This window comes from Streptomyces aculeolatus, from assembly GCF_020400605.1.
Classification (GTDB): Bacteria; Actinomycetota; Actinomycetes; order Streptomycetales; family Streptomycetaceae; genus Streptomyces; species Streptomyces aculeolatus.
The window spans coordinates 1-57,671 of the sequence record NZ_JAINRD010000035.1 but is presented as its reverse complement, the minus strand read 5'-3'; the positions used below and the strand labels follow the sequence as shown (position 1 = coordinate 57,671).

Annotated in this window: 41 protein-coding genes (1 of these 41 running past the window's edge); 24 read left to right on the top strand and 17 right to left on the bottom strand. The window is 73.4% G+C overall.

The features are described 5' to 3' along the window. The 8 genes from LG396_RS36365 to LG396_RS36330 all read left to right on the top strand — a co-directional run. Positions 1-4,337, top strand: the 3' portion of a protein-coding gene (locus LG396_RS36365) for a HAMP domain-containing protein (RefSeq protein WP_225797982.1). Its footprint begins 1,054 nt before the window's first position; the window shows 4,337 of its 5,391 coding nt (coding positions 1,055-5,391); the start codon falls outside the window, past its left edge; the stop codon is at positions 4,335-4,337. Between the two features lie 243 nt (positions 4,338-4,580). Further along, positions 4,581-5,243, top strand: coding sequence for a response regulator (locus LG396_RS36360; protein ID WP_018838062.1), 663 nt, complete (start codon positions 4,581-4,583; stop codon positions 5,241-5,243). A gap of 92 nt (positions 5,244-5,335) precedes the next feature. Beyond that, complete coding sequence (locus LG396_RS36355; RefSeq protein WP_225797980.1) at positions 5,336-8,050, top strand: DNA translocase FtsK; 2,715 nt, start codon at positions 5,336-5,338, stop codon at positions 8,048-8,050. Positions 8,051-8,234: 184 nt separating this feature from the next. After that, positions 8,235-9,047 (top strand): helix-turn-helix domain-containing protein, encoded by an 813-nt coding sequence (locus LG396_RS36350; protein ID WP_225797979.1) that lies wholly within the window; start codon positions 8,235-8,237, stop codon positions 9,045-9,047. Positions 9,048-9,191: 144 nt separating this feature from the next. Further along, positions 9,192-10,766: a 30S ribosomal protein S12 methylthiotransferase RimO gene (gene rimO / locus LG396_RS36345; protein ID WP_225797978.1), complete on the top strand. Its 1,575-nt coding sequence runs from the start codon at positions 9,192-9,194 to the stop codon at positions 10,764-10,766. After that, positions 10,763-11,365 carry a CDP-diacylglycerol--glycerol-3-phosphate 3-phosphatidyltransferase gene (pgsA, locus tag LG396_RS36340; protein ID WP_018838066.1) on the top strand — a complete coding sequence of 201 codons (603 nt, stop codon included), beginning with the start codon at positions 10,763-10,765 and terminating at the stop codon, positions 11,363-11,365. Before rimO ends, pgsA begins: the two co-directional genes overlap by 4 nt. After that, positions 11,362-11,928, top strand: coding sequence for a CinA family protein (locus tag LG396_RS36335; RefSeq protein WP_018838067.1), 567 nt, complete (start codon positions 11,362-11,364; stop codon positions 11,926-11,928). The genes pgsA and LG396_RS36335 overlap by 4 nt, the downstream gene beginning before the upstream one ends. A gap of 90 nt (positions 11,929-12,018) precedes the next feature. Then, positions 12,019-12,387: a helix-turn-helix domain-containing protein gene (locus LG396_RS36330; RefSeq protein ID WP_018838068.1), complete on the top strand. Its 369-nt coding sequence runs from the start codon at positions 12,019-12,021 to the stop codon at positions 12,385-12,387. Positions 12,388-12,507: 120 nt separating this feature from the next. Here the strand turns inward: LG396_RS36330 and LG396_RS36325 are convergent, their stop codons facing one another. Next, positions 12,508-13,296, bottom strand: a complete 789-nt coding sequence (locus tag LG396_RS36325; protein WP_225797977.1) for an Fpg/Nei family DNA glycosylase — start codon at positions 13,294-13,296, stop codon at positions 12,508-12,510. Between the two features lie 281 nt (positions 13,297-13,577). Between LG396_RS36325 and LG396_RS36320 the strand changes: the two genes are divergently transcribed. The 3 genes from LG396_RS36320 (at position 13,578) to LG396_RS36310 (ending at position 19,880) form a co-directional block, all read left to right on the top strand. After that, positions 13,578-17,360 carry a glycoside hydrolase domain-containing protein gene (locus LG396_RS36320; protein ID WP_225797981.1) on the top strand — a complete coding sequence of 1,261 codons (3,783 nt, stop codon included), beginning with the start codon at positions 13,578-13,580 and terminating at the stop codon, positions 17,358-17,360. Between the two features lie 199 nt (positions 17,361-17,559). Then, the gene (locus LG396_RS36315) at positions 17,560-19,176 is read left to right on the top strand and encodes a sensor histidine kinase (protein ID WP_225797976.1); all 1,617 of its coding nucleotides are present in this window, start codon (positions 17,560-17,562) and stop codon (positions 19,174-19,176) included. A gap of 50 nt (positions 19,177-19,226) precedes the next feature. Beyond that, positions 19,227-19,880, top strand: coding sequence for a response regulator transcription factor (locus tag LG396_RS36310; protein ID WP_018838072.1), 654 nt, complete (start codon positions 19,227-19,229; stop codon positions 19,878-19,880). A 79-nt stretch (positions 19,881-19,959) separates the two neighbouring features. On the opposite strand, the gene LG396_RS36305 is transcribed toward LG396_RS36310, so the two are convergent. After that, a complete protein-coding gene (locus LG396_RS36305) occupies positions 19,960-24,756 on the bottom strand; it encodes an ATP-dependent helicase (RefSeq protein ID WP_225797975.1) in 4,797 nt (1,598 codons plus the stop codon). Between the two features lie 47 nt (positions 24,757-24,803). On the opposite strand from LG396_RS36305, the gene LG396_RS36300 reads away from it, so the two are divergent. The 3 genes from LG396_RS36300 (at position 24,804) to LG396_RS36290 (ending at position 26,843) form a co-directional block, all read left to right on the top strand. Further along, complete coding sequence (locus LG396_RS36300; protein WP_018838074.1) at positions 24,804-25,655, top strand: AraC family transcriptional regulator; 852 nt, start codon at positions 24,804-24,806, stop codon at positions 25,653-25,655. 85 nt (positions 25,656-25,740) lie between these two features. Further along, positions 25,741-26,538 (top strand): AzlC family ABC transporter permease, encoded by a 798-nt coding sequence (locus tag LG396_RS36295; protein WP_225797974.1) that lies wholly within the window; start codon positions 25,741-25,743, stop codon positions 26,536-26,538. After that, entirely contained in the window at positions 26,535-26,843 is a 309-nt protein-coding gene (locus LG396_RS36290) for an AzlD domain-containing protein (RefSeq protein ID WP_037745283.1), read from the top strand. The genes LG396_RS36295 and LG396_RS36290 overlap by 4 nt, the downstream gene beginning before the upstream one ends. A 167-nt stretch (positions 26,844-27,010) precedes the next feature. Here the strand turns inward: LG396_RS36290 and LG396_RS36285 are convergent, their stop codons facing one another. Next, positions 27,011-27,916, bottom strand: a complete 906-nt coding sequence (locus LG396_RS36285) for a hypothetical protein (protein ID WP_018843518.1) — start codon at positions 27,914-27,916, stop codon at positions 27,011-27,013. A 90-nt stretch (positions 27,917-28,006) separates the two neighbouring features. On the opposite strand from LG396_RS36285, the gene LG396_RS36280 reads away from it, so the two are divergent. After that, positions 28,007-28,201, top strand: coding sequence for a DUF3046 domain-containing protein (locus LG396_RS36280; RefSeq protein WP_018838078.1), 195 nt, complete (start codon positions 28,007-28,009; stop codon positions 28,199-28,201). A gap of 159 nt (positions 28,202-28,360) precedes the next feature. Further along, positions 28,361-29,542, top strand: a complete 1,182-nt coding sequence (locus LG396_RS36275; RefSeq protein WP_372483632.1) for an AI-2E family transporter — start codon at positions 28,361-28,363, stop codon at positions 29,540-29,542. Here LG396_RS36275 and LG396_RS36270 read toward each other — a convergent pair. Continuing rightward, on the bottom strand, positions 29,539-30,963 hold the full coding sequence (locus LG396_RS36270) for a sensor histidine kinase (RefSeq protein ID WP_225797972.1): 1,425 nt from the start codon (positions 30,961-30,963) through the stop codon (positions 29,539-29,541). The genes LG396_RS36275 and LG396_RS36270 overlap by 4 nt on opposite strands. Before the next feature lie 12 nt (positions 30,964-30,975). Continuing rightward, a complete protein-coding gene (locus tag LG396_RS36265) occupies positions 30,976-31,719 on the bottom strand; it encodes a response regulator transcription factor (RefSeq protein ID WP_225797971.1) in 744 nt (247 codons plus the stop codon). A gap of 259 nt (positions 31,720-31,978) precedes the next feature. On the opposite strand from LG396_RS36265, the gene LG396_RS36260 reads away from it, so the two are divergent. The 5 genes from LG396_RS36260 (at position 31,979) to LG396_RS36240 (ending at position 37,130) form a co-directional block, all read left to right on the top strand. After that, the gene (locus LG396_RS36260; protein WP_018838082.1) at positions 31,979-32,758 is read left to right on the top strand and encodes an amino acid ABC transporter ATP-binding protein; all 780 of its coding nucleotides are present in this window, start codon (positions 31,979-31,981) and stop codon (positions 32,756-32,758) included. 36 nt (positions 32,759-32,794) lie between these two features. Further along, a complete protein-coding gene (locus LG396_RS36255) occupies positions 32,795-33,634 on the top strand; it encodes a glutamate ABC transporter substrate-binding protein (RefSeq protein ID WP_018838083.1) in 840 nt (279 codons plus the stop codon). Positions 33,635-33,750: 116 nt separating this feature from the next. Next, a complete protein-coding gene (locus tag LG396_RS36250) occupies positions 33,751-34,422 on the top strand; it encodes an amino acid ABC transporter permease (protein WP_018838084.1) in 672 nt (223 codons plus the stop codon). Continuing rightward, complete coding sequence (locus LG396_RS36245; protein WP_018838085.1) at positions 34,419-35,405, top strand: amino acid ABC transporter permease; 987 nt, start codon at positions 34,419-34,421, stop codon at positions 35,403-35,405. Before LG396_RS36250 ends, LG396_RS36245 begins: the two co-directional genes overlap by 4 nt. Positions 35,406-35,546: 141 nt before the next feature. After that, positions 35,547-37,130 (top strand): FAD-dependent monooxygenase, encoded by a 1,584-nt coding sequence (locus tag LG396_RS36240; protein WP_225797970.1) that lies wholly within the window; start codon positions 35,547-35,549, stop codon positions 37,128-37,130. Between the two features lie 174 nt (positions 37,131-37,304). On the opposite strand, the gene dapF is transcribed toward LG396_RS36240, so the two are convergent. The 3 genes from dapF to miaA all read right to left on the bottom strand — a co-directional run bounded on the left by dapF (position 37,305) and on the right by miaA (position 39,748). Beyond that, the gene (dapF, locus tag LG396_RS36235; RefSeq protein WP_225797969.1) at positions 37,305-38,171 is read right to left on the bottom strand and encodes a diaminopimelate epimerase; all 867 of its coding nucleotides are present in this window, start codon (positions 38,169-38,171) and stop codon (positions 37,305-37,307) included. A 66-nt stretch (positions 38,172-38,237) separates the two neighbouring features. After that, positions 38,238-38,636, bottom strand: a complete 399-nt coding sequence (locus LG396_RS36230; RefSeq protein ID WP_078572732.1) for a hypothetical protein — start codon at positions 38,634-38,636, stop codon at positions 38,238-38,240. A 173-nt stretch (positions 38,637-38,809) separates the two neighbouring features. Continuing rightward, positions 38,810-39,748, bottom strand: coding sequence for a tRNA (adenosine(37)-N6)-dimethylallyltransferase MiaA (gene miaA, locus LG396_RS36225; RefSeq protein WP_225797968.1), 939 nt, complete (start codon positions 39,746-39,748; stop codon positions 38,810-38,812). Positions 39,749-39,928: 180 nt separating this feature from the next. Between miaA and LG396_RS36220 the strand changes: the two genes are divergently transcribed. Next, entirely contained in the window at positions 39,929-40,162 is a 234-nt protein-coding gene (locus LG396_RS36220; RefSeq protein WP_018838090.1) for a hypothetical protein, read from the top strand. Between the two features lie 68 nt (positions 40,163-40,230). On the opposite strand, the gene LG396_RS36215 is transcribed toward LG396_RS36220, so the two are convergent. The 9 genes from LG396_RS36215 to LG396_RS36175 all read right to left on the bottom strand — a co-directional run bounded on the left by LG396_RS36215 (position 40,231) and on the right by LG396_RS36175 (position 55,003). Next, a complete protein-coding gene (locus tag LG396_RS36215; protein WP_225797967.1) occupies positions 40,231-40,953 on the bottom strand; it encodes a class III extradiol dioxygenase subunit B-like domain-containing protein in 723 nt (240 codons plus the stop codon). Positions 40,954-41,172: 219 nt separating this feature from the next. After that, positions 41,173-42,681 (bottom strand): tRNA (N6-isopentenyl adenosine(37)-C2)-methylthiotransferase MiaB, encoded by a 1,509-nt coding sequence (miaB, locus tag LG396_RS36210; RefSeq protein WP_225797966.1) that lies wholly within the window; start codon positions 42,679-42,681, stop codon positions 41,173-41,175. 88 nt (positions 42,682-42,769) lie between these two features. After that, positions 42,770-44,266, bottom strand: a complete 1,497-nt coding sequence (hflX, locus tag LG396_RS36205; RefSeq protein WP_026276436.1) for a GTPase HflX — start codon at positions 44,264-44,266, stop codon at positions 42,770-42,772. Between the two features lie 225 nt (positions 44,267-44,491). Next, the gene (locus tag LG396_RS36200) at positions 44,492-45,970 is read right to left on the bottom strand and encodes a M1 family metallopeptidase (protein ID WP_225797965.1); all 1,479 of its coding nucleotides are present in this window, start codon (positions 45,968-45,970) and stop codon (positions 44,492-44,494) included. Between the two features lie 57 nt (positions 45,971-46,027). Further along, entirely contained in the window at positions 46,028-48,235 is a 2,208-nt protein-coding gene (locus tag LG396_RS36195; protein WP_225797964.1) for a RelA/SpoT family protein, read from the bottom strand. Positions 48,236-48,332: 97 nt separating this feature from the next. Further along, positions 48,333-50,387 carry an ATP-dependent DNA helicase gene (locus LG396_RS36190; protein WP_225797963.1) on the bottom strand — a complete coding sequence of 685 codons (2,055 nt, stop codon included), beginning with the start codon at positions 50,385-50,387 and terminating at the stop codon, positions 48,333-48,335. 40 nt (positions 50,388-50,427) lie between these two features. Then, positions 50,428-52,239 carry an IucA/IucC family protein gene (locus tag LG396_RS36185; RefSeq protein WP_225797962.1) on the bottom strand — a complete coding sequence of 604 codons (1,812 nt, stop codon included), beginning with the start codon at positions 52,237-52,239 and terminating at the stop codon, positions 50,428-50,430. A gap of 21 nt (positions 52,240-52,260) precedes the next feature. Next, entirely contained in the window at positions 52,261-53,007 is a 747-nt protein-coding gene (locus LG396_RS36180) for a GNAT family N-acetyltransferase (protein ID WP_225797961.1), read from the bottom strand. A 40-nt stretch (positions 53,008-53,047) separates the two neighbouring features. Further along, complete coding sequence (locus tag LG396_RS36175) at positions 53,048-55,003, bottom strand: IucA/IucC family protein (protein ID WP_225797960.1); 1,956 nt, start codon at positions 55,001-55,003, stop codon at positions 53,048-53,050. Between the two features lie 366 nt (positions 55,004-55,369). Between LG396_RS36175 and LG396_RS36170 the strand changes: the two genes are divergently transcribed. Both LG396_RS36170 and LG396_RS36165 read left to right on the top strand, forming a co-directional pair. Continuing rightward, complete coding sequence (locus tag LG396_RS36170; protein WP_027766603.1) at positions 55,370-56,551, top strand: trypsin-like serine peptidase; 1,182 nt, start codon at positions 55,370-55,372, stop codon at positions 56,549-56,551. Between the two features lie 122 nt (positions 56,552-56,673). Beyond that, positions 56,674-57,671 (top strand): TAXI family TRAP transporter solute-binding subunit (locus LG396_RS36165; RefSeq protein WP_225797959.1); only part of this gene is annotated, 998 nt, incomplete at its 3' end.

Sequence of the window (57,671 nt, the reverse complement as noted above, 5' to 3'; positions counted from 1 at the left end):
AGGACCTCACCGACTCGGTGAACACGGCGTTCTCCAACCTCACCCGGCAGGTGCGGGAGTTCGCGCAGGTGACGACGGCGGTGGCCAACGGCGACCTGTCGCAGAAGGTCACCGTGGACGTCTCCGGCGAGATGCTGGAGCTGAAGAACACCGTCAACACCATGGTCGACCAGCTGTCGTCCTTCGGCGCCGAGGTCACGCGGGTGGCCCGCGAGGTCGGCGTGGAGGGCGAACTGGGCGGGCAGGCGCAGGTGGCCGGGGCCGCGGGCACGTGGAAGGACCTGGTCGACTCGGTCAACACGGCCTTCCGCAACCTGACGGGCCAGGTCCGCAACATCGCGCAGGTGACGACGGCGGTCGCGAACGGCGACCTGTCGCAGAAGGTCACCGTGGACGTCTCCGGCGAGATGCTCCAGCTGAAGAACACCGTGAACACGATGGTGGACCAGCTGTCCTCCTTCGCCGACCAGGTCACGCGGATGGCGCGGGACGTGGGCACGGAGGGCCGCCTCGGCGGCCAGGCGCGCGTCGAGGGCGTCTCGGGTACGTGGAAGGACCTGACCGACTCCGTCAACTCCATGGCGAGCAACCTGACGGGTCAGGTCCGCAACATCGCGCAGGTGACGACGGCGGTGGCCCGCGGCGATCTGTCGCAGAAGATCGAGGTCGACGCCCGCGGGGAGATCCTGGAGCTGAAGAACACCGTCAACACGATGGTCGATCAGCTGTCGTCGTTCGCCGAGCAGGTCACGCGGGTGGCGCGCGAGGTGGGCACGGAGGGCCGGCTCGGCGGGCAGGCCCGGGTGCAGGGCGTCGCCGGCGTCTGGCGGGACCTGACTGACTCGGTCAACTTCATGGCCGGCAACCTGACGGGTCAGGTCCGCAACATCGCGCAGGTCGCGACGGCGGTGGCGCGCGGTGACCTGTCGCAGAAGATCGACGTGGACGCCCGCGGGGAGATCCTGGAGCTGAAGAACACCATCAACACGATGGTGGACCAGCTCTCGTCGTTCGCGGACCAGGTCACGCGGGTCGCCAGCGAGGTCGGCACCGAGGGCAAGCTCGGCGGCCAGGCGGAGGTCAAGGGCGTCTCGGGTACGTGGAAGGACCTCACCCAGTCCGTCAACTCCATGGCGAACAACCTGACGTCGCAGGTGCGCAGCATCGCCGAGGTCACCACCGCGGTGGCCCGCGGCGACCTGTCCAAGAAGATCACGGTCGACGCGCGGGGCGAGATCCTCGAACTCGTGACGACGGTGAACACGATGGTCGACCAGCTGTCGTCGTTCGCCGAGCAGGTCACGCGGGTGGCGCGCGAGGTGGGCACGGAGGGCCAGCTCGGCGGCCAGGCGCGGGTGCGCGGGGTCTCGGGTATCTGGAAGGACCTCACCGACAACGTGAACCAGATGGCGGTCAACCTGACCAGCCAGGTGCGCAACATCTCCCAGGTCGCCACCGCCGTCGCCAACGGCGATCTGACCCGTACGGTCACGGTCGAGGCGCGCGGCGAGGTCCAGCAGCTCGCGGCCACCGTCAACACCATGGTCAAGACGCTGTCGTCGTTCGCCGCCGAAGTCACCCGCGTCGCCCGCGAGGTCGGCACGGACGGCCGGCTCGGCGGCCAGGCCCGCGTGCCCGGTGTCTCCGGTACGTGGAAGGACCTCACCGAGTCCGTGAACTCGATGGCGTCCAACCTCACCAACCAGGTCCGCAACATCGCCATGGTGACGACCGCCGTGGCCAGCGGGGACCTGTCGAAGAAGATCGACGTGGCCGCGCAGGGCGAGATCCTGGAGCTGAAGACCACGATCAACACGATGGTCGACCAGCTGTCGTCGTTCGGCGACGAGGTGACCCGGGTCTCCCGCGAGGTGGGCACCGAGGGCCGCCTGGGCGGGCAGGCGCGGGTGCGCGGGGTCTCCGGGATCTGGGAGGACCTCACGGACTCCGTCAACCTGATGGCGAACAACCTCACCAGCCAGGTGCGGCAGATCGCGCAGGTGGCCACCGCGGTGACCCGCGGCGACCTCAACCTCAAGATCGACGTGGACGCCTACGGCGAGATGATGGAGCTGCAGGACCACATCAACACGATGATCGTGAAGCTCCGTGAGACGACCATCGCCAACAAGGAGCAGGACTGGCTCAAGGGCAACCTCGCCCGCATCTCCGGTCTGCTCCAGGGCCGCCGCGACCTCGCCGACGTGGCGCGGCTCATCATGAGCGAGCTGACGCCGGTGGTCGCCGCGCAGCACGGCGCGTTCTTCCTCGTGCAGCGCTCCGGCGCCGAGGCCGTCGTCGAGATCGGCGCGGCAAGCGGGGACGACGCGTACGAGCTGCGCATGATCGGCTCATACGGGCACTCCGGGAACGAGCTGCCGCACATCCTGCGGCCGGGCGAGACGCTGGTGGGCACCGCCGCGCAGGAGCGGCGCCCGATCGTCGTCGAGAACGTCCCCAAGGGGTATCTGAAGATCGCCTCGGGGCTCGGCCAGGCGCCGCCGGCGCACGTCATCGTGCTCCCGCTGATCTTCGAGGGCCGGGTGCTGGGTGTGGTGGAGCTGGCGTCTTTCCAGCCGTTCACGCAGATCCAGAAGGACTTCCTGGGTCAGATCGCCGAGGTCATCGCCACCAGCGTCAACACCATCAGCGTCAACTCCAAGACCGAGGTGTTGCTCAGCCAGTCCCAGGAGCTGGCCGCGCAGCTGCGCGACCGGCAGGGCGAGCTGGAGGTGCGGCAGAAGGCGCTGCAGGAGTCGAACGCGGAGCTGGAGGAGAAGGCCGAGCTGCTGGCCCGGCAGAACCGCGACATCGAGATCAAGAGCAGCGAGCTGGAGGATGCCAAGCAGGGCCTGGAGGAACGGGCCGAGCAGCTGGCCGTCTCGATGCGGTACAAGTCCGAGTTCCTGGCGAACATGTCGCACGAGCTGCGCACGCCGCTGAACTCGCTGCTGATCCTGGCGAAGCTGCTCGCCGACAACGGCGACGGGAACCTGACGCCGAAGCAGGTGGAGTTCGCCGAGACGATCCACGGCGCGGGCTCGGACCTGCTGCAGCTGATCAACGACATCCTCGACCTGTCGAAGGTCGAGGCGGGCAAGATGGACGTGAGCCCCACCCGGATCGCGCTGGTGCAGCTCGTCGACTACGTGGAGGCGACGTTCCGGCCGCTGACGGCGGAGAAGGGCCTGGACTTCTCCGTACGGGTCTCGCCCGACCCGCCGGCGACGCTCAGCACCGACCAGCAGCGGCTGCTCCAGGTCCTGCGCAACCTGCTGTCGAACGCGGTGAAGTTCACCGACAGCGGTGCGGTGGAGCTGCTGATCCGCACCGCGAAGGACGACGTGCCGCAGGCCATCAAGGAACAGCTGCTGGAGCAGGGCGCGCTGCGTGACCCGGACGCCGAGCTGATCGCGTTCTCGGTGACGGACACGGGGATCGGCATCCCGTCGAACAAGATGGGCGTGATCTTCGAGGCGTTCAAGCAGGCCGACGGCACGACGAGCCGCAAGTACGGCGGCACGGGGCTGGGGCTGTCGATCAGCCGGGAGATCGCCCGGCTGCTGGGCGGCGAGATCCACGTCGACAGCGAGCCGGGTCGCGGCTCGACGTTCACGCTGTACCTGCCGCTGCACCCGACGGAGCTGCCCGCCCCGGGGCTGCCGGGCACGGGCGCCGCCGTCACGGGCGCGCTCGCGGCGGGCCTGGAGCAGGCCGAGGCGAAGGCCGCCGTGTCGGGAGGCGGGGCGGACATCAAGGCGCTGCCTTCCGGCCGTACGAGGAAGTCCTCTGACGGGCGCTCAGGAGCCGCGGGGGAGTCCGCCGGGCCGACGGGCGAGACGGGCGCCCAGGACGCCTCAGAGGCGCCTGGAGCCGCTTCCGGGGGCCTTTCCGCGGACGGCGGCGGGCTGGCGGAGGAGGTGGCGCAGCGTGCGGCGTCGCCGCGCTTCAAGGGCACGTTCCGCGGCGAGAAGGTGCTCATCGTCGACGACGACATCCGCAACGTCTTCGCCCTGACCAGCGTGCTGGAGCAGCACGGGCTCGCGGTGCTGTACGCCGAGAACGGGCGTGAGGGCATCGAGGTGCTGGAGCAGCACGAGGACGTGGCCGTGGTGCTGATGGACATCATGATGCCGGAGATGGACGGCTACGCCACGACGGAGGCAATCCGCCGGATGCCGCAGTTCGCCGGGCTCCCGATCATCGCGCTGACCGCGAAGGCGATGAAGGGCGACAAGGAGAAGAGCATCGAAGCGGGCGCATCGGACTACGTGACCAAACCGGTGGATACCGATAGATTGCTGTCCGTAATGACCGGCTGGATGAGCGGAGAGTAGTCAAATCACCGTGAATTACTGTTCTTTGATGACTCAGTGTGTCCAAATGCGTGTGAGAACGCGGGATTCCGGGAACCAAACTGATCGCAGGCGCGTTGTCGCTGGGTATGCAGTGACAACTCGGTGACAGGGTGTGGCGAGTCTCGGGGTGTGGATACGATGACCGGCACGAGGGCGGGCGGCACGGTGGGCACGTCTTTGGCGACGAGGACCGGCACACCGCCGGGGCGAGGAGGGCAGGCCATGGTGCAGAAGGCCAAGATTCTCCTGGTCGATGACCGGCCGGAGAACCTGCTGGCGCTGGAGGCCATCCTTTCCGCGCTTGATCAGCACCTGGTCCGGGCGTCGTCCGGGGAGGAAGCGCTCAAAGCGCTGCTGACCGAGGACTTCGCGGTGATCCTGCTGGACGTGCAGATGCCGGGCATGGACGGGTTCGAGACCGCGGCGCACATCAAGCGGCGCGAGCGCACCCGGGACATCCCGATCATCTTCCTCACGGCCATCAACCACGGCCCGCACCACACGTTCCGCGGCTACGCCGCCGGAGCCGTCGACTACATCTCCAAGCCCTTCGACCCCTGGGTGCTGCGGGCGAAGGTCTCGGTGTTCGTCGAGCTGTACATGAAGAACCTCCAGCTGCGCGAGCAGGCGGGCCTGCTGCGGCTGCAGCTCGAAGGCGCCCAGAAGGGCAACGGCGACGGGGCCGCCCAGACCGGGCTGCTCGCCGAGCTGTCCGCCCGGCTCGCCGCCGCCGAGGAGCAGGCCGAGGCGCTGTCGAAGCAGCTCAGCGGGGCCAACGCGGAGTCCGCCGTGGTCGCCACCGCGGCGCACCTGGAGCGGAAACTCACCGGGCTGCGCAAGGCGATTGACGCCCTGGAGCCGGGCTCCCGCCCCGACGCGGAGTAGCCCGGCCGGGCCGGCCGGGCCCGGGTGCGCGGCGGATGCGTACCTGCACGTCCTACGTGTCCCGTGCCTGCGCTCCCGGTAATCTCGCACCTATGGCCTCACGTACCTCTGGCAGCGGCAACTCCCGGCAGCGGTCCGGAGGTAGCACGGCCAAAAAGCCCGCGGCGAAGAAGGCACCCGCCAAGAAGCCGCCGGCGAAGGCCGCGGCCAAGAAGGCGCCGGCCAAGAAGCCCGCCCCCTCGCCGACCGCCGGGGTGCTGCGCCTGCTGCGTGCGGTCTGGCTCGGCCTGGCCCGCACCGTCGGCGCCCTCTTCCGCGGCATAGGGCGCGGCGCCAAGGGACTCGACCCCGCCCACCGCAAGGACGGCCTGGCGCTGCTGCTGCTGGGCATCGCCCTGATCGTCGCGGCCGGCACCTGGTCGAACCTGAAGGGCCCCGTGGGCGAGCTGGTCGAGATCCTGGTCACCGGCGCCTTCGGCCGCCTCGACCTGCTCGTGCCGATACTGCTCGCCACCATCGCCGTACGCCTCATCCGGCACCCGGAGAAGACGGAGGCCAACGGCCGTATCGTCATCGGGCTGTCCGCCCTGGTCATCGGCGTGCTCGGGCTCGTGCACCTGGCCTGCGGCACCCCGGGGCGCGGCGAGGGCACGCAGACCATCAGGGACTCCGGCGGGTTCATCGGCTGGGCCGTCTCCCGGCCGCTGGTCACCACCCTCGGCGACGTGCTCGCGCTGCCGCTGCTGGTGCTGCTGACCGTCTTCGGGCTGCTCGTCGTCACGGCCACGCCGGTCGCCGCCATCCCGGACCGGATCCACTCCGCGGGGGTGCGGCTCGGCCTCGTCCAGCCGCGGCCCGACCCGGCGGCGGTGGCCAAGGCGGAGGACTTCGACGACGACTGGCGCGACGGCCTGGTGCGTACGGACGAGGACGACGACGAGCCCCCGCCGCCGCCGCGCCGCCGCCGTACCCGCAAGGCGGCCCCCTCCGCGCCGTCCGCACCGGCCGCCCCCGCGCGCCGCAAGGCGGCCGACCGCGACTACGGCGGCATGGACCCCATCGACGCGGCCGCCGCCGCGGCCACCGACCTCGACGGCGCCGTGCTGCACGGCGTCCAGCCCTCCCCGCTGCTCGCCAACCTCACCCACGGCGTCGCCGAGCGCACCGGGGGCGTGCCGGCCGCGCGCGAGGAGTCGGGCGCGGCGGCCGGCGCGGAGGGGCCCGTACGCTCCGGGAGCCACGAGCACTCGGTCCCCGACCTGACCAAGCAGGCCGCCGAGCCCGACCCCAACGCGCTACCGCCCCGCGCCGAGCAGCTCCAGCTCTCCGGCGACATCACCTACGCGCTGCCGTCCCTCGACGTCCTGGAGCGCGGCGGCCCCGGCCGTACGCGCAGCGCCGCCAACGACGCCGTCGTGGCCTCACTGACCCAGGTCTTCACCGAGTTCAAGGTCGACGCCGCCGTCACCGGCTTCACCCGCGGCCCGACCGTCACGCGGTACGAGGTGGAGCTGGGCCCGGCCGTGAAGGTGGAGCGGATCACGGCGCTGACGAAGAACATCGCGTACGCCGTCGCCAGCCCCGACGTGCGCATCATCAGCCCCATCCCCGGCAAGTCCGCCGTCGGCATCGAAATCCCCAACAGCGACCGCGAGATGGTCAAGCTCGGTGACGTGCTGCGCTCAGCGGAGGCGGCGGGCGAGGAGCACCCGATGCTCGTCGGCCTCGGCAAGGACGTCGAGGGCGGCTACGTCTCGGCCAATCTGGCGAAGATGCCGCACATCCTCATCGCCGGCGCCACCGGCTCCGGCAAGTCCTCCTGCATCAACTGCCTGATCACCTCCGTGATGGCGCGGGCCACGCCGGAGGATGTGCGGATGGTGCTGGTCGACCCCAAGCGGGTCGAGCTGACCGCCTACGAGGGCATCCCGCACCTGATCACGCCGATCATCACCAACCCCAAGCGGGCCGCCGAGGCGCTGCAGTGGGTGGTCCGCGAGATGGACCTGCGCTACGACGACCTCGCCGCGTTCGGCTACCGGCACATCGACGACTTCAACGCCGCCGTCCGCTCCGGCAAGGCCACCGCCCCGCCCGGCAGCGAGCGGGAGCTGTCCCCGTACCCGTACCTGCTGGTGATCGTCGACGAGCTGGCGGACCTCATGATGGTCGCGCCGCGGGACGTCGAGGACGCGATCGTACGGATCACGCAGCTCGCCCGCGCCGCCGGCATCCACCTGGTCCTCGCCACCCAGCGCCCCAGCGTCGACGTCGTCACCGGGCTCATCAAGGCCAACGTGCCCTCCCGGCTGGCCTTCGCCACCTCCTCCCTCGCCGACAGCCGCGTCATCCTCGACCAGGCCGGCGCCGAGAAGCTGATCGGCAAGGGCGACGGGCTGTTCCTGCCGATGGGTGCGAACAAGCCGGTCCGGCTGCAGGGCGCGTACATCGAAGAGGACGAGATCGCCACGGTCGTGCAGCACTGCAAGGACCAGATGGCGCCGGTCTTCCGCGAGGACGTCGTGGTCGGCGGGGCGAAGAAGAAGGAGATCGACGAGGGGATCGGCGACGACCTCGACCTGCTGTGCCAGGCGGCGGAGCTGGTGGTCTCCACGCAGTTCGGCTCGACGTCGATGCTGCAGCGCAAGCTGCGGGTCGGGTTCGCCAAGGCGGGGCGGCTGATGGACCTGATGGAGTCACGCGGCATCGTCGGTCCGAGTGAGGGTTCGAAGGCCCGGGACGTACTCATCAAACCGGATGAAATGGACGGAGTGCTCGCCCAGCTGCGGGGGCAGGATCATCCGTAACGATGAAGAGGGCAACCGGTTCGGCGTCTGATGCGTCACATCAATGGGCCGGGCGGGTGATCCCGCGGTCGGGCAGTACGTCTATCCCGATGGCCCATTAAGTGTGCTCGACCGGTTGGCCGATCCTTTTACAACCCCCCTAGACTGAACACCCGGCAGGTGGCTCACCCCGAAAGGCGCCCACGTGTCCCTCGGCAACTCCCCCACAGGCGACCGTCCTTCCGTCGGTCGCGCACTTCAGCAGGCCCGCCTTGACGCCAAGCTGTCCGTTGAACAGGTCAGCTTGTCCACGCGTGTGCGCATTCCGATCATTCATGCCATCGAACAGGACGATTTCTCCCGCTGCGGCGGTGACGTCTACGCCCGCGGGCATGTGCGAACCCTTGCGCGGGCGGTCGGTCTGGAGGCCGAGGAGCTCGTCGCGCAGTACGACGCGGAGCACGGCGGCCGGCCCGTGCCGACACCCGCCGCCCCGATGTTCGAGGCCGAGCGCATCCGCCCCGAGCCGCGCCGCCCCAACTGGACCGCCGCGATGGTCGCCGCGATCGTGGCCGTCGTCGGCTTCGTGGGGTTCACCGTCTTCACCGGCGGCGACGAGGAGGAGCCGGACGGCTCCGCCGTGGCCGGGGAGTCGCAGGGGTCCGACAAGCCGAAGGACCCGGACACGGGCAAGGACGCCGGCGAGGACAAGCAGAGCCCGCAGCCCTCGGAGAGCGCGGTGGCCGGTGCCCCGCCGGACAAGGTGACGCTGCGGGTCGTCGCCGCGGACGGGCAGAGCTGGATCTCCGCGCAGGGCGCCGACGGGCGTGAGCTGGAGGAGGGCGTCCTCGCCCAGGGCGACTCCGTGACCGTCACCGACAGCGAGAAGATCTACCTCGTCCTCGGCAACGCCGGCGGCGTCGACCTGTTCGTCAACGGCAAGCAGATCGCCGAGGACTTCCAGCCCGGCGAGGTCGAGCGGCTGACGTACACCAAGGGCGATCCCGAGGCCGGCTGACCGGGCCCGCCGGGCGGCGTCGCGGGCCCGGCCTGCGGCAAGGCTCGCACGTCCGTACCCTCGCTCGCCCGTGCTTCGGGCACGCGTACGGAATGCGGCTGGTGGGCGGCGGTTTGCGGGCGCGGGACGAAGTAGGCTGAGCCCATGCCAGAACGCCGTACCGTCGCCCTCGTCACGCTTGGCTGCGCCCGGAACGAGGTGGACTCCGAGGAGCTTGCGGGCCGCCTTGCGGCGGACGGCTGGGACCTCGTCACGGACGCCGCCGCCGCGGACGTCGCCGTCGTGAACACCTGCGGGTTCGTCGAAGCCGCCAAGAAGGACTCCGTCGACGCCCTGCTGGAGGCCAACGACCTCAAGGACACGGGCCGTACGCAGGCCGTCGTCGCCGTCGGCTGCATGGCCGAGCGGTACGGCAAGGAGCTGGCCGACGCGCTCCCGGAGGCGGACGGTGTCCTCGGCTTCGACGACTACGCCGACATCTCGGTGCGGCTGCAGACCATCCTCTCCGGCGGCAGTCACGACGCGCACACCCCGCGGGACCGGCGCAAGCTGCTGCCGATCAGCCCCGCGGAGCGGCAGGACGCCGCCGCCCGCGGCGCGGCGGCGCTGCCGGGCCACGGGGACACGGGCGCCGCCGCTGCCGATGCCGCCGCCGCGCCCGCCGACCTGCCCGCCGGGGTCGCCCCCGCCTCCGGGCCGCGGCCGCCGCTGCGCCGCCGGCTCGGCTCCGGGCCCGTCGCCTCGGTCAAGCTGGCCTCCGGCTGCGACCGCCGATGTACGTTCTGCGCCATCCCCTCCTTCCGCGGCTCCTTCGTCTCCCGCCGCCCCTCCGACGTCCTCGGCGAGACCCGCTGGCTGGCGGAGCAGGGTGTACGGGAGGTCATGCTCGTCTCGGAGAACAACACCTCGTACGGCAAGGACCTCGGCGACGTGCGGCTGCTGGAGACGCTGCTGCCCGAACTGGCCGCCGTGCCCGGCATCGAGCGGATCCGGGTCAGCTATCTGCAGCCCGCCGAGATGCGCCCCGGGCTGATCGACGTGCTGACGTCGACGGAGAAGGTGGCGCCCTACTTCGACCTGTCCTTCCAGCACTCCGCCCCCGAAGTGCTGCGCGCCATGCGCCGCTTCGGGGACACCGAGCGGTTCCTGCACCTCCTGGCGGAGATCCGCTCGCGGGCGCCGGAGGCGGGTGCGCGGTCGAACTTCATCGTCGGCTTCCCCGGCGAGACCGAGCGGGACGTCGAGGAACTGGAGCGCTTCCTCACCGCCGCGCGGCTGGACGCCGTGGGCATCTTCGGCTACTCGGACGAGGAGGGCACGGAGGCCGCGGGATACGGGTCGAAGGTGGCGCCGGAGGCGGTCGCCGAGCGGCTGGCGCACATGACGCGGCTGGCGGAGGAGCTGACGGCCCAGCGGGCCGAGGAGCGGGTGGGGGAGACGATACGGGTCCTGGTGGACGCCGTGGAGGACGCCCCGGACCCCGACGGGGACGCCGGGGCGGACGCCGGGGGCGAGGAGGTCGTCGGCCGCGCGGCGCACCAGGCGCCGGAGACGGACGGCGTGACGCTGCTCGCCGGCGGGAGCGCCCGGCAGGCGGCACCGGGGGCGCTGGTCACCGCGAAGGTGGTGGCGAGCGAGGGGGTGGACCTGGTGGCCGAGCCGATAGGCGAGCCCGATCGGCGGCGGCCCCGGGAGCCGGCCGAGGAGGCCGCGAGATGAGCCCCGCCCCGGCCGTCGGTCAGGCCGGTCTGTGGAACATCGCCAACGTCCTGACCATGGTGCGGCTGCTGCTCGTACCGGCGTTCGTGGTGCTCATGGCCGCCCACGGCGGCCATGACCCGGCGTGGCGCTCGTTCGCATGGGCCGCCTTCACGGTCGCCATGATCACCGACCTCTTCGACGGGGAGCTGGCCCGCCGCTACGACCTCGTCACCGACTTCGGCAAGATCGCCGACCCCATCGCCGACAAGGCGATCATGGGTGCCGCGCTGATCTGCCTGTCGGCGCTGGGCGACCTGCCCTGGTGGGTGACGATCGTGATCCTGGCGCGGGAGATCGGCATCACCCTCATGCGGTTCTGGGTGATCAGGCACGGTGTGATCCCGGCCAGCCGGGGCGGGAAGCTGAAGACCCTGGCCCAGGGGGTGGCCGTGGGCATGTACATCCTCACCCTCACCGGACCGCTCGCCACACTGCGCTTCTGGGTCATGGCCGCCGCCGTGGTCCTGACCGTGGTGACCGGCCTGGACTACGTCAAGCAGGCGATCGTGCTCCGCCGCAGGGGGCTGGCCGCCGAACGGGAGCAGAGAGTCCAGTGACCACACAGAACACCGGCGGGACCGCCGCCGACGTGCTAGCCCTGTGCGAGGAGCGCGGCGTCACCCTCGCCGTCGCCGAATCCCTCACCGGCGGTCTCCTCGCCGCCGAGATCACCGCGGTGCCCGGCGCCTCCCAGGCGTTCCGGGGCGCCGTCGTCGCGTACGCGACCGACCTCAAGCGGGACGTGCTCGGCGTCGACAGCTCGCTGCTCGCCCAGCGCGGTGCCGTCGACGGCGAGGTCGCCCGGCAGATGGCCGCCGGGGTGCGCTGGCGGCTCGGCGCCGACTGGGCGGTCGCGACGACGGGCGTCGCCGGCCCCGATCCGCAGGACGGGCAGCAGCCGGGTACCGTCTTCGTCGCCGTAGCCGGTCCCGAGGGACGCAGCGAGACCCGGTCGCTGAACCTGGCAGGGTCTCGCACGGAGATCCGCACGGCTGCCGTCGGGGAGGCACTGGCGCTGCTGCGGCGCCACCTGGACGCGGCACCGAAGGGGCAAGACGGGCGGAAATACCCGGAAAATCCTGATCAGGAGGCCCCGTATTCCTCGCTTGGCGAACGGTGAAGATGACTTCCGTCGCCGCACTGTCACGGTCCGAGGCGGTACGGTGGAGCAGAGAGGATCCGGACCCGAGGTCCTAGGAGGGAGCCACGCATGATTCTGCTCCGTCGCCTGCTGGGTGACGTGCTGCGCCGGCAGCGACAGCGCCAGGGCCGGACGCTGCGCGAGGTTTCCTCGTCAGCGCGTGTCTCTCTCGGCTATCTGTCGGAGGTCGAGCGAGGCCAGAAGGAAGCCTCCTCCGAACTGCTCAACTCGATCTGTGAAGCACTGGACGTCCGGATGTCCGAGCTGATGCGTGAGGTGAGCGGCGAGCTCGCCCTCGCGGAGCTGGCCCAGTCCGCCGCGGCCACCGAGCCCATTCCCGCCCCCGTGCGGTCGTTCACCGTGACCTCGGTGACGGGGATGCCCGACGAGCGAGTCACCATCAAGGCCCCGAAGGAGCCGGATCCCGTCGCGGCCTGAGCGTAGAGAGCCTGGCACGAGAGCCCGGTCCGCCGTTCCCGGCGGAGCCGGGCTCTCGGCTTGCCCGCTGCCGCGCGCTCCTGCCCGGCCGGGCGCCCACCGGTGCTGCCGCCGGGCCGGTCACCCGCCCGGCTGGCAGCGCGGGCACCAGTACGTCACACGCTCGTCCGCCGTCTCCCCCTGCGCCCGTCTGCGCACCGCCGTCCCGCAGCGCAGGCACGGCCTGCCCCCGCGGCCGTAGACCCACAGCCGCCGGTCGGGGCGCCGGGAGGGCGTCGTCGTACGGGCCACGCGGTCCCGGTTCGCCTCCAGCAGCCGCTTCGCGGCGGCGACGAGCCGGGCGGGCTCGGGGAGCGCGGCGACCGGGGCGTACGGGCTGACGCCGGCCAGGAAGCACAGCTCCGACTTGTAGACGTTGCCGATCCCGGCCAGATTGCGCTGGTCGAGCAGGGCCTCGCCGAGCGGCCGTGCGGGGTCGGCGAGCAGCCGCCGCTCCGCCTCGGCCGGATCCCAGCCGGGGCCGAGCAGGTCGGGGCCGAGGTGGCCGACGACCCGGTCCTCCGCCTCGGTGCGCAGCAACTCCAGCACGGGCAGGCGGTATCCGACGGCGGTGCTGTCGGCGTTGCCGAGGACGGCGCGGATCTGGTGCCCGGGACCGCCGCGCCACCGCTCCCCGTCCGCGTACGTGATCCAGGCGCCCTCCATCCGCAGGTGCGAATGGAGCGTGAGACCGCCCTCGACGCGGGTCAGCAGGTGCTTGCCGCGCGGAACGACCTCGGTGACCTCGCGGCCGGTGAGGTCGGCCGTGGCCAGCTTGGGCACGCGCAGGTCGCAGCGGGTGAGCCGGCGGCCCGCCAGCGCCTCGTGCAGCAGGCGGGCGGTGCGCCAGACGGTGTCTCCTTCGGGCACGCTCCCATCGTGCCAGGGCGTGACCGGCGGCGGGCCGGTCACGGTGCCCGGTCGCCGGGGCGTGCGGGCGGTGTGGTCGATCGTCCGACCCCGTGGCGGCAGCGGTCCGGATCCGGTTCGTTGACCGGGAATTCGGCCGATGTTATCGTTACCATCGCTTAACTGTTCGGATGGACATGTCAACGTCGTGGCAGAGGGATCAGCAGGACCGGCACCAATCGAAGAGCAGGGCGTGACGAGACGCAGGGGGCAATACGTCCATGAGATCTCGGAAGTTCCGGATGCCGCACCGTCTGCTTTCCGGACTGATGGCCGTCGGAGTGACGGCCGGCTTGCTCGTCGGGGCCGGTGACCCGCCCGCCGCGTTCGCGGGCAGCGCCGCGGCGCAGGAGGGCGCCCCCGAGCGCGACTATGTGGAGCTGGTGAACCCGTGGATCGAGGCGGACATCGGCCGGTTCTTCTTCTTCCAGTCGGCCGGCAACCCGTTCGGCATGGTCAAGCTGCGCCCCGACACCAGCACACACCATGCGCGGAACACGGGCTATCGCAAGAACGAGAACGACGTCAAGGGCTTCAGCCACCTCCATGACTGGCAGCTCTCCGGGGTGCAGGTCATGCCCACGTCCGGCGACAGCGTTCCCAAGCTGGACGGCGACGTCGGATGGCAGTCCCATGTCGAGCACGACGACAGCGAGGTCGCCGAACCCGGCTACCACAGGCTGCATCTCGACCGCTACGACATCGACGCCGAACTCACGGCGACCGACCGGGTGGGGATGCACCGCTACACCTACCGCCGGGGCGGCCCGAGCGAGATCGTCGTCAACCTCGCCGGCGTCCTCGGCGAGGCCGTGATGGAGAACGCACGCGTCACGAAGGTCAGCGACCGCGAGCTGGAAGGCTACGTCGTCCAGCACGGCGAGCGATACCCCGGCAGGCACGGGACGAAGCTGTTCTTCAACATCCGCTTCGACAGGTCTTTCGACGCCCTGCACGGTTGGGCGGACGGCGAGCTGGTCGACGAGGGCGCCGCCGTCGACGAGGTGGCCGGCCCCGACGCGGGCGTGTACGTGAGCTACGACCACCTCGACGCGGGCGACCAGGTCCGGATGAAGGTCGCCCTGTCCTTGACGGGCACCGACGGAGCCCGGCGCAATCTCGAAGCGGAGCTGCCCGGCTGGGACTTCGACGGAGCAAGGGCCGACTCCCAGGACCGCTGGAACGAGATGCTGGGCCGGATCGACGTACGGGGCGGAACCGAGCAGCAGCAGGTGAAGTTCTACACCGACCTGTTCCACGTTCTGTGCGGTCGGAGCGTCGTCAGTGACGCCGACGGCGCGTACATGGACGACACGTGGAACAACGGCAAGGTCAAGCGGATTCCGACCGACCGCCACGGCGAACCGGAGTTCGCCATGTACAACTACGACGCCTTGTGGCTGACCCAGTGGAACGTCAACTCGGTACTCGGCCTCGCCTACCCGGAGGTCTACTCCAGTTTCGTCAGGTCGCAGCTGCAGATGTACGAGGACGGCGGACTGCTTCCCCGGGCACCCGTGGCGGGCAACTATTCGATGGTGATGACCGGATCGCCCGTCACGTCGTTCATCACGGGCGCGTGGAACAAGGGCATCCGCGACTTCGACATCGACGAGGCCTTCGATGCGATGCTCGACGCGCAGTCGCTGGGCGGGTTGTACGACAAGGCGTCCTCCGACTATCTCAACTGGGGTACCGGCGGCAACCGTTCGTACCTCGACCTCGGCTACGTGTCGACCGAGGAGACGGGTGAAAGCGCCGGGCAGACGCTTGAGTACGCGCATCAGGACTGGGCGCTCGGGCAACTCGCAAGCCGGCTTCGCAAACGGGGCATCAACGCGGCCCAGTACGCCACCGCGACGGCCTCCTCCCGGCTCGACGCCGCGCACGGTGCGCAACGGGCCGTCGACGGGCGGCCGTTGCGCGCACCGACGGACGTCGCGTGGCGATCGAACGGTGAGCGGAACCCGTGGATCGAGCTGGCGTGGGACAAGCCCCGCCGCCTCCACCGGATCGCCATCAGCGACCTGGCCGATCCGGACAGCAACGTGCGCGCCGGCGAACTCCGGTTCGGCGACGGCAGCAGAATCAAGGTGCGCGACATCCCCTCGGACGGGACGGCGAAGGTCGTCCGGTTCCGGGCCCGGAAGGTCGACTCCGTGCGGTTCACCGCGACCGGCGGCCAGGGTGAGAACGTCGGCATCAGCGAGATCGAGACCTGGGACGACACCGATGTCGGAGACTTCCTCACGCAGCGGTCCCGCAACTGGCGCAACGTCTACGACGACCGGACCGGATTCGTCCGTCCGCGGCACGCGGACGGCAGTTGGCAGCAGAACTTCGACCCGCTGTCGACGAGCGGCTTCGTGCAGGCGAACTCGTGGCAGACGACCTGGTTCACGTCGCACGATGTGATGGGGCTCGCCAACCTCATGGGCGGGGAGACCGCGTACGCCGACAAGCTCGACTACGCGTTCCGGCGAGCCGAGCCGGCGCGCTTCTTCGGGGGCTACGGCGAGGGCCACGTCAGCTACGGCAACCAGCCCGGTCTGCAGGTCGCGCACCTGTTCAACTACGTCGGCCGCCCCTGGCTGTCCCAGTACTGGGTGCGTCAGATCAAGGAGGAGGTGTACGGCTCGACCGCGACGGACGACGGGTACGGGCACCACGACGAGGACCAGGGCCAGATGGGCGGCATCAGCGCACTGATGGCGATCGGGCTGTTCGAGGTGACCGGCGCCGGTCTGGAGCATCCCGTCTACGACATCACCTCGCCCGTCTTCGACGAGATCACGATCAAGCTCGATCAGGAGTACTACGAAGGTGACGAGTTCCGCATCGTCACGCATGGCAACTCGGCCGACAACATGTACATCCAGCAGGCGAAGCTGAACGGCAAGCGCCTCGGCAACGCGTGGTTCCGTCACGACCAACTCGCGGCCGGCGGCACGCTGGAGCTGTGGATGGGCCCCGAGCCGAACAAGAAGTGGGGCGTCGACAAGCTCCCGCCTTCGGTGACGCCATCCGCGGGCAAGCGGCCCGTGCTCGCCACCGGCATCGAGATCTCCGGGCCCGACCGGGTCGTCGAGCCGTACGGCTCGGCACCGTACGAGGGGAAGGTGACACCGGACGACACCGTGCTGAAGGAGGTCTACTGGTCGGTCACCGAACCGGACGGTTCTCCGACGAAGAAGGCGACGATAGACCGGTTCACCGGTCGCCTCACCGTCAACCACCGCGATGGCGAGGTGGTCGTCACGGCGACCGCGGCGGACAGCGGCCGGGTGACGGCCGCCAAGCAGGTCGACATCGCCCCGGACCGCGACCTGCTGCGCGGCAACGCCGCCCGCTGGCCGGGTGTCGCGGCCGACGCGTCGTCGCAGTTCAATGCGGGCTACGCTCCCGAGAAGGCCGTCGACGGCGTGACAGGCCGTGCGGACGAGGGGGACTGGGCATCCGCCGGAGAGCAGGATCCGTGGATTCGGCTGGACTGGGAGGAACCGGTGCGGGCCGACCGGATCGTGCTCCATGACCGGCCCGGTCGCGACGACGCCAACGGCGGGACGCTCACCTTCAGCGACGGCAGTTCGGTCGAGGTCGCGGACATCCCGGCCGACGGCTCCCCCAGGACCGTCACCTTCGACACGAAGACCTTCGACTCGGTGCGCTTCCAGGTCGAGGGCGGCACCGGTCCCAACGTCGGACTGTCGGAGTTCGAGGTCCACGCCCTCCCCGAGGCGCCGGAGCAGCCACGACACGTCGCAGCCGACGCGGGCACCGGATCGGCGACGATCACCTGGGACCCTCCGGGGTTCGACGGCGGGGTACCCCTCACCGGGTACGTCGTCACGCCGTACCGCGCGGACCAGGCGCTGGATCCGGTCGACGTGAGCGAGGCCGGCACCACCGAGGTCACCGTGCCGGGCCTCGAGGCAGGCGCGGCGTACACCTTCACGGTCACCGCCCGCAACATGACCGGCTCCGGCCCGGAGAGCCTGCCGAGCAACGAGGTGAGGCCCGAATAGCCGGCAGCAGCGCGTAGCGGCCGCCTCCCGCCCGGGCCCCCGACCTCGGCTCGTGCGGGAGGCGGCGTGCGTCCCGCGCGCCGTCCCCCCGGCCGGGGTGGGGATAGGCCCACCCAGGTCCGGGGGCTGCGGGGGCGGTGCCCGGGCAGCCGCGCCGGACACGATGGGCGGCATGATGAGGACGGAGCAAGGAGGCAGGATGAGCAGGCCGCGGCGGTACGCGACCGCGCTGGGGCGCGCCCTCGTGCTGGTGGCGCTCGCCCCGCTGGTGACCCTGGTGCAGGCCGTCATGCTCGCTTCGCTCGTGGTCGCCTTCGGGCTGGGGCTGATGTTCGTCTTCCCCTGGGCCGTCGGCCTCACCCGCGGCACCGCCAACCTGGCGCGGGCCGTGCACGGCCGCTGGACCGGGCGGCCCATCCCGTCGCCGTACCTCCCCGCGCCGCCGCACCCGCGCCCCGGGCCCGACGGCCGCTACCGGCACCTGGGCATCAGCTACCGCAGCCCGGCGCTGCCGGAGTTCTTCGAGCGCGTCCACCGGCTGCTGTCCGACCGCGCCACCTGGCGGGACACCCTGTGGCTGGTCGCCGACCCGGTCGTGGGCCTGGCGATGGCCGCGCTGCCGCTGCTCGCCGTCGGCTACGGGCTGTTCGGCATGGCGCTGCCGCTGCTGTGGGACCCGTCGTACCCGGGGGACACGCTCGCCGACTACGCGGGCGTCGAGGTCGCCTCGCATGGCACCGCCCTGGCGCTGGTGCCCGTGGGGGCGGTGCTGTGCGCGGTCGGGCTGTGGGCCGGGCCGCGGGCGATGGCCCTGCACGCGCGCTGGACCCGGACCCTGCTGGCGCCGGCACGGGCCTCGGAGCTGGCGCTCCAGGTCGCCGAGCTGGACCGGAAGCGTACGGCCGCCACCGACTGGCAGGCGGCGGAGGTGCGCCGCATCGAGCGGGACCTGCACGACGGGCCGCAGGCGCGGATCGTCGCCCTCGGCATGACGGTCTCGGCGGCGGAGGAGCTGGTCGACGACGACCCGGCGGCGGCGAAGGTGCTGCTGCGGCAGGCGCAGGAGTCGTCCTCAGCGGCGCTGCGGGAGCTGCGCGGGCTCGTACGCGGCATCCACCCGCCGGTGCTGGCGGAGCGGGGGCTCGGCGACGCCGTACGGGCGCTGGCGCTGGACAGCGCGCTGGACGTACGGGTCGAGGTCGACCTGCGCGGGCAGCTGCCGGACCCGGTGCAGTCCGCGGCGTACTTCGCGGTGGCGGAGATCCTCGCCAACGCGGGCAAGCACGCCGCGGCGGACCGGGTGGACATCGACCTGTGGCACCGCGACGGCGTGCTGCGGGCGACGGTCACCGACGACGGGCGCGGGGGCGCCGAACCGGCGACGGGGGGCGGCCTGCGGGGCGTGGAGCGGCGGATCAAGCCGTTCGACGGGGTGCTGGCGGTGAGCAGCCCGCAGGGCGGGCCGACGACGGTGGCGGTGGAGATCCCGTGCCCGCTGGGGGAGGAGTGCTGCGAGCCCGGGACGGGGCCCGTCCCGGGCGCCGGCGCAGGGGCCGCGCGCGGGGAGGCGGGCCGCGGGGAGCTGTGGCTGACCGCGCTGGCACCGGTACTGTGTTCCGTCGCGCTCTTCCCGCAAGGGCTGGTCGCGGGGCTGCTGCTGATCTTCGGCACGGACAACAGGTCGTGGTTCCTGGCGCTGTACATGCCGGAGCCGCTGCGCTGGCCCACGGTGCTGGCGATGGTGGCGCTCGGCCTGAGCGGGGTCCGGCCGCTGCTGCGGCGGTGGCGGAAGAGCGGTGCGGAACAGCGGTGTTGACGGGGGGACGCACAGCCGTCCCGGCGGCCGGGGCGGAGAGGAGCGGGGCAGTGCGAGTCGTCCTGGCGGAGGACCAGTACCTGCTGCGGGACGGGCTGACACGGCTGCTGCAGGCGCACGGCATGGAGATCTGCGCCGCGGTCGAGTCCGGGGACGAGCTGCTGGCGGCGCTGCGCGCCGAGCGGCCGGACGTGGCGGTGGTCGACATCCGGCTGCCGCCGACGTTCACGGACGAGGGCCTCCAGGCGGCGCTGGCCGCGCGGCGCGAGCGACCGGACCTGCCGGTGCTGATCCTCTCGCAGCACGTGGAGCAGCTGTACGCGCGGGAGTTGCTCGCGGACGGCCGCGGTGCGGTGGGGTATCTGCTGAAGGACCGGGTGTTCGCGGCGCGGCAGTTCGTGGACTCGGTGCGGCGGGTGGCCGAGGGCGGCACGGCGATGGACCCCGAGGTCATCGCGAAGCTGCTGGCGAGCAACGCGCGCGACGAGCCGCTGGGGCGGCTGACGCCGCGGGAGCGGGAGGTGCTGGCGGGGATGGCGGAGGGCCGCTCGAACGCGGCGATCGCGCGGCAGCTCTTCCTCTCGGAGGGCGCGGTGAGCAAGTACACGACGAGCATCTTCGCGAAGCTGGACCTGCCCCCGTCGGACGACGACAACCGCCGGGTGCGGGCGGTCCTGGCGTACCTGAACGGCCGGGTGGAGTAGGCGCGGAGCGCCTGCGGCGGGCGCCGGTTGCCGGTTCCGTGCCCGCCCGGGACCGGCTGCCCGCGCCCCGCTCTCGCCGTCAGGCGCGGATGCGCAGGCCCCGGGGGGTGGCCAGGAAGCCGGACTGCTCCAGGAGCGTGCCCAGGGGGGAGTCCAGGGCCGGGGTGGCGTTGATGCGCTCCACCGTCGCCGTACGGCCCAGCGCGCCGCCGCGGGCCGCCGCCGCGAGCGCGTCGGCCGCCGCGGCGAGCCGCGGGTCGTCCGCCGGCGGCCAGGCCAGCAGCGTCCGGCCGCCGCGCTCCACGTACAGCGCGAGGTCGCCGTCCACCAGCACCACCAGCGCGCCCGCCTTCCGGCCGGGCTTGTGCGTCGTGCCGGGCGGCGGCTCGGGCCAGGGCAGAGCGGCCCCGTACGCGTTCGCCGGGTCCGCCGCCGCCAGGACCAGCGCACGCTGCCCGCCCCGGCCGGAACCCCCGGCGCCGTAGGCGCCGTTCGGCCGTGCGCCGCCGCCGCGCGGGCGGCCGCGGCCACCGCCCAGGGTGTGCCCCTCGTACGGGCCCGCCGGACCTTCCCCGGACGTGAACGCGTCGTCCTCCGCCGCCCCCGCGGCGTCGGAGAAGCCGCCGGCGTGCTCCCGGCTCGTGGCCACCGCCCGCAGCCGGTCCACCGCGCCGTCCATGGCGAACTGCGCGGCGCCCAGCCCCTCCACGACGTACCCCCGGCGGGCCTGGCCCGTCTCCTCGAACGCCGACAGCACCCGGTAGGCCGCAGAGAAGCCGCCCTCCACGCCCTCCGCCGACACCGCGCCGCGGGTGACGACCCCGTGCCGGTCCAGCAGCGTGCGCGCCAGCGCGTGCGCGCGGTGCGTGGTGTCCGGTTCGCGCTCGGGCAGCAGCGACCAGCGGCCGGAGACCGTGGGCGGCCCGTTCCGCGACGCCGTGCGCGCGGCGCCCGCGACCGCCAGGCTGCCGTAGCGCCCGCGCGGCGTGGGCCGTTTCGCGCGGTGCGCCGTCGCGCCCGCGGTGCGGCCCGAGCCGAGGAGCGCCCGCAGCGGGCCGAGGGTGTCGTTCGTCAGCCGCCCCGACCAGGCGAGATCCCAGACGGCGTCGGCGAGCTGCGCGTCGGTGGCGTCCGGGTGCGCGGCGCGCACCTGCTCGGCGATCTGCCGGAAGAACAGCCCGTACCCGCCGGTCAGCGCGGTCAGCACCGCCTGGTGCAGCGGTGTGAGCTCCAGCGGATGCGGCTCGTGCAGCAGCAGCGGCGCGGAGTCCGCGGGATACAGGGAGATCCAGCCGTCCTTGCCCGGCAGCGCGCCGGCGCCGGCCCAGACCACCTCGCCCGAGTTCGTCAGCTCGTCGAGCATCGTCGGTACGTACCCCGAGACCCGCGACGGCAGCACCAGCTTCTCCAGCGCCGACGCGGGCACCGGGGCACCCTGCAACTGCTCCACGGCCCGGACCAGGCCGTCGAGGCCGCGCAGGCTGTGCGTGCCCAGGTGCTGCCACTGCGGCAGGAACGCCGCGAGCGCAGCCGGGGCGACGGGTTCCAGCTCCTCCCGCAGCGCGGCCAGCGACCGGCGCCGCAGCCGCCGCAGCACCCCGGCGTCGCACCACTCCTGGCCGATGCCCGCCGGGTGGAACTCGCCCTGTACGGTCCGGCCCGCCGCCGCCAGGCGGTGCAGCGCGCCGTCGGTGACCGCCGCCCCCAGGCCGAAGCGCGCCGCGGCCTGCCCGGAGGTGAACGGCCCGTGCGTACGGGCGAAGCGCGCCAGCAGGTCGCCCAGCGGGTCGGCCACCGGCTCCGTGAACGCCTCCGGCACCCCCACCGGCAGCGCCGTGCCCAGCGCGTCCCGCAGCCGGCCGGCGTCCTCGACGGCCGCCCAGTGCGCCGTCCCCGCGAGCCGCACCCGGATCGCCCGGCGGGCGCCCTCCAGCTCCCGCACCCACGCCTTCTCCGCCCCGCGCTCCGCCAACTCCTCGTCCGTCAGCGGCCCGAGCACGCGCAGCGCGTCCGCGACGCCCTCGGCGTCCTTGAGCCGCCGCTCGTCCGTACGCCACTGCAGCTCGCGCTCCAGCTCCGCCAGCACCTCGGCGTCCAGCAGCTCGCGCAGCTCCGCCTGCCCCAGCAGCTCGGCGAGCAGCCGGGAGTCCAGCGACAGCGCCGCGGCCCGGCGCTCGGCCAGCGGCGAGTCGCCCTCGTAGAGGAACTGGGCGACATAGCCGAAGAGCAGCGAGCGGGCGAACGGCGACGGCTCCTGCGTCGTCACCTCCACCAGCCGCACCCGGCGGTTCTCCACGTCGCCCATCAGCTCCGTGAGCCCCGGGACGTCGAAGACGTCCTGGAGGCACTCGCGCACCGCCTCCAGCACGATCGGGAACGAGCCGAACTCGCTGGCCACCTGGAGCAGTTGGGAGGCGCGCTGCCGCTGCTGCCACAGCGGCGTGCGCTTGCGCGGGTCGCGGCGGGGCAGCAGCAGCGCGCGGGCCGCGCACTCGCGGAACCGGGACGCGAACAGCGCCGAGCCGCCCACCTGGTCGGTGACGACCTGGTCCACCTCGCCCTTGTCGAAGAGGACGTCGGCCGCGCCGACCGGCGACTGCCCGCCGTCCCCGTCCGCGTCCGCGGGGGTGCCGGCGCCCGCCGGGTCGACGTCGAGCAGGTCGAGCCCCATCAGGTCGGTGTCGGGCAGGCGCAGCACGATGCCGTCGTCGGCGTGCATCACCTGGGCGTCCATCCCGTACCGCTCGGTGAGCCGGGCGCCGAGCGCCAGCGCCCACGGGGCGTGCACCTGCGCGCCGAACGGCGAATGGACCACCACCCGCCAGTCGCCCAGCTCGTCCCTGAAGCGCTCCACGACGATCGTCCGGTCGTCCGGCACGTGCCCGCAGGCGGCGCGCTGCTCCTCCAGATACGCGATCACGTTCCCCGCGGCCCACGTGTCGAGCCCCGCTGCCCGCAGCCGCTCCTGCGCCGCCTGCCGGTCCATGCCGCTCAGCTCCCGGAGGAACGCGCCCAGCGCCCGCCCCAGCTCCAGTGGCCGGCCCAGCTGGTCGCCCTTCCAGAACGGCAGCCGGCCCGGCACCCCCGGGGCGGGGGAGACCAGCACCCGGTCCCGGGTGATGTCCTCGATGCGCCACGACGTGGTGCCCAGCGTGAAGACGTCGCCGATCCGCGACTCGTAGACCATCTCCTCGTCCAGCTCGCCGACCCGGCCGCCGCCCTTCTTCGGGTCGGCACCGGCGAGGAAGACGCCGAAGAGGCCGCGGTCCGGGATCGTGCCGCCGGAGGTGACGGCGAGGCGCTGCGCGCCCGGACGGCCCTTGACCGTCTGCGCCACCCGGTCCCACACCAGGCGCGGACGCAGCTCGGCGAAGGCGTCGGAGGGATAGCGCCCGGCGAGCATGTCCAGCACTGCTGTGAACGCCGACTCCGGCAGCGCGGCGAACGGCGCCGCCCGCCGCACCAGCGCCAGCAGCTCGTCCACGTCCCACACGTCCATGGACGTCATCGCGACGATCTGCTGCGCCAGCACGTCCAGCGGGTTGGCCGGGATCCGCAGCGACTCGATGGCGCCCTCGCGCATCCGCTCGGTGACCACCGCGGACTGCACCAGGTCGCCGCGGTACTTGGGGAAGACCACGCCGCGCGAGACCGCGCCCACCTGGTGCCCCGCGCGGCCCACGCGCTGCAGCCCGGAGGCCACCGACGGCGGCGACTCGACCTGCACCACGAGGTCCACCGCGCCCATGTCGATGCCCAGCTCCAGGCTGGACGTGGCGACCACCGCCGGCAGCCGTCCGGCCTTGAGGTCCTCCTCCACCTGCGCACGCTGCTCCTTGGAGACCGACCCGTGGTGTGCGCGGGCGATCACCGGCGGCGCGCCCTGTGCCGCTCCGGACTGGGCCATGATCTCGGCGGGCGGCGGTGCGTCCGCCGCCGGCGGCTCGCCGGTCGCGCGCTCGTACGCGATCTCGTTCAGCCTGTTGCACAGGCGCTCCGCGAGGCGGCGCGAGTTGGCGAAGACGATCGTCGAGCGGTGCTCCTCCACCAGGTCGACGATGCGCTCCTCCACATGCGGCCAGATGGACGGCCGGTCGGCGCCCGCACCGTCCTCCTGCACGGGCGAGCCGCCCAGCTCCCCCATGTCCTCGACGGGCACGACGACCGACAGGTCGAACCGCTTCTCCGACGGCGGCTGCACGACCTCGACCCGGCGCCCCGGCGACAGGAACCGCGCCACCTCCTCCACCGGCCGGACCGTCGCCGACAGGCCGATGCGGCGCGCGGGCCGGGGCAGCAGCTCGTCCAGCCGCTCCAGGGAGAGCGCGAGGTGGGCGCCGCGCTTCGTGCCCGCCACGGCGTGCACCTCGTCCAGGATCACGGTCTCCACCCCGGCCAGCGCGTCCCGCGAGGCGGACGTCAGCATCAGGAACAGCGACTCGGGCGTGGTGATGAGGATGTCCGGCGGGCGGTTGGCGATCGAGCGGCGCTCGGCCGCGGGGGTGTCACCGGAGCGGATCGCGACCCGCACCTCCGGCTCCGGCCGCCCGAGGCGCACGGCCTCCTGGCGGATGCCCGTGAGCGGGCTGCGCAGATTCCGCTCGACGTCCACGGCGAGCGCCTTCAGCGGCGACACGTACAGCACCCGGCAGCGCTTGCGCGCCTCCGCGGGCGGCGGGACGGACGTCAGCCCGTCGAGCGCGGAGAGGAACGCCGCCAGCGTCTTGCCCGAGCCGGTGGGGGCCACGACCAGCACGTCCGAGCCCTCGCCCAGCGCCCGCCAGGCGCCCTCCTGGGCGGCCGTGGGCGCGGCGAAGGCGCCCTCGAACCACGCCCGCGTCGCCGGGTCGAACGTCTCCAGCACCGATCTCGCCATGTGAACCATCGTGCACCCGACCACTGACACCCAGCACACTTGTCCCCATGGGGTCGCGTACGGCGCGGGCGTCGGGCGACGCCGACCGCGAGTGGGCCCGGCACTGGCGCTACACGAGCCTGCCCGGCCTCGACCTGCTGCGCGCCCGCTACGTCGGGCACACCTTCCCCACCCACTCCCACGACGGCTACGTCTTCGGCGCCGTCACCGCGGGCGTGGAGGCCGTCGGCCTGCCGGACGGGACGCTGCTGGCCGGCCCCGGCACGGTCGTCATGATCAACCCCGAGGTGCCCCACACTGCCCGCGCCGGCGCCGCGGAGGGATGGTCGTACTCGACGCTCTACCCGTCCGCGGGCCTGGTCCGCGAAGTGGCCGCCGAGGTCACCGCCATCCGCGGGACGGCGGGCTTCGGCGAGACGATGGTCGACGACCCCGGCGGCGCCCGCCTCATCACCGAGGTGCACCGCGCCGCGGAGGAGGACAACCCGCTGGCCGCCGACAGCGTGCTGCGCGTCGTGCTGGCCCGCCTGCTGCGCCGCCACGGCGCGCGGCTCCAGGGGCGCGTGGTGGCGTCCGCGGGCGCGCGGACCGCCGAGCGGGCGCGGGCGGTGCTGGAGGAGCGGATGGCGGCGCCCCCGACGCTGGAGGCGCTGGCGGCGGAGCTGGGCACGTCCCCGTTCTCGCTGCTGCGGGCGTTCAAGGAGGCGTACGGGACGCCGCCGCACCGCTGGCTGACCGACGCGCGGGTGCGGCGCGCGCGGCGGCTGCTGGACGAGGGCCTGCGGCCGTCGGAGGCGGCGGTGACCGTGGGGTTCACCGACCAGCCGCACCTGAACCGGCACTTCACCCGCATCGTCGGCGTCCCCCCGGGCGCGTACCAGCGCGAGCGGGCCGGCTGAGCGGCCGCGCGGGCCGGCCGCACGGGCCGGTCACGCGCAAGAACGTACAAGACCGGTCGGACCCCGGCCGCATAACGTCCGGCCCATGGCCACAGAAGCACACCCGCCGCCCACAGCCGATCCCGCGCCGGAGGACCGCGCCGCCCTGCGCGACGGGCTGGGGGTCGGCGTCGCCGTCGGGCTCTCCGGGTTCGCGTTCGGCGTCACCGCGGCGGGCGCAGGGCTCAGCGCCGCGCAGGCGTGCGCCATGAGCCTGCTTATCTTCACCGGCGCCTCGCAGTTCGCGCTCGCCGGCGCGGTAGCAGCGGGCGGCGGCCCGTTCGCCGCCGCGGCCGGGGCCTTCTTCCTCGGCGTACGGAACGCGTTCTACGGGCTCCGCCTCGCCCCCATGCTCCGGCTGCCCCGCGCGCTGCGCCCGTTCGCCGCCCAGTGGGTCATCGACGAGACGGCCGTCGTCACCATCGCCCAGCCCACCCGCCGCGCCCAGCGCATCGGCTTCCTCGTCACCGGGCTGACCCTCTACGTCTGCTGGAACGCGACCACGCTCGCCGGGGTGCTCGGCGCCGAGGCCATCGGCGACACCGCCGCCTGGGGCCTGGACGCCGCCGGGCCCGCGGTGTTCCTGGCGCTGGTGGGCCCGATGCTCACCGGGACCGTGGAGCGGGCCACCGCGGTCGTCGCCGTCGCGCTCGTCCTGGGCACGCTGCCGGCCCTGCCCGCCGGGACACCGGTGCTGGTGGCCGCGCTGGCGGCGCCGCTGGTGCTGGTGCTGCACGGGAGGCGCGGGCGCGTACAGGGGGACCCCGGGGAGGGACCTGACGGGCCGGAAGGACCTGACGGGCCCGGTGGCGCCGGCGCGCGGAAGGCGGAGGGGGCCGCGTGACGACCTGGCTTGCGATCGGGCTGACCTTCGCCGGCTGCTACGCCGTCAAGCTGCTCGGCCTCTCCGTGCCCTCCGGGGCCCTGGAACGCCCCCTCGTGCGGCGCCTGGCCGCCCTGCTGCCGGTCGCCCTGCTGGCGGCCCTCACCGCGCAGCAGACCTTCGCCGACGGCACGACGCTGGTCTTCGACGCCCGCGCCGCGGGGCTGGCGGCCGCCGGTGCCGCGCTGCTGCTGCGGGCCCCGTTCCTGGTCGTCGTGGCCGCCGCGGTGGTCGTCACCGCGGCCGTGCGGGCGCTGGCCGGCTGACGGACCCCGGGGTGTGCGCGGGCCGACAGGGCCGGTGCCCGCGCTCGCCCCGGCCCCACCGCGCGCCCCCGGGCACACCCCGCACGCCGATCCGCCCCCGTACGCCCACAGCCGCCTCGTACGCCCGTGTCCCGCCCTCGCACGCCCCCGCCCCGCCCCACGCGCCTTCAGATCCGTCCGTACGCCCTCAGCGTCAGCAGCGCCTCCAGCGTCGCCAGCGGCCGCGCCTCCAGCTCCGCCCCCGGCGACCAGCGCCGCCAGGCCACCGGCCACCCGCCGTCCGCCCGCTGGTTCGCCACCAGGAAGTCCAGCGACCGCGCCATCTCCGCGTCGCTGAACCACCGCCGAGCCAGCGACCCCGGCCGCCGCGCGAAGTCGTGCGGGTGGTGGTGCTCGCCCGGCGCGTGGCCCTCCGCCGCCGGCTCCGCGCCCGCCCGGTCCGGATCCAGCAGCACCAGCCGCTCGGCGCGCACCAGCCGGCCCAGCCGGTCCGCGGCGGCCTCCGCGCGCCGCCGGTCGGGCACGTGGTCGAGGAAGGCGACCGCGGCCTCCGCCTCGTACGGCCGGCTGCCGCGCAGCGTCTCGACGGCGTGCCAGCAGAAGTCCGTGGCGCGGAAGAGCCAGGCGTGCCAGATGTCGTTGCGGTGCAGCAGCCCCACGACCGGAGCGGTGGTCAGCAGCGCGCTCGGCGGGTCGGCGGGCACCGGCAGCCACGGCGCGGCCGGGTAGCCGCGCAGCGAGGGGTGCACGGCGGGCAGGGCCCCGTCGGCGTTCGAGACGGCGGTCAGGTAGCGGCAGACGTCCTCGGCCCGGCGGCCGGTGCAGCGGCCGAGGGAGTCGAGGACCCGCAGCGCGTGCGCGGTGTGCAGCGGCTGGCTGCCCGGACCGCGCAGATCGGGGTCCAGGGCGTGCCCGTAGCCGCCGTCGGCGTTGCGGTACGCCTCCAGCGCCTTCTCCACCCCGTCGGCGTCGGCGGCGCCGGGCACGAAGTGGTGGGCGAACCGGCGCTGCTCCAGCACACGGGCGGTCAGCCAGATGAACTCTGCGGCGCGGACCTGCGGGGACTCAGCCATGGGGCGACGTTACGAGCACCGCGGGGCCGGCCGGGAGGCCAACGGGCCGGGAGCACTCTCAGGTGCACGTACGCGCTGGATAATGGACGCATGCGGTTGACGGTCTTCTGGCAGCGGATGCGCGACTACTTCGGCGAGCCCTACGTCGACTCCTTCGCCCGCGACCACGTGATGTCCGAGCTGGGGGGCCGTACGGTCCGCGAGGCGCTGGACGACGGGTGGGACGCGCGCGACGTCTGGCGCGGGGTGTGCGCGGCGATGGACATCCCGGCGGAGATGCGCTGACGATGACGCGGCCGCCTTCGGCCACACTGTTCGTCCATGGCTGCATCGGCTGCATCTGACGACACCACCGCGCTCGGGACGCCCGCCGCGCCGGACGCCCCGTCCGCGCCCGGTACGCCCCCGGGCGACGGCGCCCCGCCCGCGGCATCCCGCGAGCGCATGCCTCCCTGGCTGCCCCGCGCGATAGTGCTCGCGCTGGCCCTGTTCGCCTGCTTCCACATCGCGGAGTGGGCCTTCCACGAGCTGTACGGGCTGCTGCTCAACATCGTGGTCGCCTTCTTCATCGGGCTTGCCTGCGAGCCCGCCGTCGACCGCCTCGCCGCTCGCGGCATGCGCCGCGGTGCCGCCACCGCGCTGGTCTTCCTCGGCGTGCTGGCGGCCGCAGCCGCGTTCGTCGCCGCCCTCGGCTCGCTGGTCGCCGACCAGATCCGGCTGATCGTCGAGAACTTCCCCGACTACGTCGCGTCCCTCATCGAGTGGATCAACGAGCGCTTCGGCACCAAGCTGCGCGTGGACGACCTGCAGCAGGACTTCCTGAAGTCCGAGGTCGTACGCGACTACCTGCAGCGCAGTGCCGACAACGTGTGGGGCATCTCCACCACCGTCCTCGGCGGCCTGTTCACCGCGCTGACTGTGGTGCTGTTCGCGTTCTACTTCACCGCCGAGGGCCCGCGGCTGCGCCGCGCGATCTGCTCCGTACTGCCGCCCGCGCACCAGGCGGAGGTGCTGCGCGCCTGGGAGATCGCGGTCGCCAAGACCGGCGGCTACCTGTACTCCCGCGGCCTGATGGCGATCGTCTCGGGCATCGCGCACTACATCGTGATGATGCTGCTGGACGTGCCGTACGCGCCGGCGCTCGCGGTGTGGGTGGGCGTCGTCTCGCAGTTCGTGCCGACGGTGGGCACGTACATCGCCGGGGCGCTGCCGATCCTGCTGGCGTTCACGGTCGGGCCGTGGACGGCGGTGTGGCTGCTGGGCTTCGTGATCCTCTACCAGCAGTTCGAGAACTACCTGCTGCAGCCGCGGATCACCGCCAGGACCGTGGACATACACCCCGCCGTGGCCTTCGGGTCGGTCGTCGCCGGAGCGGCGCTGCTGGGCGCGGTGGGCGCGCTGATCGCGATCCCGGCGACCGCGACGCTGCAGGCGTTCCTCTCCGCGTACGTACGCCGCTACGAGGTCGACGAGCGCGCCCACGACGACCGGCGCAAGCGCCGCCACCCCGCGCGGCTGGCCCGGATGCGCGCCGCGCTGCACCGCCGCCCCGGCGGGCCCCCGGCCGGCCCGCCCGGCGACGAGGACCCCGGCGAGCACCCGGACGACGGCAACCGGGAGTCCTAGCCCACCCCCTGCCCGCCGTCCTCCGGCGCGTTGCGCGGCACCGCGATCGTCACCCGGAGCCCTCTCGGCTCGTTGCGTTCGTACGAGATGCGTCCCCCGCCCGCGGCCAGCAGCGCCCGGACGATGGACAGCCCCAGACCCGAGCCGGAGACGTTCTGATGCCGTCCGCTGCGCCAGAAGCGGTCGCCGATGCGGCCAAGCTCCTCGTCGGTGAGCCCGGGCCCGCCGTCGGCGACCGCGACCGTCACCTCGCCGCCGTCCGCGGCCACCCGCACCTCCACCTCGCCGCCCTGCGGCGAGAACTTCACGGCGTTGTCCACCACCGCGTCCAGCGCGCTGGACAGCGCCACCGGATCCGCCCAGCCGGTCACGGCGCGGGCGCCGGACAGGAACAGCCGTACGTCCTGTCCCTCGGCCAGCGGGCGCCAGCTCGCCACCCGCTCCGCCGCCAGCCGGGCGACGTCGGTCACCTCCAGGTCGGCGGGGGAGTGCTCGGCCAGCGCCAGGTCCAGCAGGTCGTCCAGCACCCGGGCCAGCCGGGTGCCCTCCGCCTGCACCGACTCGATCTCCGCCGCGGCGTGCGGCGCCTCCAGGCGCAGCAGCTCGATGCGCAGCAGCAGCGCGGACAGCGGGTTGCGCAGCTGGTGGGAGGCGTCGGCGACGAAGGTGCGCTGCTTCTCCAGCACGTCCTCGACGTTGTCGGCCATCTCGTTGAAGGAACCGGCGAGGCGGCGCAGCTCCAGCGGCCCGCCGGCGGCGGCGACGCGGGACTTCAGCCTGCCGGTGGCGATGTCGTGGGTGGCCTTGTCGAGCACCCGCACGGGCCTGAGCACCCAGCCGGTCAGCCGGTACGCGGCCGCCACCGCGACCGTCATCGCCGCCGCGATGCCCGCGCCGAGCCACAGCCAGCCGGTGAGGGTCCGCGAGCGCATGGCACCCGTGGGGGAGTCGGTGACCACGACGGCGACCACGTCCCCGTCCCGTACGACCGGGGAGGCGACGGTGAGCCGGTCGTCCTGCCAGGGCCAGACCTGCGCCGGGTCGTGGCTGCGGCGGCCCGCCAGGGACTCGGAGAAGGCCCGCTCGCCCTCGGCGCCGGCCATGGCCCGCCAGCCGGCGGGGGCGGCGGCCATCGCGGTGCGGTCGCGGTAGTAGACGCCGGCGCGGATGCCGTAGAGGTCGTGATAGCGGCGCAGCTCCTCCTGCAGCGCGCGCAGCCGCTCGTCCTCGGCCGGCGGCCGGGCCTCGTTGCGGGAGGCGACGTACTGCGCGAGGGAGGCGAAGCGCGCGGTGTCGTCGATGCGGTCCACGATCACGCGCTGCTGCTCCTGCCCGGCGATCCGGTCGGCCAGCGGGAAGCCGAGCGCGAGCAGCATGCCGGCCATGAGCACGATCAGCAGGGGGAGGAGCCGGGTACGCATCCGGGGAGGGCCTCAGCCGGCCGGCGGGGGCACGAGGCGATAGCCGACGCCGCGCACCGTCTCGATGAGCGCGGGCAGGCCGAGCTTGCTGCGCAGGGAGGCGATGTGGACCTCCAGGGTCCGGCCCGTGCCCTCCCAACTGCTGCGCCACACCTCGCTGATGATCTGCTCCCGCCGGAACACCACGCCGGGGCGCGCCGCGAGCAGCGCGAGCAGGTCGAACTCCTTGCGGGTGAGCTGCACCTCCGCGCCGCCGACGGTGACCCGGCGGGAGTTCGGCTCCAGCGTCACGGGGCCCACGACCAGCGGCGCCGCGGCATCGTCGGCCCGCTCACCGGCCGTGGCCGCGCCCGCGCCGCCAGGTCCTGCGGCGGGCTCCGGCTCCGCCGCCGCGGTGCGCCGGGCGACGGCGTGCACGCGGGCGAGCAGTTCGCCCGTGTCGTACGGCTTGACGACGTAGTCGTCGGCGCCCAGGTTGAGCCCGTGGATCCGGGACCGGACGTCCGAGCGCGCGGTCACCATGATCACGGGTGTGCCGGTCAGCTTGCGGATGCGTCCGCACACCTCGAAGCCGTCCTGGTCGGGCAGCCCCAGGTCCAGCAGCACCACGTCGAACGGCGCCAGCTCGCTGTGCAGCAGCTCCTGCAGCGCCTCCTGGCCGCTGTGGGCCATGCCCACCTCGAAGCCGTGCCGGGCCAGCACCGCGGAGAGCGCGGTGGCCACGTGGTCGTCGTCCTCGACGAGCAGCAGCCTCATCGACCCTCCCGTTCCCTTTCTCGCGTATCGTCTCAGCCCGCACACGAATACAGGCGGATACGGCCCTGCCTCGTCAAGTCCGGCCAGGTCACCCAGCGGTTTCCGTTATGTGACGGGTACGGAGAGCAGCATCCCGATTCCACCCATTGTGTCCGATTGCAGCCGGATCGTTATGCTCAATTTCCCCTCAGATGTGATGACGCTGGTCGAGGCTGCTCACTAAGGTCCAGGCAACCGAAGAGGACGGAGCAAGACGCGGATGACCGAGGTTTCGATGGCCAAGGACGCCGTTCCGGCTGCGGGTGAACCGCTGGTCGTGCTGGACAACGTCAACAAGCATTTCGGTGCGCTCCACGTGCTCCAGGACATCGACCTGACGATCGCGCGCGGCGAGGTCGTCGTCGTCATCGGGCCGTCCGGGTCCGGGAAGTCCACGCTGTGCCGCGCGATCAACCGGCTGGAGCCCATCGACTCCGGCCGCATCACCCTGGACGGCAAGCCGCTGCCCGCCGAGGGCCGCGAGCTGGCCAAGCTCCGCGCCGACGTGGGCATGGTCTTCCAGTCGTTCAACCTCTTCGCCCACAAGACCGTGCTGCAGAACGTGACCCTCGGGCAGGTCAAGGTCCGCAAGAAGGACAAGGCGGCCGCGGAGACCTCCGCCAGGGCCCTGCTCGACCGGGTGGGCGTCGGCAACCAGGCGGACAAGTACCCCGCGCAGCTCTCCGGCGGCCAGCAGCAGCGGGTGGCGATCGCCCGCGCGCTGGCGATGGAGCCCAAGGTGATGCTCTTCGACGAGCCCACCTCGGCCCTCGACCCCGAAATGATCAACGAGGTGCTGGAGGTAATGCAGCAACTCGCCCGGGACGGTATGACTATGGTCGTCGTCACGCACGAGATGGGCTTCGCCCGCTCGGCGGCGAACCGGGTGGTCTTCATGGCCGACGGCCAGATCGTGGAGGAGACGACGCCCGACCAGTTCTTCACCAACCCTCGCAGCGACCGGGCGAAGGACTTCCTGTCGAAGATCCTGCACCACTGAGCTGCCGGCAACACACCAGACAGAAGGATGCTCACCATGAATCTCCGCAAGGTCAGCGCGGCCGCTGCCTGCGCACTCGCCCTCTCCGTCACCGCGGCCGCGTGCGGCTCCGACGACGACAGCGGCGACAGCGGTGACGGCGGCGGCAAGGACAAGATCACCATCGGCATCAAGTTCGACCAGCCCGGCCTCGGGCTGAAGGAGCCCGACGGCTCGTACTCGGGCTTCGACGTGGACGTCGCCACGTACGTGGCCAAGGAACTCGGCTACTCCGAGGACCAGATCGAGTGGAAGGAGGCGATCAGCGCCGACCGCGAGACCATGCTGGAGCGTGGCGACGTGGACATGATCGCCGCGACCTACTCGATCACGGACGAGCGCGAGCAGAAGGTCGACTTCGCCGGCCCGTACCTGCTGGCCCACCAGGACCTGCTGATCCGCGCCGACGACGACATCACCAAGGGCGAGGACCTCAACGGCAAGACCCTCTGCTCGGTCACCGGCTCCACCTCCGCGCAGAACGTCAAGGACACCATCGCGCCCAAGGCCCAGCTCGCCGAGCGGCCCGGCTACTCCGAGTGCCTCGACGCGGTCGCCAGCGGCTCGATCGACGCCCTGACCACCGACGACTCCATCCTCGCCGGCTACGCCGCCCAGGAAGCCAACAAGGGCAAGTTCAAGCTCGCCGGGCTGAACCTGAGCAACGAGAACTACGGCGTCGGGGTCAAGAAGGGCGACGAGAAGATGAAGACCGACGTCGACGCCGCCCTGGAGAAGATGGTCTCCGACGGTTCGTGGGAGAAGTTCATGGACGCCAACCTCGGCCCCGCGAACTACGACTTCGAGCCGGCGCCGAAGATCGGCGACATCAAGTAGCGAGCCGGCCGCACCGCCGCGGCGGCGGTGCGGCCGCACTGTCAGAGCGGTGGTGTGCCGCCCGGCCCGGGTGGTACACCACCGCGTCCACTTAAGGCGAGAGCGCTGGACTGACGTTGGACATCATCTCCGATTACGACACACAGATCCTGGACGCGTTCTGGGTCACCGTGAAACTCACCTTGCTGTCCGGCCTGTTCTCCCTCATCTGGGGAACGCTGCTGGCGGCCATGCGGGTCAGCCCCGTCCCGCTCATGCGGGGCTTCGGCGCCGTCTACGTGAACGTCATCCGGAACGTCCCCCTGACGGTCATCATCGTCTTCTGCTCCCTCGCGCTCGCCGACGTCTTCGGTGTCACGATGGGCGCACAGGGCAACTTCGACGCCCTGTACTTCCGGCTCGCCGTGCTCGGACTGTCCGCGTACACCGCCGCGTTCGTCTGCGAGGCACTGCGCTCGGGCATCAACACCGTGCCCGTCGGCCAGGCGGAGGCCGCCCGCGCGATCGGGCTGAGCTTCACCCAGGTCCTCACCATCATCGTGCTGCCCCAGGCGTTCCGCTCGGTCGTCGGCCCGCTCACCAACGTCCTCATCGCCCTCACCAAGAACACCACGGTGGCGGCCGCCATCGGGGTCGCCGAGGCGGCCCTGCTCATGAAGGAGATGATCGAGAACGAGGCGCAGCTCCTCCTCATCTCTGCGATCTTCGCGCTCGGCTTCATCGTGCTGACCCTGCCGACCGGGCTCTTCCTCGGCTGGGTCGGCAAGAAGGTGGCGGTCAAGCGATGACTTCCGTTCTCTACGACGCCCCCGGCCCGAAGGCCAAGCTGCGCAACGTCGTCTACACCGTGGTCTTCCTCGTCGTGCTGGCGCTCGGCGTGTGGTGGGTCATCGACAAGCTGAACGAGAAGAACCAGCTCGAATGGGTGCTCTGGAAGCCGTTCTTCACGGACTCCCAGGCATGGACCACCTACCTGCTGCCCGGCCTCGGGGAGACGCTGAAGGCGGCCGGTCTCGCGCTGCTCATCGCGCTGCCGCTGGGCGCGGTCTTCGGCATCGCGCGGCTGTCGGACCACAGGTGGGTCCGGGTGTCGGCGGGCGCGGTCGTGGAGTTCTTCCGCGCCATTCCGGTGCTTCTCCTGATGCTGTTCGCGAACCAGTTCTACTCCGAGTACACCGGCATCAGCAGCGAGCAGCGCCCGCTGTACGCCGTCATCACCGGGCTCGTGCTCTACAACGCCGCCGTGCTCGCCGAGATCGTGCGCGCCGGCATCCTCTCCCTGCCCCGGGGGCAGACCGAGGCCGCCAAGGCCGTCGGCCTGCGCAAGGGCCAGATGATGGGCTCCGTGCTGCTGCCGCAGGCCGTCACCGCGATGCTGCCCGCGATCGTCAGCCAGCTCGTCGTCATCGTGAAGGACACCGCCCTCGGCGGCGTGATGATCGGCTTCAGCGAGCTGCTCGTCGAACGGCGCACGCTGGCGTCCAACTACTCCAACGTGTTCGCCAGCTTCATCGTCGTCGCGGTGATCTACGTCGTCGTGAACTTCATCCTGACCTCCCTGGCCAGCTGGCTGGAGCGCGTGGTCCGGCGCGGCAAGAGGACCACCGGCGCGGTGGTCGGGGTCGGAGAGGTCGACGACCTGAGCACCGGCGCCGTGGGCGGCGGGGTGGGCCGACTGGCCGGCGGGGTGCCTCCCCGGGTCCTCAGGGGTGATGCCGATCCCGGCGGCGGAGGCGGTCCCGGCGACGGCCGGGGAGACGTCGGCAAGTAGCTCGGGGGCAGCCCGACGGGGCGGCCGGAAGCGCTCGGCTTGACTGCGATGTGCGGCAGTGGGTTGCATACCTCGTGTGATCGCGCACCCGGCTCCGAAACCCTTAGTACGTAGGCACCATGGCGCCGGAGGCGCATCGCCGTGGACCCGGTGATCATCGTCGGGGCGGGCCCGGTCGGGCTCGCCCTGTCGTTGGCTCTGGCACGGCACGCGGTCCCCACGGTCCTCCTCGACGACCGCCCCGCGGGCGACGCCGAGGAGGACGGCAGGCCCGCGGGTCCGCGCCCGGCCCGTACCGTCGTACTGCGCCCGCACACCGCCGCGTTCCTCGACCGCATCGGCGCCGCCGACGCCGGTGAGCGCGGCGCCCGGCTCACCGGCTGGCGCGTGCTGCGCGGCGGGCGGACGCAGGTGCGGGTGGAGTTCGGCGACGCCGGACCCGCGCCGCTGCACGTCGCGCAGTCCGCCCTGACCACCACGCTGGCGGCCCTGGCCGAGAACTCCCACCACGTGGAGGTCTTCCGCGGCAGCCGGCTGACCGAGCTGGCGCAGGAGCCGTACGGCATCAAGGCGCGTACCCGGGCCGGGACCTGGTGGCGCGGCAGCTGGCTCGTCGGCTGCGACGGCGCGCGGTCGACCGTGCGCAAGCTGCTGGAGGTGCCGTACGCCGGCCGCACGGCCGTCGAGCGGCACGCCGTCGCCGCCGTACGGGCCGACCTGCCCTGGCCCGGCGAGGGCGTCCTGTACCGCGGCGCCCCGCGCAGCGGACCCGGCGCCGAGTGCGTCGCCCGGCCGCTCGGCGACGACCGGTGGCGGCTGGACTGGCTGCTGCCGCCCGGCGGCGGCGTCGTCACCCCGGAGGCCCTCGTCGCCCGGCTGGAGGCCACCCTGCGCGCCTGGACGGGCACCCGCCACCCGTCGTACGAACTCCTCGACACCGGCGTGCACACCGTCCACCACCGGCTCGCCCGCCGCTGGCGGCGCGGGCGCGCGCTGCTCGCCGGCGACGCCGCCCACCTGGTGGGCTCCCTCGGCACCCAGCAGCTCGACGAGGGCCTCGCGGACGCCGAGAACCTCGCCTGGAAACTCGGCCGCGTCTGGCACCGGGCCGGCCGCGACGACTCCGGCGACGACCTCGTCGACACCTACGCCACCGAGCGCCGCGGCGCGATCAGCGCCCGGCTGCGCGCGGCCGACCAGGTCCGCCCGCTGCTGCGCCGCGCGGGCGGCCTGCGGGCGGCGGTGCGCGGCAAGTCGGCGGCGGAGCTGCTCACGGACGGGCATCTGGGCCGCGGCCGGATAGGCGGCCCGCCGGTGTACGGCACGGCGCCGACGGGCCTGGACGGGGTGGTCACGGTGGGCACGGCCCCCGGCGCCCTGGTCGACGACGTCCAAGTGATCGCACCGGACGGTTGGACGGGCCGGCTCTCCGAGCGGCTGGGCGGCGACCCGCTGGTGGTGCTGGTGGCCCCGGGCACCCGCGTCTGGGACCGCAGCCGCTGGCTGCAGGCGGGCCTGATGCCGAAGCTGGTGCGGCTGGTGGGCGAACTCCCCGTCCGCGCCCGGCTGCTGGTCGCCGAGTCCTACCCGGGCGCTGCGGCGCACACCGTGCTGTACGTCCGCCCGGACGGCCACCTCATGGCGGCGCTGGCGGGGGTGCGCGAGGAGGCGATGCGGCTCTGCGCGAACCGGATGCTGGGGCGGCCGGACGACGCGGAGGAGTAGGGCGGGCGCGTCCGGGCGGAGCACCGGGTGGGGGCGCCGCGCGTACGCGCCGCGCGTCCGGCGGCGTACGGGCCGCCGGGTGGCGCGGACCGGCGGCACGCCTTGAGGCCGCCGTGCGCCGCTCGCCGCCGGGTCGCCGGCCCGTATGGGCCCCGGACCCTCAGGAGGCTTCGGCTACAGCCAGTCGGCCGCCGTGTCGCCTTCGGCGACGATGACGGCCGGACCCGTCATCTCCACCTCGCCGTCGGGGTGTTCGGTCACCACGAGGCGGCCCCCCGGCACGTCCACCGTGTACGTCTCCGGGCGGCCCGTCGCCGCCGGGTCCACGCCGTCGCGGCGGGCCGCGGCGACGGCCACCGCGCACGCGCCCGTACCGCACGAGCGGGTCTCGCCCGAGCCGCGCTCGTGGACGCGCATTGCGACGTGCCGCGGGCCGCGGTCCACGACGAACTCCACGTTCACCCCCTGGGGATACGCCGACGCCGGTGCGACCCCCGGCGCCTCGTACAGCCGGCCCGCATCCGCGAGGTCGGCGACGAAGGCCACCGCGTGCGGATTGCCCATCCCCACGTTCCGCGCGGGCCAACTCCGCTCGTCCACCGTGACCGTCACCTCGGCGTCCGGGCCGGCGGCGAGCGCCGCCCGGCCCATGCCGACCGTCACGTCACCGTCCTTCGCCAGGTGCACGCGCCGCACCCCCGCGCGCGTGCCGATCGCCAGGTCGCCCGTCTCCGCGAGCCCGGCGTGCTGGAGATAGCGGGCGAAGACCCGCACGCCGTTCCCGCACATCTCGGCGATGCTGCCGTCGGCGTTGCGGTAGTCCATGAACCACTCCGCGTCGGCGGCCATCCGCCGCCCCTCCGGATGCGCGTCGGACCGCACGACCCGCAGCAGGCCGTCGGCGCCGATGCCCGCCCGGCGGTCGCACAGCCGGGCCACCTCTTCCGCGGACAGACTGATGAGGCCGGCAGGGTCCGGAACGATCACGAAGTCGTTCTCGGTGCCGTGCCCCTTGAGGAAGTGCAGCTGTGCGGTACTCACACTGTGATCGTAACCGCCCTCGCCGACAACGCCCCGGCGACGGGAAGCGACCGGCCCCTGCGCCGGTCAGCCCAGCCGGGCCACCCGCCAGACGGCCAGCGCGACGACCGCCGCCACCGCCACCGCGTACAGCAGCGCGATCCGCCAGTCCGCCCGCCGCCCCGAGCCGCGCCGCGGCAGCCCGGGCAGCGCCAGGCCCACCCGGCGCGCGGCCATCATGGCCCACCCGGCGGCACAGCAACTGATGAGCAGGCCGAGCATCGCCACGACGGGGCCGCCGCCGCCGAACTCGAAGGCCAGCGGGAACGCGAACATCAGCGAGCCCAGCGCGGCCAGCGCGACGATGGGGGCGAGCTGCCAGAAGCGGAGGAGCCGCGGCGGACGCAGCTCGCGGAACGACTCCTGGCCCACAGGCTCCGGCGCGTCCGCGAGGTCCCCCGCGAGGTCGTCCGCGGGCTCTGCCACGGGACCGGCGATCCGGTCGTCCTGCGGCTCCCGTCGACTGTTACGAGGGCCGGCCTCCATAGCCACGTGCCCTCCCAACCTCCGGCGACTTTCAGGCTTCAAAGCTCGCTTTGATGATGGCACGGCCCGGAACACCTGCAGTGCCACCGAGGCGTCCCGATGCCATGACGTGATCAGCCTGTGACCGACCGTTCGAGTAGGTCATACGCGGTGTCCGGAAGGCGGTCACGATCGGCTTCCGAGCCGCTGATCCAGTGCACGCGCGGGTCGCGCCGGAACCACGTCTCCTGTCGCCGCGCAAACCTCCGGGTGGCCCGCACGGTCTCGTCCCGGGCCTCCGCTTCCGTGCACTCGCCGGCGAGGAACGACAGCACCTGCTGGTATCCCAGGGCCCGGGAGGCCGTACGGCCCTCGCGCAGCCCTTCCGCTTCCAGCCGCCGCACCTCGTCCACGAGACCGGCCCGCCACATCCGGTCCACGCGCCGGGCGATCCGCTCCGCCAGTTCCGGGCGCGGGACGGCGATGCCGATCTGGAGGGTGTCGTAGACCGACTCGTGTGCGGGGAGGTTGGCCGTGAAGGGGCGGCCGGTCAGCTCGATCACCTCCAGGGCCCGGACGATCCTGCGGCCGTTGCCCGGCAGGATCGCGCGGGCGGCCTCGGGGTCCGCGGCGGCGAGCCGGGCGTGCAGCGGGCCGGGGCCGGCGTCCGCCAGCTCCGCCTCCAGCCGGGCGCGGACGGCGGGGTCGGTGCCGGGGAAGTCCATGGCGTCGACCGCCCCGCGCACGTACAGGCCGGAGCCGCCGACGAGCACCGCGGTACGGCCGCGCGCGCCGAGCCGGTCGATCTCGGCGCGGGCCATGCTCTGGTACGCCGCGACGCTGGCGGCCTCCGTGACGTCCCACACGTCGAGCAGGTGGTGGGGCACGCCCTGCCGCTCGGCCGGCGTCAGTTTGGCCGTGCCGATGTTCATCCCCCGGTAGAGCTGCATCGAGTCGGCGTTGACGATCTCGCCGCCGAGCCGGCGGGCGAGCGCGATACCCAGCTCGGACTTGCCTGCGGCCGTGGCCCCGACGACCGCGACGACCTGGGGGCGGGGGGTGGTCTCTGTCACGCGGCAAGTGTCCCAAACAACGGGACACCCCTCGAACGAGTGACGTGACGCGGTGTCCTCGGCGTCGTTGGCCGTTCCGAGGTTCCGAACGCCGGTTTACGGACCGGGCCCCCGGGCGGCGCAATGAGCCGCTCCGGGCGGCGCGGAATTTCGCCCACACGAGTCAGTTATGGAGTAGAGATGGGCGTTTTTGCCAAGCTTCTTCGTCGCGGTGGATCGAGCGGGGAAGGGCAGGCCGCGAAGGAGCCGGCGCCCGAGGCCGAGCCTCAGGCGGCGGCGGCCGCGGCATCTGCCGGGCCGGAGGCCGCCGAGGAGCCGGCGGGTGCGGATGCCGCGGGCGCCGCGGGGATCCCGAAGCAACAGTCGGCCGAGGGCGCCGCGGACAGCGACGCGGGCGACGGGGTCCGCAAGTAGGACCCCCGGGAGGCGCCGCGCGGCCCCGCTCGGGGGCCCGCGGCCCCCGGTCCGCCCCGGCGGACGTTTCAGGACCAGGTGGCGACGAAGTAACCCACGCCGTACGGCGCCTCGTTGTACAGAAGCGCGCCGTGCAGGGCGGCGTCCCCGGCGGCGCCCGCGGCGACCTGCCAGCAGGCGCGGCCCGTGGCCTGCAGCTCCGCGGCCAGCTCCGCGTCCAGCGCCGCCAGGGCCGCCGTGTCCGCGGCCCCGAGGGCGCGGGCCGCCGCGGCGTCGAAGCCGGCGGCGCGCTCGTCGTGGTAGCCGGGGGCCTTCTGCGTACGGCGCGCACTGCCGTCGCCCATCACGAGCAGCGCCACCCGCCGCTTCCCCGCGGCGATCTCCCGGCCCGCCTCCGCGCACCGCTCGCCCGCCAGCGGCTCGCCGACGCCCAGGCCCTCCACGGGCGTGCCGTTCCACTCCGCGCGCTCAAGCAGCCACGCGCCCACCGCCAGCGACGGCGGCAGCTCCCGCTCGCCTGGCTCGGGCGCCGCGTCGCCGGCCGGCCCCAGCCGTACCGCAAGATCCACGCCGAAGCCCCGGAACGATCCCCCGGCCCCCTGCGGATACGGGCCCCGGCCCGCCTGCTCCGCGGGCCCGACGACGACCAGAACGTCCGGCCGCGCCGCCGCCAGCACCCCCACGGCGTCCGTACACGCCGCTCTGAGCGCCTCCAGCTCGCCGGCGGCACCCGAGGCCACCTCGGGCACCAGCAGGGGCGGACACGGGCAGCAGGCTGCGGCGACGAGCATGAGCGGCAGCCTAGCCGCCCGGACCGCGGCGGCAGGAGTGCGTCCCGGGACGCACGGCAGCGCGCGCTGTCACCGGTCGGAGTGCGCGCCGCCGCAGGCGGGCGGGAGGCGGTGCGTACCTGTCCGCTCACAGCACGTACAACGGGCCTCAGGACGCCGCGGCGTCCTGAGGCCCGTACACATCCTGCTCCGGCAACTGCCCGCAGGCGGCGGAGCCGCTCAGTGCGCCGCGCAGCCCTCCGCCGCCGGCAGCGGATCCGGGACGCCCACCTTGGGCAGCCCCAGCAGGACGCCCTTGCCGCCCGCGCCGCCCTCGTCCGGCGCGGCCTGCCGCGCCGCCCAGGCATCGCCGGAGCGCGTGCGCCGTACCGCCCGCGGCGGTGCCTCCGCCAGCAGGTGGTGCGGCGCCGCGTAGGTGATCTCGACCGTCGCCATGTCGCCCGGCCGCACCGGCTCCTCCGGCCGCGCGAAGTGCACCAGCCGGTTGTCGGGCGCCCGGCCGGACAGCCGCTGCGTGGCGCCGTCCTTGCGGCCCTCGCCCTCCGCGACCATGACCTCCAGCACCCGGCCGACCTGCTTCTTGTTCTCGCCCCAGGAGATGTCCTCCTGGAGGGCCACCAGCCGCTCGTACCGCTCCTGCACGACCGCCTTCGGCACCTGCCCCGCCATCTCCGCCGCCGGTGTCCCCGGCCGCTTGGAGTACTGGAAGGTGAACGCCTGCGTGAAGCGCGCCTCGCGCACGACGTGCAGCGTCTGCTCGAAGTCGGCCTCGGTCTCGCCGGGGAAGCCCACGATGATGTCGGTGGTGATCGCCGCGTCCGGGATCGCGGCCCGCACCTTCGCGATGATCCCCAGGTACCGCTCCTGCCGGTACGAGCGCCGCATCGCGCGCAGCACCGCGTCCGAGCCGGACTGCAGCGGCATGTGCAGCTGCGGCATCACGTTCGGCGTCTCGGCCATCGCCTCGATCACGTCGTCGGTGAAGTCCCGCGGATGCGGCGAGGTGAAGCGCACCCGCTCCAGCCCCTCGATCCGCCCGCAGGCACGCAGCAGCTTGCCGAACGCCTGCCGGTCCCCGATGTCGGACCCGTACGCGTTGACGTTCTGCCCCAGCAGCGTGATCTCGCTGACGCCCCCCGCGACCAGCGCCTCGACCTCGGCGAGGATGTCGCCGCTGCGGCGGTCCTTCTCCTTGCCGCGCAGCGCCGGGACGATGCAGAACGTACATGTGTTGTTGCACCCGACGGAGACCGAGACCCACGCGGCGTACGGGCTCTCCCGCCGCGTCGGCAGCGTGGAGGGGAACGCCTCCAGCGACTCGGCGATCTCGACCTGCGCCTCGCGGGCCACCCGCGCGCGCTCCAGCAGCACCGGGAGCTTGCCGACGTTGTGCGTGCCGAAGACGACGTCGACGTACGGGGCGCGGCTGACGATCGTGTCGCGGTCCTTCTGCGCCAGACAGCCGCCGACGGCGATCTGCATGCCGGGCTTCGCGGCCTTCTTCGGCGCGAGCTGCCCGAGGTTGCCGTACAGCCGGTTGTCGGCGTTCTCCCGCACCGCGCAGGTGTTGAACACGACGACATCGGGGCTGGTGCCGGAGCCCTGCTCCGCGCGGACGTAGCCCGCCTCCTCAAGCAGCCCCGACATCCGTTCGCTGTCGTGGACGTTCATCTGGCATCCGAACGTCCTGACCTCGTACGTGCGCGGCTGTGCGACTTCCTCGGGCATGCCAGCGATCATCCAAACGGCGACGGCGGTTCACGGACGGGCCGCCCCGGGGCGGCCCGTCCGTCAGTCTACGACTTCGGCGACCGCCTCAGTCGGCCTGTCCCGCGGGGGCGTACTGCCTCAGCTCCGCGGCCAGTTCCTCGTGGACCAGGGCCTTGAGCAGCGTGCCCGCGGCGATGTGCTCCTCGGAGAGCACCTCGCCCTCGTTGTGCACGCGCGAGACCAGCGCGCCCTTCGTGTACGGCACGACGGCCTCGATCTCGACCTGCGGCCGCGGCAGCTCCACGTCGATGAGCGCCTTCAGCTCCTCCATGCCCTCGCCGGTCGCGGCCGAGACCGCGATCGCCCGCGGCTCGATGCGCAGCAGCCGGCGCAGCACGTCCGGATCGGCGATGTCCGCCTTGTTGATCACCACGATCTCGGGCACGGACGTCGCACCCACGTCGCGGATCACCTCGCGCACGCTGACGAGCTGCTCCTCCGGCGCCGGGTGGGAGCCGTCGACCACGTGCAGGATCAGGTCGGCGTCGCCGACCTCCTCCATCGTGGAGCGGAACGCCTCGACGAGGTGGTGCGGCAGGTGCCGTACGAAACCGACGGTGTCCGCCAGCGTGTACAGCCGCCCGCTGGGCGTCTCCGCCCTGCGTACCGTCGGGTCGAGGGTGGCGAACAGTGCGTTCTCCACCAGCACGCCCGCGCCCGTGAGCCGGTTGAGCAGGGAGGACTTGCCCGCGTTCGTGTAACCGGCGATGGCCGCCGACGGCACCTTGTGCCGCTTGCGCTCCTGCCGCTTCACGTCCCGGCCGGTCTTCATGTCGGCGATCTCCCGGCGGAGCTTCGCCATCTTCTCGCGGATGCGCCGCCGGTCCGTCTCGATCTTCGTCTCACCGGGACCGCGGGTGGCCATGCCGCCGCCCGCCGAGCCCGAGCCGCCGCCGCCCATCTGCCGGGACAGCGACTGCCCCCAGCCGCGCAGCCGCGGCAGCATGTACTGCATCTGCGCGAGCGCGACCTGCGCCTTGCCCTCGCGGGACTTGGCGTGCTGGGCGAAGATGTCGAGGATCAGCGCGGTACGGTCCACGACCTTGACCTTGACGACGTCCTCGAGGTGGATGAGCTGGCCGGGGCTCAGCTCACCGTCGCAGACGACCGTGTCGGCCGCGGTCTCGACCACGATGTCGCGCAGCTCCAGCGCCTTGCCGGAGCCGATGTACGTCGCGGGGTCGGGCTTGTCGCGGCGCTGTACCACGCCGTCGAGCACGACCGCGCCGGCCGTCTCGGCGAGCGCGGCCAGCTCCGCCAGCGAGTTCTCGGCCTCCCGGGCCGTACCGGAGGTCCACACGCCGACGAGCACGACCCGCTCCAGCCGGAGCTGCCGGTACTCGACCTCGGTGACGTCCTCCAGCTCGGTCGACAGACCGGCCACGCGGCGCAGGGCCGCCCGGTCCTCGCGGTCGAACTGGTCGCCGTCACGGCCTGCGTCGGATCCGGGACTCCACGCGGCTTCGGCTTCCATGAGGGCGTCGGCACGCAGGCCTTCCGGGAGACGCTGGTCGTCCTGGGGAAGGTGGGTAGGAGAAGTCATCGGATCCTTGTCTGTGAGATCGGTTGTCTGCCTTCACGACAACGCGCTGCAGACCGGGAGGATTCCCCGCACGGCGGGCGTCGTGGCATCACGATGGTCGCACGCTGCCGCACGGGCGTCACCCGCTTTACGCCCCCCGAGGCCCGGTACGCCCAGAGCCCCGCTACGGCCCGCAAGGCCCCGCCGGGCGCACCGGGCGCACCGGAGGGTTGCGGGGCCGGAGGGTCAGCGCGCCGGCTTCGCCGGCTTCCAGCGGGGGTGCCCCGGCATCGGCGGGGTGCGCTCCTCGTACAGCCAGGCGTGCAGGAAGCCCTCCAGGTCGCGGCCGGCGACCTCGGAGGCGAGCGCGACGAAGTCCGCGGTGCCCGCCGTGCCGTCCCGGTGGCGCGTCACCCACGCCCGCTCCAGCTTCCCGAACGCCGCCGCGCCGATCTCCTGGCGCAGCGCGTACAGCACCAGCGCGCTGCCGTCGTAGACCACCGGGCGGAACAGCTCCAGCCGGCCCTCGTCCGGCTGCCGCGGCGCCGCCGGCGGGCCGCCGTCCTTGCGCCAGGCGTCGGACTGCTCGTACGCCGCGCGCATCCGGCGCACCAGGCTGCCGCGGTCGTGCCGCTCGTCGGTGAACAGCGCCTCGTACCAGGTCGCATGGCCCTCGTTCAGCCACAGATCCGACCACCTGCGCGGCGTCACGCTGTTGCCGAACCACTGGTGCGCCAGCTCGTGCACGAGAATGCCCTCGGCGCGCTTCGGATGCGTCTCCACGGCCTTGAGGAAGTCGCGGCCGAAGACGGAGAGGGTCTGCGTCTCCAGCGCGAAGTTCAGCGGCGCGTCCACGGACAGCACGCCGTACGACTCCAGCGGATAGCGGCCCACGTACCCCTCCATCCACTCGATCTGCGCGGAGGTGCGGTCGACGACGGGGCGGACGGCGCGCCGGTCGCGCTCGGGGACGACGTGGCGCAGCGGCAGCCCGTGCGGGCCGGTGCCGCGCAGCACGGCGGAGCGGCCGATGGACACCTGGGCCAGCTCGGTGGCCATGGGGTGCGCGGTGCGGTACGTCCACGTGGTGCGGGCGCTGGCGCGCTCGCGGGCCAGGCGCAGGCCGTTGGCGACGACCATGAGGTCCTTCGGGGCGGTGACGCGGAAGGTGAAGCGGGCCTTGTCGGCGGGGTGGTCGTTGCCGGGGAAGACGCGGTGGGCGGCGTCGGCCTGGTTGGCCATCGCCAGGCCGTCCCTGGTGCGGATCCAGCCGCCGCCGTGGCCGCGGGGGTCGCTGGTGTGCCGTACGGCGATGCGCAGGGGCTCGCCCGGGTGCAGGGTGCGGCCGGGGGTGACGACGAGGTCCTCGCCGGCGCCTGCATGGGCGGCGGGGCGGCCGTTGACGGTGACGTCGCGGACGGTGCCGTGGGTGAAGTCGAGGTTGATCCGGGGGAGCCGGTCGGTCACGCGGGCGGTGATCACGGTGCGGGCGGCCAGGGGGGCGTCGTTGCGGCCGGGGTACGTGAGGGAGATGTCGTAGCCCAGGACGTCGTAGCCGGGGTTGCCGAGGTGCGGGAAGAGCGGGTCGCCGATACCGGCCGGGCGGGGCGGCGGCGCGGCGTCCTGCGCTGCTGGTGCGCCCGGCGCGGCGGCCAGGGTGGCGAGGACGGTGGCGGCGAGCAGGGCGTGGCGCAGCGGGCTGCGCAGGCGGACGGAGCGGAGCATGCGCTACCGCTATCAGCGGGCGACCGCCGCGCGCCGCCGACGCGGCAGCGGTGCACTCTAACGAGTGCGGGCGCGCAGGCCGGGCGCCTGCCCGTCGGCGGCCGCGGGGTGCTGGGCGCGGGAGACGTCGTACACCCCGGGCACCCGGCGCATCGCGCGCATCAGTCCCGGCAGCTCCGCCGGGTCGGGGAGCTGCAGCGTGTACGTGTGCCGGACGCGCTGCTCGCGCGGCGGCTCGACGTCGGCGGCGACGATGGCGACGCCCTCGGCGGCGATGGCCTCGGTGAGGTCGGCCAGCAGGTGCGCCCGTACGAACGCCTCCGCCTTGAGCGTCACCCGCAGGTCGTGGCGCGGCGCGCCCTCGCCCGTACGCCAGTGGACGCGCAGCTCGCGGCGGCCGGCGGCGGCCATCCTGGCCACGGTGGCGCACTGCGCCCGGTGCACGGCGACGACCGCGCCGCCGCGGATGACGAAGCCGGTGACGGCGTCGGGGGGTACGGGCGTACAGCAGCGGGCGAGGCGGGGCGTGGCGTCCGGCAGCTCGGCGACGGCGGGTTCGGCGGCGCGCGGGATGCCGCCGGCCGGGACACCGGGCTGCTCGTCGGCGGCGCCGGGCGGCTCGTCGGCCGCGGTGGAGCCGGGCGCGGCCGGGGACTCGGGCGGTGCGGCGGCCGTCGGGACGTACTCGGCCGGGACGGGGAGCGCCGCGTCGGCGGGCTGCGAAGCCGGATGGTCCCCCAGCCAGCGCGTGATCGCGATCCGCGCCGCGGGCGTCTGCGCGTGGTCCAGCCACTCCGGTGCCGGCCCCGTCGCCTCCGGCGCCAGCAGCAGCGTCAGCGCGTCGCCGTCCCGCAGCCGCGTCCCGAGGCCGGCGAGCCGCCCGTTGACGCGCGCGCCCACCAGCGTGTGCGCCGTCTCGCCGTGCCGCGCGTACGCCGCGTCCACACAACTGGCCCCCGCGGGCAGCACCAGCGGCCCGCCCGGGTCGGTGAAGACGGTGATCTCCTGGTCGGGGGCGAGGTCTTCGCGTAAGGCGGACCAGAAGGCGTCGGGGTCCGGTGTGGCGCGCTGCCACTCCAGCAGCCGCTTCAGCCAGTCGCCCACCTGGCCGGCGGCGGGCCGCGCCAGCGGGCTGGCCAGCGCCACCACCCCGGCCTCGGCGACACGGTGCATCTGCCGGCTGCGCACCAGCGTCTCGACGACGTACCCGCGCTGGTCGGCGACGGCCGTGTGCAGCGACTGGTAGAGGTTGAACTTCGGTACCGCGATGAAGTCCTTGAACTCGGCGGGCACCGGCTTGAAACACGTGTGCAACTCGCCCAGCACCGCATAGCAGTCCGCCGCCTCCGGCACGAGCACCAGCAGCCGGCCGAAGTCCGTCCCGCGCAGCTCGCCGCGCTTCTTCAGCACCCGGTGCACGGACAGGATGTGCCGCGGCCGGATGGCCACTTCGGCGGTGATCCCCGCGGCGTGCAGGATCTCGCGCATCTCGGCCGCGGTCTCCTCCAGCGGGTCCGGCCGGCCCGCGTTGGCGAGCAGCAACTCACGGCTGCGCGCGTAGTCCTCGGGATGCAGGACGGCGAAGACCAGGTCCTCCAGCTCGGTCTTGATCGCCTGCACGCCGAGCCGCTCGGCCAGCGGGATCAGCACGTCGTGGGTGACCCGCGCGATGCGCACCTGTTTCTCCCGGCGCATCACGCCCAGCGTGCGCATGTTGTGCAGCCGGTCCGCGAGCTTGATCGACATCACCCGTACGTCGCTGCCGGTCGCCACCAGCATCTTGCGGAACGTCTCGGGCTCGGCGGCGGCGCCGTAGTCGACCTTCTCCAGCTTGGTCACGCCGTCGACGAGGTACGCCACCTCCTCGCCGAAGCCCGTCCGGACCTGATCGAGCGTCACCTCGGTGTCCTCGACGGTGTCGTGGAGCAGCGAGGCGGTCAACGTCGTGGTCTCGGCGCCGAGTTCGGCGAGGATCAGGGTGACTGCCAGCGGGTGCGTGATGTACGGGTCGCCGCTCTTGCGCGTCTGGCCCCGGTGCGCGTCCTCGGCGAGCAGGTACGCCGTACGCAGCGTGGGGATGTCGGCGTCGGGATGGAACCCGCGGTGCGCCTTGGCCACATGCTCCAGGGCGTGCGGCAGGCCGTCCCGCGACGAGGCGCCGCCCAGCAGGGCCACGCGGCCCAGCCGGCGGAGATCGATGCGGGCCCTGCCGCGTCGGCGGGCGCCGCCCGCCGGATTGCCCGGACTGTGGACCTCTGCGCTCAATCGGCACCTCCGGCAGCTCACCGGCTCCCGTGCCGGTACTTGATGCTACCGAGCCCATCACGCAGTGCCGTACGGCTCTCGCCCAGCGTGGTCCAGATCACCCATTCGAGCGATCGGAGCGCGCCGCCGTGTCGATGGCCGCCAGGGAACGACGCGCCTGGTTGCGGTCGGTCGTATACCAGAAGTCCGGCATGGAGGCCCGGAGATAGCTGCCGTAACGGGCCGTCGCCAGCCGCGGGTCGAGCACCGCGACGACCCCGCGGTCGCCCGTGGCGCGTACGAGCCGGCCGGCGCCCTGCGCCATCAGCAGCGCCGCGTGCGTCGCCGCGACCGCCATGAACCCGTTGCCCCCCGCCTTCTCCACCGCCTCCTGCCGGGCGGTGGCCAGCGGGTCGTCGGGGCGCGGGAACGGGATGCGGTCCATGACCACCAACTGGCAGCCGGCGCCCGGCACATCGACGCCCTGCCACAGCGACAGACTGCCGAACAGGCACGTCGCCTCGTCCGCCGCGAAGCGCTTGATCAGCTCGCCGAGCGTCTCCTCGCCCTGCAGCAGCACGGGGACGTCGAGCCGGCCGCGCAGCTCCGTGGCGGCCGCCTCGGCGGCCCGCTTCGAGGAGAACAGCCCGAGCGTGCGCCCGCCGGCCGCCTCCACCAGCTCCGCCAGCTCGTCGAGCATGTCCTGGCGGGTGCCGTCCCGGCCGGGCCGCTCCAGATGCTTGGCGACGTACAGGATGCCCTGCTTGCGGTACTCGAAGGGGGAGCCGACGTCGAGGCCCTTCCAGACCGGGGCGCCCTCCTCGCCGCCGCCCTCCCGCGGCAGCCCCAGCGAGGCGCCGATCCCCGCGAAGTCGCCGCCCAGCTTGAGAGTCGCCGACGTGAGCGTCACCGAGCGGTCGCTGAAGACCTTCTCGCGCACCAGCCCCGACACCGACAGCGGCGCCACCCGCAGCGACGCCCCGAACCTGTCGTGCCGCTCGAACCACACCACGTCGAACTCCGAGCCCTGCGTGATCCGCTCGGCGACCTCCTGCACGTTCTCCACCGAGGCCAGCGCGAGACGGCGCACCACGTCCTCGTCCTGCACGGACGAGTCCCGCGTCTTGCCCAGCGCGGAGATGACCGTGCGCGCGGCGTCCCGCAGCGCCAGCAGCGCGTACCCCAGGTCCTCCGGCACCGGCTCCAGCCGGCCCGGCAGCGCCAGCTCCATCAGCCGCTCGAAGCTCTCCGCCGCCGCCTGGAGGGCGTCCGCCGCCTTCTCGTCGACCAGCTTCGCCGAAAGGCGCACCGCGCGGTTGACCCGCCCCGGGGTCAACTCCCCGGTGGCCACCCCCGTGACCCGGGAGACCAGCTCGTGCGCCTCGTCGACGATCAGCACCTCGTGCGACGGCAGCACCGGGGCGCCCTCCAGGGCGTCGATGGCCAGCAGCGCGTGGTTCGTGACCACCACCTCCGCCAGCTTCGCCCGCTCCCGCGCCGCCTCCGCGAAGCACTCGGGGCCGTACGCGCAGCGCGCCGCGCCCAGGCACTCCCGGGCCGACACCGACACCTGCGACCAGGCGCGGTCCGAGACCCCGGGCGTCAGCGAGTCCCGATCGCCGCTCTCCGTCTCGTCCGCCCAGTCACGCAGCCGCAGCAGGTCCTGGCCGAGCTTGCTCGACGGCTGCGATGACGCGCTCTCGAACGGGTCGAAGAGGCCGGCGCCCAGGTCCGGGTCGTCCTGCGGCACGCCCTCGTGCACCCGGTGCAGGCACAGGTAGTTCGACCGGCCCTTCAGCGTCGCGAACTGGGGGCGGCGGCGCAGCTGCGGGTGCAGCGCCTCCACCGTGCGCGGCAGATCGCGCTCGACGAGCTGCCGCTGCAGCGCCAGCGTCGCCGTCGCGATCACGACCCGCTCGCCGTGCGCCAGGGCCGGCACCAGATAGCCCAGCGACTTGCCCGTCCCCGTCCCGGCCTGCGCCAGCAGGTGCGAGCCGTCCGCGATCGCCTCCGCGACCGCCTCGGCCATCGCCACCTGGCCCTCCCGCTCGACGCCGCCGACGGCGGCCACGGCCGCATGGAGCAGCTCGCGCAGCTCGCTGCGGTCGTCGGGGCCGTCGTGCGCGGATGTGCCGGCGCCGTCGTCGGGCGCGAGGACGTTCTGGTCTGCCATGGCTCGCAACCCTAAGGGGCGGCACTGACAGTGACGGCCGTCACGTCGAGTGAAGGGGATTGGGCACGGTGCCGTCGACGGCGGCGTGCGGGCGCCGGTCCCGGTCGCGGTACCCGTCGAGGTAGAGCCGGTTGCGGTTCAGGCAGAGCCGGTCGATCCGCGGCACCAGCAGGTCGAAGAGCGCGAAGCGCTCCGCCAGCTCCGGGAACCGCCGCTGGTAGCAGAGGATCTCGGCCCGTACGAGCCCGAAGAACTCCGCCTCCGGCACTCCCAGTTCGTCCGCGCACAGCGGCGCCAGATAGCGGAAGACGCCGATGAACAGCCCGGAGTGGATGAACTGCGGCAGGAACTCCGGCGGTTCCGTCAGCAGCGTGCGGCGCACCTCCTCCGGCATCCCGGCGTGCTCGGGCAGCGGCTTGGAGCTGACGTTGACGTCGTCGACGAAGTCCTTCACCGCCAGCCGCACCGGCACGTCCGCGCCGTCGAAGACCACGACGGCGTTCTCGCCGTGCGGCGAGAAGACGGTGCCGTAGCGGTACAGGAAGTGCAGCAGCGGCGGCAGCAGGGCGGCGAAGAGCCGCGCCAGCCACGCCCGGGGCGCGAGCCCCGAGCGGCGCACCAGCTCGGCGGTCAGCGAGCGCCCGTCGGCGTCCGTCCACAGCAGGGCCGCCAGCGTCCTGGCCCGCTCCCCGGGGTCCAGCAGCGGGCCGATGGGCTCCCGCCAGATGCAGCCCAGCAGCTCGCGGTACTGGTACGGGACGCCCGGCAGGGAGTCGTAGAGCGGATGGCGCACCGTCACGCTCGCCGTCTCGCCCAGCAGCACGACGCGCGTCTCCCCGGCGAGGTACGGGTCGCCGTCCCGCAGGCCGTGCACCCAGCTGGTCACGGCGGGTGCCGCGAGGGTGCGCTCGGTGGGCAGGCCGCGCCAGACCAGGGTGTTGAGCACGGACAGCGGCAGCTTGACCGAACGCGCCGGCGGGCGGCTCAGATTGAGGAACGTACGCACCGACTGCTGCGGCAGCCACATGTCCTGCGGCCCTCCTTCGGCCGGCAGCGGGATCACGAGACCGGCGGCGACCTGCGGCGCGTAGAGCGTGGCGACGGTCTCGTCCCACTGCCACGGGTGCACGGGCAGCCACAGGTACTCGTCCGGGTCGCGGCCCGCCGCGACGACCGCGTCGGCGAACACCGCGCGCGTGGCGGCAGACAGCTCCTGCGCGTACAGCGCCTCGGGGCGGTCGAGGGCGGGCACGCCGCGGTACTCGGCGAGCGAGCGGTGCACCGCCAGCCACGGCAGCCGCCGCGGAACGCGGGCCTCGGGGGCGTACGCGGCGGCGTCGGCGGCGGAGAAGCCGATGCGTCCCTTGTTGGCCACCAGCCACGGGTGGCCCGTCTGGTGGCCCTCCAGTTCGGCGTAGCCGAGGCCGGCGAGGCGGGCGGCCGACGGGGCACCGCGGGCGAGGCGGACGTCGGCGGCGAGGGTGGCGGTCAGTTCGCGGATCAGGTGCCCCGTGGTGTCGCCGGCCAGCCGCAGGAGCCCGTCGTGGGCGAGGGCGAGGAAGCGCAGCGGGTCGCCGTCGGGCGTCAGGGAGGCGGGGTCTACGCGCCAGTGGCCGTACGGGCCGCGGCGGGCGGCGAAGCGGTAGGTCACGTCGTCGGTGACGGGGAGGCGGTAGGGGCGCCGGCCGCCGGCCGCGGGGCCCGGACGGCGCCCGGGACCCTGCCCGGGTTCCCGGTCGGGTTCGGGGACGACTATGCCCTCGTAGGCGAACTCGCCCAGCATCTTGGCGAGCAGCCGGCGGGCGGCCAGGTCCCAGTCGGTTCTGCGGGTGGTACTCGCTGCGTCGGTCAAGGGCGTTGGCTCCTCTCCGTCCTACGGCAGGTCGGGCCGCGGCGGCTCTGGCGGTTTCGCGGGCGTTCCCGGCGGCGGGGCGGGCCCGTCGCCACTGTCGCGCAGCGCGCGCTCACGCACCATCAGCGCCGCCCGCTTGTCGGGAAGGGCCAGCTCCTCCTGGAAAAGGAAACCGGCGTTCAGAAAGGCGGCGACGGACGGCACGTTGTGCACGTCCGGCTCCGCGAGCACGCGCCCGCACGGCGCGCAGTTGTCGAACACGAGGTCGCTGACCGCGCGGATCAGCAGGGAGCCCAGCCCCCGGCCGCGGTCGCCGCCGCCCAGGAGCAGATGGACACCCGTGTCGTACGGGCGGGCGCGGTAGTACCCGGCGAGGGGATCGCGGTCCGCGCGGTAGACCTCCCAGTAGCTCATCCGCATGCCGTCCAGGACGCCGAAGCAGGGCACACTGTGCCCCGCTTCGAGCTGCGCGCGCACATGCCGTGCGGTGACCTCCACGGGACCCGCGAGCTTCCAGAAGGCGGCCACGGAGGGATCGTTCATCCAGCGGTGCAGCAGCGCCATCTCGCGCTCGGGCCCGGCCGGGTCGATCGGCTCCAGGCGGAACGGGCCGGCCCGCGTTCCGGCGGGCGTCCAGCAAGAGATGTCGTACGGCACGGCGGGCCGGGCGGTGCCCCCGAGGAGCCGGGCGAGGCCGGCGCCGAAGTCGATGGTGTCGTCGGGGAGCAGCTCCGGGGGCCTCGTGGGGGGCGGGGGATCGGGTGGCACGGGTCCTCTTCTCGTCGTACGGAAGGGAGTCGAGGGGCGGTCAGGAGATCAGCGGGTTGGGGACGGTGACGTACACCGACTGCGTGTCCACCGGGCCGACCAGCTCGTCCAGGCCGTGCACCCGGGTCAGCAGATTGGCCTTGCAGCGCAGCGTCCCGCCGCTGAGCAGCCGTTCGGCCAGCGCGCAGCGGCCCCGGCCGGGGCCCGCGCCCGCGGCGGACTGCTCCAGGAACCGCCGGAAGGCGGCGAGCAGCACGCGCTCGTCGACCAGACCCGCGGCGCCGAAGGCGCCGACGAGGCCGAGGACGTTGTTGACGCCCACGTAGTAGGCGAAGCGCTCGTCGGTGACGTCGTCCGGGACGAAGGTGTCACTGGCCGCGCCCAGGCCCGGCAGCCGGCGCTCCAGCTCGGTGCGGCGGGACTCGCGGAAGTAGTACCCCTGGTTGTCCCGGTACCGCCCGCCGGCCGGCCAGCCGTCGGAGTCGAGGAGCAGCACGGTGTTCTGCTGGTGCGCCTCAAGGGCCACGCCCGCCTCGGAGTCCAGCCACATCACGGGCCGTACGACCACCTCCAGGTAGCGCAGGAACCACTCCGCGGCCACCGCCGCCGTCCGCTGCCCCGTGGCGCCGGCCAGCCGCTCGACGACCTCCTGGAGGCGCGAGCGCATCGTGCCCTTCGGCGGCTGCGGCACAGGGGACGTCAGCGCCGCGATGCACACGGCGTCGTCCTGCGCCGCGAAGGGCTGGTGCCGTACGACCGCGTCCAGACCCGCGACGGGCTCGCCGCCCGCGCTGTCGACGGCCAGCCACGCCGGATCCCGTACGACGTCGAAGCCCGGCGCGCCAGGGAAGCCGCCGGGGAACGACGCCTGCCACTCCTTGCCGAGGCCGGAGCGCAGCAGACGGTGCACCTCAGTGCCGCGGTGCAGCTCCTTGCGGAGGTTCTCGCGCCGGGAGTTGGTGATGCGGACGCCCAGGGAGAGCTTCAGCATCGCGGGCGCACCGGGGCGGTACAGCGTCCGCACCGATGCGGTCGGGTGCCAGGGATCGCCGTGCGCTCCCAGGTCGCGCAGCAGACCGGCGTCGAACAGCGCCGCGGCGCCGGGGCGTTCGCGGACCTCGCGGACCTGCCACGGGTGCACGGGCAGCGGCGTGCAGCCCGGCGGCACCCGCAGCCCGGGGCCTGCCAGCCGCGCGGCCAGCTCACGCGCGGGCACGCCCTTGCCGCGCTCGGTCCACGCAGAGTCGCAGGCCAGGACGCTGTCGTGGACGGCCAGCCAGTGCAGCGGGAAACTGCCGCGCAGCTCCGGTGAGTAGCGCCGCGCCTCGGCCTCCGACAGGCCCTCGCGGCTCTTGGGCGTCGGGTGCAGCGGATGGCCGAGGAGCAGGGACTGCTCGCCGGTCAGGAACGGGTCCGCGGTCGCGGGCGGGGAGCCGGTGCGGCGGGCGGCGAGGAACACGGCCGTGTGGCGTACCGAGTCGGCGACCCGGCCGACGAGGTCGGCGCCGCCGCCCGAAGGACCGGACGCGGCAGACGCGCGCGTGCCGTCCGCCTCGGCGGCCCGTGCGGCGGCGTACGCGGCCTCCCGGCTCAGCAGCGACGCCAGGGTCACGGCGTCGACCGGCGGCGCGTCCTTGGGGGCGCCGTGCAGCACGGGCCGCCCGAAGCGGTGCCAGCCGGACGCCGACCAGTACCGCACCGGGACGCGCAGGCACGCCCCGCTGGCGGGCAGCAGCAGCCGCAGCGTGCCGTTCTCCGGCTCCGCCACGCCCTGTTCCCGCACCCAGCAGCGCAGCAGGTTCTCGGCGGCTGCCGCGTCGGCGGCGGCCCCGGCGTCCCGGTGCTCCAGCGGGTCGGGCTCGGGCTGCCCGGCGCCCTCGGCGCCCCGCCGGTACTGGCGGGGCACGGCGGGCTCGATGAGCCGGGCAAGCCGCCGGCGCACCGGGGGCCGGCCGCTGCCGGCGGGGAGTTCGTCGCCGGCGGGCTTCGCGTTCACAGACGTGCACCTCGGGATGGGTCGCGTACGGGACGAGCGCCCCCCTGCCGCACGAAGGGGCCGGGGGCGGGGGAGGGCGGACCGGGTGCTCCGGGGGCGGCGCCGGGCGGGCGGCGCGTACGGCAGACGCGCGCGTGCACGACCGCTTCGCGAGCCGCGGGCACAGCCCCACCCCCTCGCACCGGATACGGGTCCGCATCCCCCGCCCTACCAACGACCCACCCGCTGCGGGAACACGGCCGCGGCCAAGATCCTTGGGTGCCGTGGAACCACGGGGCCCGGTGCGGCCGTCAACAACGGCACCGGCATAGTGGGGGCTCGTGTCCCGCCGGGGCACCTGCGTAATCAAACTGGGGGATTCGATCCATGCCCGCCAACGGGAAACGTCGTATACCGAGGAAGGCCCTGGCCGCCGCGGCCCTCGCCGTCACGCTGGCACTGACCGCTGGCGCCTGCGAGGACGGCGACGGCGACAGCGGCGCCGACGACAAGCAGCAACAGCAGGAGTCGCAGGCGCCCGAGAAGGATCTGGCGCTCCCCGAGGGGATCCCGGACGCCCTGAAGAACCTCGACCTCGACAAGTGGAGGGACGGCGGCTGGGAGGACTGGGCCAAGGAGGACTGGCTGCGCGACGCGCGCGAGTTCATCAACCCGATCATCGAGGACCTGTGGGACCCCGACCGGATGTGGGACGCCGAGCAGCCGCCCAACCGGGTCGACGAGGACGACGTGTCCGAGGACCAGGGCGTCACCGACCCCGAGCCGGCGCCCGTCGAGGCGACGGAGGCGGCCACGCCGTACGACGAGTCGCAGCCCGCCGCGGGGAAGATCTTCTTCGACACCCCCGAAGGCCCCATGGTCTGCTCCGGCACCGTGGTCGCCGACCCGGCCAACCCGGGCAAGTCCAACCTGGTGGCCACCGCCGGCCACTGCGTGCACAAGGGCTCCGAAGGCGGCTGGTGGCGCAACATCATCTTCGTCCCGTCCTTCAACCCCGAGGGCAAGACCGTCGCCGAGCTCGAGGCCGAGCAGGCCACCGAGGCCGACATCGCGCCCAAGGGCACGTTCTGGGCCGAGGAGGCCCGTACCACCGACGAGTGGATCTCCGAGGGCATGTCGCAGGGCGGCGTGGGCGCCCCGTACGACTTCGCCGTGATGAAGGTCCAGCCGAAGGACGGCGGCGGGCAGTCCCTGGAGGAGACGGTCGGCGCCGCGGTGCCCGTGTGGTTCGGCGCCCCGGCCGTGAAGGACGTCGGCGACCTGACCGCCACCGGCTACCCGGCGGCGGCGCCGTACGACGGCGGGCGCCTGTACTCCTGCACCGACGCGCCGGGCCGGCTGTCGATCCAGGCGTCGCAGCCCACGATGTACCGCATCGGCTGCACCATGACCGCCGGCGCCTCCGGCGGCGGCTGGACCGCGTCGAACGACGGCGAGGAGCAGCTCGTGTCGGTCACGTCCATCGGCCCGCTGCAGGCGACCTGGCTGGCCGGACCGCGCCTCGACAAGGAGGCCGAGGGGGTCTTCGACGAGGTGAGCGGCGGCTAGCCGCCCGTACCGTGCGGCGGACGTGAAGGCGCCCGCCGCACCCCTGGCCGACAGCGCGCCGGGCTCCCGCCGGGAGTCCGGCGCGCTGGCCGTTCCGGGCTCCGGTTTGGCAGGATCGCCGCGTGGTCCTCTCCGCTCTGCGCCGCCCCGGCAGGCGCCGCGTGCTGCAGGCCGCCGTGGCGACGGCGGCCGCGCTCGGCCTGCTCCTGTGGTGGCTGCTGCCGCTGGGCGGCGACGGCCGCCCGGAGGGGAAGGTGGTCTTCGCCACGGGCGTGCGCTCCGGCGTCTACGCCGAGTACGGCCGCCTGCTGCGCGAAGGGCTCGCCCGGGACGAGCCGGGCCTCGACGTCCGGCTGCACAGCAGCCAGGGCTCCCTCGACAACCTGCGGAAGGTCACCACGGGCCGCGCCGACTTCGCCGTCGCCACCGCCGACTCCGTGGCCACGTACCGCCGCGACCGGCTGCCCGGCTGGCAGGGGCTGCGGGCGGTGGCCCGGCTCTACGACGACTACGTCCAGCTCGTCGTCCTGCGCGACTCGCCCGTACGGCACCCGTCCGACCTGCGCGACCTGAAGGTCGGCGTCGGCGAGGACGGCTCCGGCGTCCAGCTGATCACCCGCCGGCTGCTGTCCGCGGCGGGACTCGACTTCGACGAGGACGTGACGGCGGTGCGCGAGGGCCTCGACTCGATGCCGGAGCTGCTCCGCGACGGGGAGATCGACGCCTTCTTCTGGTCCGGCGGCCTGCCCACGGAAGCCGTCCAGCGACTGGCGCAGCAGACCGAGATCGAACTCGTACCGCTCGGCGACCTCCTCGGCTCTCTCCACGCCCAGGGCGAGCTGGCCCGCTACTACCGGGCCGCGGTGATGCCGCCCGACGCCTACCCCACGGTCCAGCGCGACACCGCCGTGCCGACGCTGGCGGTGGCGAACCTGCTGGTCACCACCGACCGGGAGGACCCGCGGCTGACGGAGAGCGTGACCGGCACGGTGATACGGGACCGGGACCGGATCGGCCGCGTGGTGCACGCGGCACAGCGGGTCGACCTGCGCACGGCGGTCTTCACCGACCCGCTGGAGCTGCACGAGGGCGCGGCGCGCTACTACCGGCAGGAGAAGCC

Bases quoted from the DNA above. Each gene is read 5' to 3' on its own strand.
- LG396_RS36360 (WP_018838062.1), top strand. From the start codon at position 4,581: ATGGTGCAGAAGGCCAAGATTCTCCTGGTCGATGACCGGCCGGAGAAC.
- LG396_RS36355 (WP_225797980.1), top strand. From the start codon at position 5,336: ATGGCCTCACGTACCTCTGGCAGCGGCAACTCCCGGCAGCGGTCCGGA.
- rimO (WP_225797978.1), top strand. From the start codon at position 9,192: ATGCCAGAACGCCGTACCGTCGCCCTCGTCACGCTTGGCTGCGCCCGG.
- pgsA (WP_018838066.1), top strand. From the start codon at position 10,763: ATGAGCCCCGCCCCGGCCGTCGGTCAGGCCGGTCTGTGGAACATCGCC.
- LG396_RS36330 (WP_018838068.1), top strand. From the start codon at position 12,019: ATGATTCTGCTCCGTCGCCTGCTGGGTGACGTGCTGCGCCGGCAGCGA.
- LG396_RS36320 (WP_225797981.1), top strand. From the start codon at position 13,578: ATGCCGCACCGTCTGCTTTCCGGACTGATGGCCGTCGGAGTGACGGCC.
- LG396_RS36315 (WP_225797976.1), top strand. From the start codon at position 17,560: ATGAGCAGGCCGCGGCGGTACGCGACCGCGCTGGGGCGCGCCCTCGTG.
- LG396_RS36305 (WP_225797975.1), bottom strand. From the start codon at position 24,756: ATGGCGAGATCGGTGCTGGAGACGTTCGACCCGGCGACGCGGGCGTGG.
- LG396_RS36300 (WP_018838074.1), top strand. From the start codon at position 24,804: ATGGGGTCGCGTACGGCGCGGGCGTCGGGCGACGCCGACCGCGAGTGG.
- LG396_RS36295 (WP_225797974.1), top strand. From the start codon at position 25,741: ATGGCCACAGAAGCACACCCGCCGCCCACAGCCGATCCCGCGCCGGAG.
- LG396_RS36285 (WP_018843518.1), bottom strand. From the start codon at position 27,916: ATGGCTGAGTCCCCGCAGGTCCGCGCCGCAGAGTTCATCTGGCTGACC.
- LG396_RS36280 (WP_018838078.1), top strand. From the start codon at position 28,007: ATGCGGTTGACGGTCTTCTGGCAGCGGATGCGCGACTACTTCGGCGAG.
- LG396_RS36275 (WP_372483632.1), top strand. From the start codon at position 28,361: ATGCCTCCCTGGCTGCCCCGCGCGATAGTGCTCGCGCTGGCCCTGTTC.
- LG396_RS36270 (WP_225797972.1), bottom strand. From the start codon at position 30,963: ATGCGTACCCGGCTCCTCCCCCTGCTGATCGTGCTCATGGCCGGCATG.
- LG396_RS36265 (WP_225797971.1), bottom strand. From the start codon at position 31,719: ATGAGGCTGCTGCTCGTCGAGGACGACGACCACGTGGCCACCGCGCTC.
- LG396_RS36260 (WP_018838082.1), top strand. From the start codon at position 31,979: ATGACCGAGGTTTCGATGGCCAAGGACGCCGTTCCGGCTGCGGGTGAA.
- LG396_RS36255 (WP_018838083.1), top strand. From the start codon at position 32,795: ATGAATCTCCGCAAGGTCAGCGCGGCCGCTGCCTGCGCACTCGCCCTC.
- LG396_RS36245 (WP_018838085.1), top strand. From the start codon at position 34,419: ATGACTTCCGTTCTCTACGACGCCCCCGGCCCGAAGGCCAAGCTGCGC.
- LG396_RS36220 (WP_018838090.1), top strand. From the start codon at position 39,929: ATGGGCGTTTTTGCCAAGCTTCTTCGTCGCGGTGGATCGAGCGGGGAA.
- LG396_RS36215 (WP_225797967.1), bottom strand. From the start codon at position 40,953: ATGCTCGTCGCCGCAGCCTGCTGCCCGTGTCCGCCCCTGCTGGTGCCC.
- miaB (WP_225797966.1), bottom strand. From the start codon at position 42,681: ATGCCCGAGGAAGTCGCACAGCCGCGCACGTACGAGGTCAGGACGTTC.
- hflX (WP_026276436.1), bottom strand. From the start codon at position 44,266: ATGACTTCTCCTACCCACCTTCCCCAGGACGACCAGCGTCTCCCGGAA.
- LG396_RS36200 (WP_225797965.1), bottom strand. From the start codon at position 45,970: ATGCTCCGCTCCGTCCGCCTGCGCAGCCCGCTGCGCCACGCCCTGCTC.
- LG396_RS36190 (WP_225797963.1), bottom strand. From the start codon at position 50,387: ATGGCAGACCAGAACGTCCTCGCGCCCGACGACGGCGCCGGCACATCC.
- LG396_RS36170 (WP_027766603.1), top strand. From the start codon at position 55,370: ATGCCCGCCAACGGGAAACGTCGTATACCGAGGAAGGCCCTGGCCGCC.